Here is a 55,796-nt window from a genome sequence, read left to right as displayed (position 1 = left end):
GGGCGCATCACCCGTTCGCCGGGCGCGGTGAACAGCACGGCCTCGATCAGGTCGCGAACGTGACGTTCACGGCTGCTTTCGGCGGTGCGGCCGCGGTGGTCGAACTGGTAGGGAGAGGCCAGGCTCATGGGTCACCTCAGGTCGCGATGACGCGGGGTTGGGCGGCGACGGCCAGCAGCGGCGCGCCGTTGGGCGCGCACACGGCCGCACCCGACTGGATCGCCAGCGGCATGCCCATCGCCTTGACGCGCAGCGAGCCGACCACCCAGCTGCCGCTGACGCAGGGGCCGGGTGCGCTGGTGAAGGGGCAACCGGCCACGGCATAAGGCGGGCCGAGCGTGGCGACCGGCTGGCCGCTCAGCAGCACGCGCGCCACCGGCGCGGTCGGGGTGGCCTGGCCGCCATGGCCGCACAGCACGTTGGCACCGAGATGGAGGACGGGGCCGGGCATCAGGTCACCGTCAGCGCGCCGACGTTCACGTCGACCGGAGTACCGATGATGCTGATCGCCGGGCCGGTCATGCTGATCGCCGCGCCCTTGCCGTTGGTGATGATGATCCCGGTGTCGCTCACCGAGATCATGGCGCCGGTGGTGGTCTGGATCATGATGCCGCCGGCCGGGCCCGGGACGTCGCTGATGATGATTCCGTTCTTGAGCGTGGTCTGCAGGGTGATGCCCGGCACCGCCGGCGGGATCAGCCGCGACATCACCGGCACCTCGGCGCCGAGGCCCCAGTAGCTGCCGACCCAGATCGGCTTGCTCGGGTCGCCGCGCTCGAACTCCACCCACACGCCCGAGCCCATCAGCGGCAGCGCGAACAGGCCCATGTTCGGCCCGGCGCAGGGCACGCAGGGCATGGCCCAGGTCGAAGGCGCCAGGCTGCCGACATCGGGCACGATCACCTGGATGCGGCCGATCAGCAGCGGGTCGACGTTGTTGACGACGACGGCGCGGTACTTTCCGTAGAACTTCTGGGACGTGCCCGCTTGAGCATTCATGGCAGCACCACCGGTGTGTTGGAGACCAGGCCGTCGCGCGAGAGGTTGAAGCTCTGCTTGTATTGCCCGCGCTTGATGTCGTGGGTGACGCTGTTGACGTAGTAGAGGCCGTCGTAGCTGACCCCCGCGCCGCGCACGCCGACCATCATCCGGGCGCGCAGGACGTGGCCGTAGCGCATCACGTCGAGCGAACCGGAGCCGGTGATCGAATCCTGCGCGGCGAACATGATGCCGAGCGCCTTGTTGGCGGCATCGGAGGGGTTGAGGTGGGCGACGTCGCCCGGGAACTCCAGGCGCGACGGCACCGGGATGCGCAGGCCCATCGGCGGGCGCAACACGCTCAGGTTCGGGATCGGTACCGGAATCGGCGCGCGCCGCGACACCGGGTCCATCACGGTCATCACCACGACCTTCTTGGCCATGCCGTCGAGGCTGAAACTCAGCGATTCGACGTTGGTGTACGCGTCCATGTTGACGTTCAGCGCGGGCTGCGGCGCCGGGATGCGGATGTCGGGGCCGAAGTAGGCGATGTTCGCGCCCGGTGCCGGGCCGGGTTCGATATAGAAGACGTAGCCGCAGCCGGCGGCGAGTTCCTTCAGGTACTCGCGGTCGGTGCCGTGCTGGTGCGGAATCTCCTCCAGCGGGTTCGGAATGTCGGGGACCACGGGCGGGATGGCGATCGGCGCGATGCCCAGCGCGGCGTACTTGGCCAGGATCGCGTAGACGCGGGCGATGATCGGCATTGCAGGGAAGCGCATGAAGGGCATCTCGACCAGGTCCATGTACAGGCTCAGGTCTTCGCCGGTGATGGTCAGCGTGGACTTTCCCGGCTCGTTGCTCGGCGCGATTTCCTGTCGGGTCACCACGCCGTCGGCCAGCACGTGCGGCAGGCCGCGCACGGTGGCGACGATGATCACGCGGGTGAGGATCGGGTCGAAGTATCCGGCCGGCAGCAGCACGTTCTGGATCAGCGAGGTCTTGCCGACCTGGAAGCTCAGCTGGAAGCCGCCGCGGTCGCCGCCGCTGCTTACCTGCACGGCATCGAGCGCGTCCAGTACCGCGGCCGGTGCGGGCACCGGTACGCCGGGGCCGATCAGCAGGGTGAGGTGGACGCCGTCGAGCATCAGGGCTTCTCCCCGGCGCCGGCGGCATGGCTCTTTCCGCGGTTGGCGAACGTGTCGAGCGGACGGACGTTGAAGGTGCGGCCTGTCAGCGGTTTGGCGGGGGTGTACAGGCGGCCATCCGGTGTCAGCAGGCGGCTCGACGACAGGACGGTCACCGGGGTGCTTTCCTTGCCGGGCTTGCCTATGGATATTTCGACGATGCCACCGAACCTGTTCCCCGCGGCATCGATGCCGTAGGCGAAACTGCTGGTCCTGGTTCCTTCGGCAAGGCCGATCGGGCCCTTGTCGCGGAAGAAGACGCCTCCCCGCTCAGGAACCACGGACCAGTCGGTCGCGCTGAGTTTCTGGCGGATCGTGCGGGTATCGTCCGTGGAAGCGGCGTTTCCGCCCTCCGGGCCAGAACTTCCACTCCGGCCGGGCAGGCGGCTTATCGCCTGCTCCAGGTGGTCCAGAACCTGGTCGATGTTGCGCGTGCCGACTGGCCCCATCTGCTTGACGAGCAACGCCAGCTCTTCGGGGGTGAGGTCGAAGGGGACGATGTCGGCGAATCGTTCCAGGGCCTTCGGAGTCACCTTCAGCTTGTTGCCTGCTCCCCGGCCCATCTGCTTCAGCAGGTCTCCCGTGTTGACCGGCAGCATGCGGATGCGTGCTTCGAACTTCTCCTCGGCGCTGGGCGGTCGCCTTGCGACCTGCCCGTCGTCGAGAATCTGCGTGATGCGAAGGTCGGCGGGATTGACCCAGCGGGTGAGTTCGTAGTCGCCGCCGAGTTGCCTCAGGTTGTCTTTGATCTCCCGCCCTTTCGCGAGCAGGGTGGCTGCGGTGGGGTCGAGGGGGAAGACCATGGCGGCGTCCAGGTCGTCGACCACGGGCACGAGATGGTCATCGGCGGTCAGGCGCTTCTCGATGCCGATGTCGACCGAGTGCCTCAGCTTCCCGTTCCGGAACGTGATCGATGCGGGAGGCATCAGGATCGCGACACTGGGGTGCTCGCCATCCGGAACGGTCGTACTGGCGCTGCGCCGGCCATGCTGGTCGAAGCCCGACATGCCGCCCCAGGACACGCCCTGGATGCGCAGGCGACCCGGTCCGAGCCTGGCGATCGCGATCTTCCTGTGCGGTGTCGGGAGCTCCGCCAGCGGCAGCGGCTCCGCCGGCTCGATCCATCGTTCGTCGATTTCAGTGCTGCTGGCGTCGCCCGACAGATTCAACAATGTATTGATGCGGGATTCGCGCGCCTCCTTCTCCGTCGTGCCGAACTGCAGGCTGATGTCGTCGAAACGCTGGCTGGTTTCGCCCTCGTTGCCTCGGGACACATGCCAGTAGACCTTCACCAGGACCCCCAGTTCGGGATGGTCCTGCTGGCGTTGGGCCACGAACTCGAGCTTCTTCGCGAGCGCGGCGTCGAGCCGCTTTCCCTGCGTTCGCTCGCCCAGCTTGCCCATGATCCAGTCCTTGAGCTGCGCACCCACGACAACGCCACCTCCCAGCGCCTGGCCGCGCGCCGAAGGTCCACCCACCTGCATGGGCTTCATGTCCGGCATGCCCACGCGTGCGGTGGTCTTGGCCGTGCCCGATCCCGTGGATCCGGATCCCGCCGTGTTCCCCGGCGATGCGCTGGTCGTTGTGGTGGCGGAGGTCGTTGCCGCGGCGGGGCCGGACGCGCTGGTCGGGGCCTTGGGGGCCGGGGTAACAGCGGGCGCGCCCGAGGTCGCGTTGCCCGGCGCGGCGGGAGCCGTCGCCGTACTGCCCGTCGACGGCGGCGCCCCCGGTTTGGCCGCGGTTGCGCCGCCCTGGCCAGCGGTGGGCTCGTTCCGGCTCTGTATCACCGGCAGCTGCGGACCCTGCCTCGTGCCGTCGGGCCGGGTCACCGGTCCTGCTTTCGCGTGGACGTATTTTCCTTCTTCCTTCTTCAGGTCGGCGTTCGCGCTGGTCGCGTTCCCGACGAACTGGCCGGCGGGCAACATATGGCCCGACTCGTTCGTCCAGCGCTGCATCACGCCGTGTTTGTTGAACTGCGCGATGCCCGCCCAGACGACGCGCTGGCCGGCCGCGGCCTCCGTGTGGCCAAGGCGCCCGTCGCCGGACTTCACCGCCCAGATGGAGTTGCCGATGATGACGAAGTCGTAGCTGCCCCTTGCGGTGCGTGTCGCCGGGCTGCGGCCGGCAGCATATTCCACCCACTTGCCGCCGCTTAGGCTCAGCCGCACGCGGCGGAGACCGGCGCCGACGGAGGTGTCTCCCGGGATGTTCCCGAAAGTCGGCGGCTCCTCCGGCTGACGCAGCGGCTGGGCCATGCCACGAGCCGCACCTCGTACCGGGGGTGGCGTCCTGCCTGCGGCCACCGCTTCCGAAACTTCGGTGGCCTCCCGCTCCAGTGCCGGCACGGTGCTGGCAGGCCTGTCCGGATGTGATGCTGCGGAATCGGACTGCATCACGTGAACCAGCTCGTGTGCCAACAGCCCGCGTCCACGATGCGTGCCGGGGTCGAACCGGTCCGCGGCGAAAGCGACGTGGCGTCCAGTCGCCAGCGCCTGCGCGCCCGAATCTCGAGCCGCATCATCCGCATGCGTGTCGGTGTGGATACGGACATGCGAAAAATCGTGTCTGAACTTCTTTTCCAGGTCGGCACGCACCCTGGACTCCAGAGGCTTGCCGTTCTGTCCGAAACCGGTCGGGCTCGTGGCCTGCGCAGACGAGTCCGGTTGTCGCGGGCTGCGCGGGACCGAGAGTCCCGGCGCCTGTGCGGAAGCCGCCAGTTCCGCCATGGCGGAATCGCCAACGGGCGCGCAGGGGCGTTTCACGCTGACGACGCCATGTCGGTGTGGATTCCGATGCTCAGGCTGCGGCCTATCGCTTCGACCAGCGCATCCGGCCGCAGCGCGCCGTTGGCGTCACACAGCTTCCAGTACTGCTCCGGGTCGGAGAAGTAGCGTGACGCCAGCAGGTCGAGTCGGTCGCCTTCCACGACAGAATGCTGGCCAAGTTCGGCGAACTGGCCGGCCGCCGGCACGAATCGCCGTGCCAGGTAGGGATTGCCGCGACCGTCGGCTTGCCGGTGCATGAGGACCGGCGTCGCGTTGTATCGACTGTTGGCCGGGAAGGGGCGGGCGCCTGCGCTCGAGTTTCCCAAGAGCATCTCGAGCTGCCTGAGGGCTTCGTTCATGGGATGCCTCCGATGCCCAGGGCCGACAGGCCGCCACCCGGGGTTTTCGCGGCCAGCCTTTCGCGGCTCTGCAGGTATCCCAGGAACAGCGCACCGGCCTTGTGGGCCAAACCTACGTCGTTGATCGACAGAACCCGCATGCCGAGGCTCACCTTCGCGCGCAGGGGGTTGAGGTCCGGGTCGAAGGCTTCTTCGGTGATGCTGAAATCGGTAACACGAACCGCCAGCACGCGCTGCCTGCTCCAGACGAACAGGGCGAGGGGTGCTTCGGATGGCGCGATCTCGATCGTGCCGGCAAGCGACAGGAGCTCATTGAAGAGCAGGTCGGTGCTCGACGGGTTGACGAGCGATTCCAGAGCAGCCAGTTGCGGCTGTATTCCGAACTCGATCGTGGCGGCGTGCTGCTCCGGGAATTCCAGATGGTCCGCGGCATCTATCTCGGCATCGATCTTGATCGTCTCCACTGCCGGGCCGCGCAGGCGGAGCGCCTCGGAGCGTTCGCCATTTTCACCGAACCCCTGCACCTGCAGCGTCCGGCTGAGCGTGTCGGGGTTGTACTGCAGCGAGATGACCCGTCGGACGCTGCCGGATTTCGGATCCACCAGCACCAGGCCGCCGCGCACCAGCTTGGGAGAGTTCGGGAATGTCATCGGCTGTCCACCGGGCTAGAAACTCAAGGTCCTGAGCACGATCATTTCGGCCTCCATCTCGGCGGCCGTGATGATTTCCTGCTCGACGATCGCGGCTTCCTTCGACGCGATGCGGGTGCCGCCTCTGGCCACCGTTGTCCCGAGCCTGGCGACGGCGCTCTCTGCTTTCGCCAGGTTGGCCGCGATGCTCGCTGCCGACCCTGGGGGCGGCGGCCTGAAGCGCGCAATGGCGGTGGGTGCGACGAATGCGACGACCGCGAGGATGGCGGTGACGCCTATCGCCGTCTGCATCTTCACGGCAGCGCCCGGCAGGCTGGCCCTCCATGCCTGGTAGATCTTCTGGGCCTCGAAATAGGCAACCCGCGCCGCTATGAAGTTCTTCAGCGCCGCCTCGGGATTTCCGGCCTTGAGCTGGATGCGCGCGCCGGAAAGCTGGGAGTAGGCTTCATCCCATATCTGCGCCGGGGGTGGCTGGGTGCTGAAAAGGTCGTTGGTCCAGTATCCCCAGAAGCCGCTGTAGGACGGGTTGTTGATCAGGTTCCGATGCATCCGGTTCTCGCCTTCGGCGAGGTCAAGCTCGCGTTCGAGCTGGTCAACGAACTCCCGGACCTTCTTCAGCTTGGCCTTGTTCAGCGCAGCCTCTTCCGCGCGCTGCTTGGCGTCTTCGACATCCTTCTTTTCCTTCTCCTTCTTCTCTTCTTCCTTTTTCTTCTTCCGGTCCTTGTGGTCCTGGACCTCATAGATGATCAGGCCGGGCCGCTGGGTTCGGCCGTAGTCGGTGCCTTCGGTGCAGACCCGGCGGGTCGGCTCCAGCATCAGTACGTGGGGCGGATACCAGCCCGCGAGATCGATGTTCCACCCCGGTTCGCCGGCCTGCGACGTGAGTTCGTTGGCTTGTTTGTAGTAGCCAAGGATCTGCTGCGCGCCCTGTTCGGCATATTGGTTGGTCTTGATTTCGTAGAAGACACGCTCGCTGCAGTCCATGATGTCCGGAGCGAGCTGGCGGGACACGCCGGAGAACTTCTTCAGCAGCGAATTGCAGGAGCCCTTGTCGGGCGCTCCCTTGGGAAGTTCTATAGCGGTGGCGCCCGGCTTGCCTCCATATTCGAACTGCGATCCGGTCAGCACTGCGTTCTTGCCGTGCGAGTCGATGTAGGCGCGTTCGATCGCGTCGTTGGCGGGCGCATAGATTTCCTGGGGGGTAGCGTCTATGCGCTTCCATTCCGGATCGCCGAGGCACTTGGTCTTGTCGGCCGAGTGCCTGAAGATCATGCGGCCGGCGGTGGCGGCCCCGCTCGTCCCTGACTGCTGCAGCACATGGGTGAGTTCGTGCGCGAGCAATCGCTTGCCTTCCGGGCTGCCGGGGGCAAACTTTCCCCGGCCGAAGGCGATGCTGGCCCCCACGGTGTAGGCATCGGCGCCGAGCGCCGCCGCCGATTCGGCCGCGGCGTCGCCGGTGTGGACCCGGACCTGGGAGAAGCTGTGGCCAAAGCGGCGCTCCATGTCGTGGCGGACAGGGGCGTCCAGCGCCCGTCCGCCGCCGGCCAGCGCCCGATCCACCGAAGCGGCGTCGACCCCATGGGCGGGCGTCGGGGCCTGGCCTACCGCGCGCTGCACGCGCACCGGTGAAGGCCTCGCGAGCGCTTCGGCAGGCCCGCCCGCCATGACCTGCGCCGAAATCCGGTCTGCCTCCCGCTCGAAGGCGTCGCCCGGTGTGCTGACGGAGAGCTTGGCCTGCGCCTTCTTTTCCGCGCAGCGGCTGCAGGTCGAGCCCTTCCGTGACGGGGCGCCGCAGGCGCACCTTCGCTGCACCGTGGCTGCCCGGCTGCAGGGCTTCGGGACGGGGGAGAGCGCGGGGTTTGCGGTCTGCTTCATTTCAGGAGGGCCTGGCTGATCCGGGTCGCCATACGGAAGCCGAGCGGGGCGGATTCCTGCCCCGGCGCGCGGCCATCGGCCAGTTTTCCGGACACGGATGCGGTGTGGTTTCCGCGCTGCAGTGCCGACGCCAGCGACGGCGCGGAAAGTTCACGCTCGAGGGCCTTCCTGAAGTCGCACAGGACGGTTTCCGCCTGCGTGCGGCTCAGGCCCCGGAGGGTCAGTTCGTCGATGACCACATGGATTCGCGGCGGCAGGCTCATGTCCAGCCCCGGATCTCGGCGTCGGCCAGGGGGCGCTCGAGCTTCCCGCCTTCGCTTTGCGCGGCCCTGAGCAGATGGCTCATCCTGAGCGGTTCACCCAGCTCGGCGGCCAGGAAGGCAGCATTCAAGGCGATGTTCCGGATGTTTCCGCCCGGAAGGTTCAGCCTCGCGAGCTTGGCGTAGTCCAGTCCTTCGACGGGTGCCTGGCGGGGGAACGCCCGTCGCCAGATGGATTCGCGCAATGCGCTGTCGGGGAAAGGAAAATTGACGATGAAGCGCAGGCGTCGCTGGAACGCCCGATCAAGCGAGGCCTTCATGTTGCTGGTGAGGACGGCCAGGCCCCGGTAAGCCTCCATGCGCTGCAGCAGGTAGCTGACTTCGATGTTCGCGTATCGGTCGTGGCTGTCCTTGACCTCGCTGCGCTTCCCGAACAGTGCATCGGCCTCGTCGAACAGCAGGATGGCGCCGCTGTCTTCTGCCGCGTCGAACACGCGGCGGAGGTTCTTCTCTGTTTCGCCGATGTACTTGCTCACCACGGCCGACAGGTCGATGCGATAGAGATCCAGCTTGAGCTCGTTCGCGAGAACTTCGGCGGCGAGGGTCTTGCCGGTGCCGCTCTCGCCGCAGAAGAGCGCGCTGACGCCCAGTCCCCGTTGGCCCTGGCGGCCGAATCCCCATTGTTCGAATACCCGGGTCTTCTGGCGCAGGTGGGCCGCAATCTGTCGGAGGGTGTTTTGCTGTCCCGTGGGAAGGACCAGGTCCTCCCATGTGGCGGTCGGCTCGATGCGTTGCGCCAGGTCGTCCAGCTGCTCGTGGCCAAAGCGCCGGCAGGCTGCCCAGATCTCGCTGCCATCGGAGACGGCCTCAGCGTCATCCGTGTCCGTCGGAAGTGACGCCGCCACTCCGCCGATCCGCCGCGCGCTCATGCGGAACTGCCCCGAAAGCGCATCGAGGGTGCCGTTCAGATGGCTCGCGCCTGCACCAAGGGCTTGCTGCCACAGCCGCTTCTGTTCATTCGGCTCCGGCTTGTCCACTGTCCAGGCCCGGCTCGGACGCTGCAGCCCGGTGGTGTCGAAGCCGGAGGTGAACAGGGGCGCTCCGAGGTTCTCGCAGAATCGGCGCCGCGACGATGCCTGCACGTCGGCGGAGCCTTGCAGCAGGAACAGGGCCGGCAACAGGCGCGATTCGCGCTCGAGCAATGCCTGTAGCAGTTCGAGCTCGAGGGGCGCGGCCGGGAGGTCGTCGGCTCGTAGCGAGTACGCATGGCATCCCGTCCTGGATGCGACTGACGCGAATACATCCTCGCGCCCCTGCGGATCGTTCCCGTCCAGGTGGACCAGTTCTCCTGCGTAGCGGCCGTCCGAGAGACGGTTTGCGATGCTTTCGATCAACGCCTCATGGCTGGCCGGCACCAGGTTTGGTCGGGCGTGCTCGGTAAGCAGGGGGCGGAGCCTCGCATCCATTGCGTTGATGCCCGCGACGAAGTGCAGGATGCGTTCGTCCACGCGGATCGGGCAGTCGACCAGGCGCTGCCCGGGTTCCACCTCGATCAGTCGCCACCGTCGCAGCGGGCGCCATGGCGTAAGGGCGCTCCAGTGGGGGTCGGAGAGCAAGGCCAACCCGAGGCCGAAGGTGACATCGCCCTGGCCGGGGATCCGCCTGTTCGAAGCGCAGGCACCGGCCAGCTGCGCATCGAGCTCAACGCCACAGCACAGAAGCAGCAGCTCCCGCTCGAACGGCGTCAGGCCGAACAACTCCGCCAACAGGTCGAGTGCGCCGGGGGACGGCATTTTCGATTGGGCAGCTTCCAGCGCGGTGCCTAGCCGCTCGCCTTCCGGGCCTTCGGCGTCCGGAACGATCCTTCGCATCAGGCAGGCGATCTCGGCGGTCAGAAGTGCTTGGTTGGCGCTGGTCCAGTCGGTGGCGTGCGCAGTCGTCATGTTATGTCGATCCTGCGGTCGAGGAACTCTGGCGGCGTCTTCATGCGATCAACCAGGTGGCTGTCCACGCCGTCCACACGCAACCGGACGAGGTGGTTGCCGAGCGGGGCGTCGTCGATCTCGAAGGTGAGCGAGTCGGCGGGAGCTGTGCGGGGATTGGCGGCTATCTCGCGGCCGCCGAGCAGAAGCGACGCTTTCTGGTTGGGCAGCACGCGGGGCCGGCACCCCAGCGTGACAACGACCTTGTCGTTCACGTCACGGACCAGTGCCGCGAGCGGCACCGCCGCGCTGGTGAACTCGGGCGCGATGCGCAGCGACAACTGGCTGGACGTGCGGGGGGCGGATTCGGTCGGACGCACGACCTGCACGGCGGCCAGGTAGACGCCGGCGGGAAGCACGGTCGTCGATACCGGCAGGTCGAATCCGACTTCCCTCGCCGAGCTCACCGAGGCTGGCGAAATGGAGTGCTCCACGCCCAGGCGCGGCGAGGTCAGCAGCAGCGCGTGTCCGGTGCCCTCCAGTGAGTGCCCGCTGAGCACGATGGCGTCGCCGAGATGGGCGGCCAGTCTGGACTCGGGCAAGGTAATGGACTCCAGCGTCGGCGAGCTCGGCATCAGGTCCGTGCGCACCAGCACACCACCTTCGCGAAGGACCAGGGGATCGACCTGGGTCGGAACCGGCTTGCCGCGACTGAGTACCGGCAGCGGCGCGCGCGATGGCCGCTGGGCCTGGATGAGAACGACGGACACGTGGTACGCCGCGGTTGGCCGGTAGCGGGCCTGCAAGGAAGTCCAGATCTTCGACATCTCGTCGGTGTTCATCTGGACCGGCGAGATCTTCAACTGTTCAAGCTGCTCGGCGAGGTCCGACGCCCGCAGCGCCTCGTAGGCACTGGGCAACGAGGCTCCGTTGACCGGCGCGCCCGGCGGGCGCAGCGCCTTGCGGATCGCCTCACGGGAAGGAAGTGGGGTTTCATGCAGTAGCTGCATGGCGTAGCCGAGCAGGATCTCCGCCTGCAGATCCACCGTTCCGTACGCCGTCACCAGGTAGTGGAGGTCGAGGGCCAGCGGCGCATTGCTGACGCGCCGACCGTCCGGTCCCCTCGAAGGCAGGTCGAGGTTGCGAAGCGCGGGGTTGTGGGTGACCTGGTGCAGGAACAGATTGATCTGCGGCTTCGCGGCCGCGCCGTCCAGGGGGATGCTGTCGGGTGCCAATGCGGTGACGGCGACTCCCTGGCCGAGCGCGTCCGTCACCTCATGGTCGATGACGCCGCTGTCGAGGAGGTCGCGGAGTATGGCCGTCACGCCGGCGATGGCGAGCGCATTGCTCATGGTGGCGTCCTGCGCCGATGCCGCAGGTAGGTTTCAAGGGACAGCGGCTTGTGCCCGACAGGGGCGGGGCGACGCTCGGCAGCCGCAGGCGCGGCCGCCGTGAGCTCGATTCGGCCGATATGGATGTGGACTTCGGGCGCGGCGCCGGCATGGGGTTCCCTGCCGACGCCGCTGCTCCGGTGCGGTGCCTCGGTGTTCCGGGTGGGCGACGGCGAAAGTGGTCCCGGGTAAACGGGAGGTTTTTTGTTGCCGGGCCCAACCGGTGCACTCGTCGTGCCGACGACGGAGGGCCGGGACGCGGCGGGCGCCGCAACCATCACCCTGTCCTGCAGCGGTGGACGCGAAGGCCCGGACGCGTCGGCCATGGCCGACGGGCTCGCCGCCGTCATCCATGCCGACGTCGGCGGACCTCCGCCCCTCCCGGGTCTGGCCAGCGCCTGGTCGGGCATCGACACTTCGATGGAGGCATGGATTCTGGCGTCGGACAGATCGTCCTGCGCCCGCCGGCGCGTGGAGGGGCGGGAGGTTTCGGGCGGGCGGCCATCAAGGCCGGCCGATGGCTCGTCAAGTCGCGGACCGGTACCTGAGTGGCGCCCCTCCATTGCCCGCAGAAGTGGATCATCGGAGTCTGCGCCGTCGCGCAGCGTCCCTGTGAAGCGCGTCGCCGTCGCGGAGCGAAGATGCGTCACGGGCCTCAGCGCCTGTTCGGCCAGCTGGCGGAAGAAGCCGGCCATCAGTGCAAACGTTCCAGATAGGCCGCGCGTCGCGCCTCACTCATGGACAGGATCGTCCGTTCGCTCCAGCCATACGCCAGCGCGAGGCGATGCACGTCGTCGAGCAGGGCCATGGCACGGGCTTCGATTTCCTCCCAGAGGAAAGCGCCGGAGTCGAAGGCCAGCGTCCACTCGCCAGCGCAGGTTTCGCAGGCGAGGCCGAGCTGTAGTTGCCGCTCCGCCGCCAACGTTGCCAGGCCCCGGTCGATATCGTCGAAATCGGCGCCGCCGGCGTGTTCCGAGTCCACGGCGCAGCGATGGAATAGCTCGAGTTCCGCGCTTTCGACATCCTGCGACCGGGCGGCTTCGATCAGGTCGCGACAACGCGGAAGCCGGAACTGCCGCCCGCGGGCGTCGGTGTAAAGCGGCGCCGGCGGAAGCGGCGCATCGCCTTGCACATCGCGGGCGTCGAACTCGACCTCGATGGCCGAGCCGCAGTGCGGGCACCGTCCCTGGCCAGACACCCTCGGCCCGAAGATCCTCCGGCGAAGCCGCAGCAGGTGCCAGTCGCGTTCGCCGAGGTCCAGGTCGGCCAGGACGTTGCCGTCCTCATCAGGCAAGGCCCATGCGAGCAGCCGCAGCGCACGTGAGGGCGGGTCGCAATGACCGGCCTGCTCCCACATCTGGAGAAGGGTTGCCGCGGCAGACTTCGCCATGGTCAGACCGCCGGTTCGGTGAACCCGATCTCGGCCGGCTCGGCCACGTCGTAGTCGCGCTCCCAGCCCTCGTTCTCGAGCTTGATGGACTGGATGGCCACGGCGTTGGCGTTGGCGTCGAGGTCGGGCAGGGCCTGGAACTCCGAAACCCAGCAGCGGTAGACCTTGTACGCGATCGCCAGCTGGCCGGCCTCGTTGTACATCTCGATGATCAGGTCCTTGCGGAAATCCTTGAGCGAGGTTTCCTTGCCCAGGCCGGAGCCGAAGTTCCAGACCTTGTTGGCCCACTTCTCGAACTCGGTGTCGTGGGTGACGCCGCGTTCGAGGGTGATGGCCTCGTACTTGCTGCGGCCGGGCGACTTGCGCGACGTGGACGGGTCGCCGCCGTTGCGGTGCTCGACCACTTCGGTGCTGCGCTTGAGCGCGCCGACCTTGGAAACGCCGGCGACGTAGCGGCCGTCCCATTTCACCCGGAACTTGAAGTTCTTGTAGGGATCGAGCCGGCGGGCGTTGACGCTGAACTGTGCCATGGTGTCCTCCTGGATTCCGGGCTCAGACCTGCGCCTGGAGCGCGATCTGCTGGATCTTGATGACCACGAACTCGGCCGGCTTCAGCGGCGCGAAGCCGACCTCGACGTTGACGATGCCGTTGTCGATGTCGGTCTGGGTGGTGGTCTCGTGGCTGCACTTGACGAAGTAGGCCTCGCGCGGCGTCGCGCCCTGGAAGGCGCCGTCGATGAACAGCGAATGCATGAACGCCCCGACGTTGAGGCGGATCTGCGCCCACAGCGGCTCGTCGTTGGGCTCGAACACCACCCACTGGGTGCCGCGGAACAGGGTTTCCTCGATGAAGAGGGCGAGGCGCCGGATCGGGATGTACTTCCACTCGCTGGCCAGGCGGTCATCGCCGCGCAGGGTGCGCGCGCCCCAGACGATGTTGCCGGCGGCCGGGAAGTTGCGCAGGCAGTTCAGGCCGAGCGGATTGAGTTCGCCGTTCTCGCTGTCGGTCAGCGGCACCGACAGCCCGGACAGGCCGTTGAGCGCGGCCTCCAGGCCGGCCGGCGCCTTCCACACGCCGCGCGAGGCGTCGGTGCGCGCCATCACGCCGGCGACCGCGCCGCAGGGCGAGAAGGTGTCGATCAGGCCGTCGCGCAGCGGATTGGGCTGGCGCAGGCGCGGGAAGTACACCGCGGCGTTGCGGCTGCGGGTGTTGAAGGCGGTGATGCCGGCCTTGGCGGTGGCGACGTCGATCCAGGTGCTGGGCGGGTCGACGATGAGGAAGGCGCGGCGGTCCTCGCAGTACTTGGCGGCATCCGCGACCAGGGCCGGGTCCACGTCCTGGTCGGCGATGCCCGAAGCCGCCAAGTAGGGCGGGATGCACAGCAGGTTGAACAGGTCCACGCGTTCGAGCGCGTACAGGCCCTTTTTCGCCGCGGCCAGGCCGGGGCCGGTGAAGCTGTTGGCGACCAGGGGCAGGCCATCGCTCGCCGGTGTGCCGACGGCGTCATTGGCGGTATTGCCGACCCAGACGCTGGTTCCGGGCGCGGGCGCCGCATGCGCGGTAGGGGCGACCAGCGGTGTCGGTGCGCGGACCAGCCGGGACTGCGCTTCCAGCAGCCGGTCGATGCGGCGCGCGCTTTCGACCACGGTGACGTTCCGGAATTCCTCTTCCACGCCGGTGCGGGTGTCGCGCACGCGCAGGTTGAACAGGTCGGTCGTGGCGACGCCGAGCTGGGCGGCGGCTTCCGTGGCGATGCTGGCGGCGACGCTTTCGATGCGCGCGCGCAGCGAATTGCCCCAGGATCCCGGAGAGGCCGCGCGCAGCTGCAGCCCGTTGGCGTCTATCGCCGCCGTCGCCGGCGGTGCGCCCGGCGCGGTATTGGTGTTGTAGAGGCGCACGACGATGGCCTTGCCGCCGCCATTGTTGAAGAAGTCGCGGACCGCGAAACCGAGCCTCGACTCTTTCCACAGGCCGCCGAACACCCGCTCGAAGTCGGCGTAGCTGCCAAGCGTCTGTGGCTCGTCGACCGGTCCGTGCATCGCGCGGCCGACGAAGGCGGTCGTGGAGGTCGCCACCCCGGTGATGGCGCGCGCCGTGCTGGGGATTTCTTCGATGTAGACGCCCGGGTGTGCAAGGGTGGCAGGCATGCGTGAACTCCTTGGGACGGGGCACGTTCACGCGCGGTGGTTCCGTGCGTCGCGCCCGCGGTGGAAGACCTCGCGCCGCAGTGGGGCGGTGCATCTGCCCGGAAGGATCGGCGGGCGGACCACTGCGTGCGGCGAACGGAATGTCCGTGTGCGATTTCAGACGACGAGCTTTCTCGCACAGTCAGGCCACGCGCCGATGACCGGAACGTGTCGCGAAGGCGTAAGTGCCGCTTGCATTCGCGGCTGCGGCGCTGTCAGCGCGGCGTTGCGGCAGGGCGCTAAGCGTTACCGCACAAGATCGCGCCAGACTGGCTTTCCGGTAAGCCGCGCTGGCGCGACGGCCGGTTTGCCTCAGGCCGGCGTGGTGTCGGCCAGCGTCGCGAGCACCTGGGCGCCGTAGCGTTCGAGCTTGGCGCCGCCGACGCCGGTGACCGTGCCCAGTTCGGCCAGCGACCGCGGGCGACGCTCCGCGATCGCCCGCAGGGTGGCGTCGTGGAAGATCACGTAGGCGGGGACCGACTGTTCGCGCGCCAGCCGGGCGCGCAGCGCGCGCAAGGCATCGAAGGCCGGCTGGTCGGCCGCCGCGACGCTGGCGGGCGGACTGGCGCCGCGGCCGCTGCGCTCGCGTTCGCGCTTGCGCGGCGATTCCTCGCGCAGCGCCACGGCCTGTTCGCCCTTGAGCACCGGTCGGCTGGCGGCGGTGAGGCGTAGCGACCCGTGGCCTTCGATGTCCACTTCCAGCAGGCCCATCGCGACGAGCTGGCGGAACACGCCCTTCCACTGCCGGGCATCGAGCTCGGCGCCGATGCCATAGGTGCTCAGCTGCTGGTGGCCGAGCTGGGCGATGCGCTCGTTGTCCACGCCGCGCAGCACGTCCACCAGGTGGGTGACGCCGAAGCGCTGGCCGGTGCGATAGACGCAGGAAAGGGCCTTCTGCGCGGCCACGGTGGCGTCCCAGGTGCGCGGCGGCTCCAGGCAGTTGTCGCAGTTTCCGCAGGCGCGCGGATAGTCCTCGCCGAAGGCCGACAGCAGGGTCTGGCGACGGCAGCGGGTGGATTCGCAGTAGCCGAGCAGGGTGTCGAGCTTGCGCCGCTCGAGCCAGCGGCGTTCTTCACCTGCCTCGGAGTTCTCGATCATCTGGCGCAGGGTCACCACGTCGCCCAGTCCGTAACACAGCCAGGCCTCGGCCGGTTCGCCGTCGCGACCGGCGCGGCCGGTTTCCTGGTAATAGCCTTCGAGCGACTTGGGAAGGTCCATGTGTGCGACGAAGCGCACGTCCGGTTTGTCGATGCCCATGCCGAAGGCGATGGTGGCGCACATCACGACGCCGTCCTCGCGCAGGAAGCGGCGCTGGTTGCGCGCCCGTACCCCGGCGTCCAGGCCGGCGTGGTAGGGCAGGGCGGTGATGCCCTGCGCCGCCAGGAACTCCGCGGTCTCCTCGACCTTCCGGCGCGACAGGCAATAGACGATGCCGGCCTCGCCGCGCCGGTCGGCCAGGAAGTCCAGCAGCTGCCGCCGGGCGTTGTCCTTCTGCACGACCCGGTAGCGGATGTTGGGCCGGTCGAAGGAGGTGATGAACTGGCGCGCGTCCTGCAGGCCCAGGCGTTCGGCGATCTCGCGCCGGGTCGGCGGGTCGGCGGTGGCGGTGAGGGCGATGCGCGGCACGTCCGGCCAGCGTTCGTGCAGCAGGTTCAGTTCGCGGTATTCGGGCCGGAAGTCGTGGCCCCACTGCGAAACGCAGTGCGCCTCGTCGATCGCGAACAGGGCGATGCGGCTGCGTTCGAGCAGGCGCAGGAAGCGGTCGGTGAGCAGGCGCTCGGGCGCGACGTAGAGCAGGTCGAGGTCGCCGGAGAGCAGGCGGGCCTCAACGGCGGAAGCCGCGTCGCCGGAGAGCGAGGAGTTCAGGTACGCCGCGCGCACGCCCAGTTGTTCCAGGGCCTCGACCTGATCCTGCATCAGCGCGATCAGCGGCGAGATCACCAGGCCGGTGCCGTCGCGCAGCAGGGCCGGGACCTGGTAACACAGCGACTTGCCGGCGCCGGTGGGCATCAACACCAGGCAGTCGTGGCCGGCGACCAGGTGTTCGACCACCGCCTGCTGCTCGCCGCGGAAACCGGGAAAACCGAAGACGCGCTGCAGCAGTTCGTGGGCGGCGGAGGACATGCCGGCAGTTTACCGGGACCGGCGCGCCGGGGCTTGGGAAATCCGCCCGGCGTGGGCCGGGCGGATTCGCAGGATCAGGCCGCGGCGGTCACTGCAGCAGGGAACGCAGCATCCAGGCGTTCTTCTCGTGGATTTGCAGGCGCTGGATCAGCAGGTCCTCGGTCGGGTTGTCGTCCGCGTCGTCGGCGATCTCCCGCACCCGGCGCGCGGTGCGGCAGACCGCCTCGTTGCCGACCACCAGCTGGCGGACCATCTCGCGCCATTCCGGGGCGCCGGGGCCGTCTTCCTCCGGGATGCTCGAGAGCTTCACGAATTCGGCATAGGAGCCCGGCGCGTTGAAGCCCAGCGCGCGGATGCGCTCGGCGATCTCGTCCAGGGCGGTCCACTGCTCGGTGTACTGGGTCATGAACATCGCGTGCAGGCTGTTGAACATCGGCCCGGTGACGTTCCAGTGGAAGTTGTGGGTCTTGAGGTAGAGCGTGTAGCTGTCGGCCAGGAAATGCGACAGGCCCTCGGCGATCTTCCTGCGGTCCTTCTCGCCGATGCCGATGTCGATGCGGGCCGCGCCGGCGGGTTGGGCGGACGTCTTGTCCGAAGCCTTGTGCGAGGTCTTGTTCGAGCGCTTGTTCGAAGCCATGGGGGATGCCTCCAGTGTAGGACGCTCCCACTTTAAGCGATGCCGCCGCAGGCGCGAATCACCCTTTCGGGATTGTTACCATAGCGTTAGATGGACTCCCGCCCCGCGCCCCTCCCCACCTTCGATGACGAGGCCGTGCTCAGCCGCGACCGCGGCCGGCTGCTGCGCCTGCTCGCCGCGGCCCGCCAGGCCCCGTCCGACGGCGGCAAGCGCGCCGCCTACGAGTCCGCGCTGGCCGTTTCCCGCGCCGCCCGCGACCAGCGCGACGCCGCGGCCCCGGTGCCCACGTTCGACGACGGCCTGCCCGTGGCCCGCGAGGCCGACACGCTGATCGAGCTGATCCGCAGGCATCCGGTGGTCGTGGTGGCCGGCGAAACCGGTTCGGGCAAGACGACCCAGCTGCCCAAGCTCTGCCTGGCGGCCGGCCGCGGCCGGGCCGGCCTGATCGGATGCACCCAGCCGCGCCGCATCGCCGCGCGCGCGGTGGCCCGGCGCGTGGCCGAGGAACTGCAGGTGTCGATGGGCGGCGCGGTCGGCTACCAGGTGCGCTTCACCGACAACGTCGGCGACGGCACCTACATCAAGTTCATGACCGACGGCATCCTGCTGGCCGAGATCCAGTCCGACCGCTGGCTGTCGAAGTACGACACGATCATCGTCGACGAGGCGCACGAGCGCAGCCTCAACATCGACTTCCTGCTGGGTTACCTCAAGAACCTGGTGGCGAAGCGGCCGGACCTGAAGCTGGTCATCACCTCGGCCACCATCGACACCTCGCGTTTCGCGAAACACTTCGGCGACGCGCCCGTGGTCAGTGTCGAAGGGCGCAGCTTTCCCGTGGAGGTGCGTTATCGGCCCGGCGACGCCGAGTCCGACGAGGACGTGCCGGCGGGCAAGGGCAGGCGGCGCGACGAGGAACGGGGTCAGGTTCACTTTTCCGGAGGCGCATCCGGAATCGCCAGAACCCGACCCCGGAAAAGTGAACCTGACCCCGTTCCGCGCGACCGCCCGCTGGCCGAAGCCATCGTCGCCGCCGCCGACGAGATCACCCGCGAGGACCCGCAGGGCGACGTGCTGGTCTTCCTGCCCGGCGAGCGCGAGATCCGCGACGCCCACGCCGCGCTCAACCGCCGCAAGTACCGCAGCACCGAAGTCATCCCGCTGTACGCGCGGCTGTCGGTGCGCGACCAGGACAAGGTCTTCAACCCCGGCCCGGGTCGGCGCATCGTGCTGGCGACGAACGTGGCCGAAACCTCGCTGACGGTGCCGCGCATCCGCTACGTCATCGACCCGGGCCTGGCGCGCGTGAAGCGCTACAGCCCGCGCGGCAAGCTCGACCGCCTGCACATCGAGCCCATCAGCCAGGCCAGCGCCGACCAGCGCAAGGGCCGCTGCGGCCGCATCGCCGCCGGCATCTGTTACCGCCTCTACGCCGAGGACGATTTCAACACCCGGCCGCGCTACACCGATCCGGAAATCCTGCGTGCGTCGCTGGCCGGCGTGATCCTGCGCATGCTCACGCTCGGCCTGGGCCGAGTGGAGGATTTCCCCTTCATCGATCCGCCCGATCCGCGGGCCATCGCCGACGGCTGGCAGACGCTGGCCGAGCTCGGCGCGGTCGACGCCGAGCGCCACCTGACGCCGACCGGCCGCGAGATGTCGCGCCTGCCGGTGGACCCGAAGCTCGCGCGCATGCTGGTGGCCGCGCGCGTGCACGGCTGCCTGGCCGAGCTGGTCGTCATCTCGTCCTTCCTCGGCATCCAGGACCCGCGCGAACGCCCGGCCGACGCGCGCGAGAAGGCCGACAATGCGCACGCCCAGTTCGGCGATCCGGACTCCGAATTCGTCGGCATCCTGAAGCTGTGGGAGGCCTATCGCGCCGCCCACGAGGACCTGACCCAGTCGAAGCTGCGCGACTGGTGCGAGAAGCGTTTCCTCGGCTTCCTGCGCATGCGCGAATGGCGCGAGCTGCATCGGCAGCTGCTGCTGGCCTGCGAGGAGATGGGCTGGGATCCCGCGGCGCGCGCCGCACCGGAGCCCGGCAGCAAGGCGGCGGTCGCGTTCAACGCCAGCCTGCACAAGGCGCTGATCGCCGGCCTGCCCTCGCAGATCGGGCATCGCAGCGAGAAGGGCCTGTATGACGCGCCGCGGCAGCGCAAGTTCCAGCTGTTTCCGGGCTCGGCCCTGGCGAAACCGCCGGCGAAGGGGACCGCCGCCGGCGCCTCGCCGGCCTGGCTGCTGGTCGCGACCCTGCTCGACACGCAGAAGGTCTGGGGCCTGACGGCGGCGAAGATCGAACCCGACTGGGTGATCGCCGAACTGCCGCACCTGCTCGCGCGCAAGCACTTCGACCCGCACTGGTCGCGGGCGCAGGGCCGGGTGGTCGGCAGCGAGCAGATCAGCCTGTTCGGACTGGTGCTGGCGCCGAAGAAGCCGGTGCACTACGGCGGCCTGTATCCGGCCGAGGCGCGCGAGATCTTCGTGCGCCAGGGCCTGGTGCCCGGCGAGGCGGACACACGCGCACCCTTCCTCAAGCGCAACCTCGCCACGCTCGAAAAGGCGCGCGAGGAGGAAGCCAAGCTGCGCCGCGCCGGCCTGGTTGCCGACGAAGACTGGCAGGCGCGCTGGTACCTCGACCGCCTGCCGCCCGAGGTCAACAGCATCGCCGGCCTCGACAGCTGGGCCGGCAAGCTGACGCCCGAGCAGAAGAAGTCGCTGGAGTGGTCGCTGGCCGACCTGCTGCCGGGCGAGGGCAGCGAGGCCGAACGTTTCCCGAAATTTTTCCCGCTCGGCGATACCCGGCTGGCGCTGCATTACCGCTTCGAGCCGGGCCATTCCGAGGACGGCGTCACCCTGGATGTGCCGCTGCATCTGCTCAAGGCGCTCGACCCGATTCGCCTGGGCTGGCTGGTGCCGGGCCTGGTGGAAGAAAAGGCGACGGCCCTGATCCGCGGCCTGCCCAAGGCCCAGCGCCGCAACTATGTGCCGGCGCCGGATTTCGCCCGGGCCTTCGCCGAGGCCTTCCCGCGCCCCGAGGCCGATTCGCTGCCGGGTACGCTGGCGCGCTTCCTGGGCAAGGCGACCGGCGTGCCCCTGTCCGCGCTGGACTTCGACGAATCGGCGCTGGAGCCGCACCTGCGCATGAACCTGCGCCTCGCCGAACGCGAGGGCAGGGTGCTGGCGCAGTCGCGCGACCTGGACGCGCTGCGCGCCCGCTTCGGCGAGCAGGCCGAACGCGCCTTCGCCGATCGTGCCGGCGAGCGCCTGGCCCGCGCGGGCCTGCGCGAATTCCCCGACGAAGCCATCCCGGCGCAGGTCCCGGGCGGCGCCGGCGTGCCGGCCTATCCGGCCCTGGTCGACGGCGGCGAGTCGGTGTCGCTGAGCGTGTTCGCCGATCCGGTGGAAGCGGCGCGCGAACACGGGCGCGGCGTGCGCCGGCTGGCGGAGTTCGCCTTGGCCGACAAGTTGCGCCAGGCGCGCAAGCAGCTGCCCGTGTCGCCGAAGCTGGCGCTGCTGTATGCGGCGATCGAGGGCTTCGTGCAGGCCGGCGCCGGCGCGCCCGCGCACGAACACCTGCGCACCGACCTGGCGCAGGCGGCTCTGAACGCCGTGCTGGCCGACGACCTGGGCGGCGTGCGCGATGCCGCGGCCTTCCGCGCCGTGGTGGAGCGCGCCGGCCGCCAGCTGTTCGCCGAAGCGATGTCGCGGCTGCAGCTGGCCGAAGCCATCCTGGGCGCCGTCGCCGAGATCAAGCCGCGGCTGGAATCACCGCTGCTGGGCTGGGCCAAGGGCAATCTCGACGATCTGAAGGCGCAGCTGGCGGGGCTGGTGCCGCCGGGTTTCCTGCGCGTCACGCCGGCGGCGTCGCTGGCGGAATACCCGCGTTACCTCAAGGCGCTGTCGCTGCGCGCCGAACGCGCACTGCGCGACCCGGTGCGCGACCAGGGCCGCATGCTCGAGCTCAAGCCCTTCAGCGATGCACTCGACGTGGCTCGCCGCAGCGGCCGCTTCGCGCGGCCGGAGTGGCAGCAATTCCGCTGGGACCTGGAGGAGCTGCGCGTGTCGCTGTTCGCGCAGGAGCTGGGCACCCGCCGCCAGGTTTCGGCCAAGCGGCTGGCGCGACAGCTCGAAGCGCTTACTTGACGCGCTTGACCTTGACGCGGGAGTTGTAGCCCTCGACCGAGAGGAACCACGCGCCGAACGCGCCGGCCTCGATCTTCACCAGCGGGCTGTCGAGCTTGACGCCGCGCAGGCGCGAACCCGGATCCACCGACTGCCAGACCTGGCCGTTGGTCAGCACGAAGCGGCCGTCGCGGCCGTCCCAGCCGGTGAACTCGCCGGCGATGCGGGTTTCGATGTCGTCGTAGTTGTTGCCGCTGCCCTCGAAGCCACGACGGTCCACCGGCGCCGGCGGCGCTGCGCTGCGGGCCACTTCGCCGACCTCCTGGCTGAGCCAGGCGTTGAGCTGGGCCAATTCCTCGGGGGTGAGCTTGTCCAGGCCGGCCGCCTTGAACTCCTTGGCGGACATGCGCTCTTCCAGCGAGGAGAACTCCTGCGCAGAAGCGGAGCCGGCGGCGAGCGCGAGCAGGACGAGGGTGGTGGTGAGCATTCGACGCATGATGGATGATCCGGACTGGTTAAACTGGCCAGTATTCGCCGGAGAGTCTAACTCCCCGGGTCATGCAGGCGCCACTTGAACCAGCCCAGCCCGCCGCCGCCGAGATCCTCCCCCTGGCTGGACAGCCCGGGCCCCGCCACGCCCCTGGCCGCCACCTTGCGCGAGGCCGCGGCGACCCTGCCGGCGTCGGCGGAGAAGGCGCAGGCCGAGCGCGTGCTCGCGACCCTGCAGCCGCTGCGCGCCGACCCCGAGGTGATGGCCGCGGCCGCGCTGCACCTGTGGCCGGCCCTGCGCGCGGCCGTGCCCGCCGCGGCGCTGGCGGCATCGCCGCGGCTGCCGCCGCTGCTGGAGGGACTGGCTGCGGCCGATCAGGTGCGGGCCCTGCACCACCAGCGCCAGGGCAAGGGCAGTGCCGAAGGCCTGCGCCGCCTGCTGCTGGCCCTGGTGCGCGACCTGCGCGCGGTGCTGGTGCTGCTGGCGATCCAGCTGGTGCGCCTGCGCGATGCCGCAAGCTTGCCGGCGGATGAACGGCTGGCCCTGGCCGAGCTCACCGCCGACATCTACGCGCCACTGGCCAACCGTCTGGGCATCTGGCAGCTCAAGTGGGAGCTCGAGGACCTGGCCTTCCGCTGGACCCAGCCCGAGACCTACCAGCGCATCGCCCGCCTGCTGGACGAAAAGCGCGGCGACCGCGAGCGCTTCATCGAAGACGCCAAGCGGCGCATGCGCGAGGCGCTGGCCGACGCCGGCATCGCCGCCGACGTCGCCGGCCGGCCCAAGCACATCTACAGCATCTGGAAGAAGATGCAGCGCAAGGGCGTGCCCTTCAGCGAGCTCTACGACATCCGTGCCGTGCGCGTGCTGGTGGACGACATTCCCGCCTGTTATGCCGCGCTGGGCCTGGTCCACCAGCTCTGGCCCTCGATACCGGGCGAGTTCGACGACTACATCGCCCACCCCAAGGGCAACGACTACCGCTCGCTGCACACCGCGGTGATCGGCCCGGGCGAGCGCACGCTGGAAGTGCAGATCCGCACCCACCAGATGCACGAACACGCCGAGCTCGGCGTCGCCGCGCACTGGCGCTACAAGGAGGGCGGCGGCGCCGACGCCAGCTTCGAGCGCAAGGTCGCCTGGATGCGGCAGCTGCTCGAGGCCCGCGACGAGGGCGAAGAGGCCCTGCTGGCAGGGTTCTCCACCGAACTGGTGGAAGACCGCGTGTATGCCCTGACGCCGCGCGGCGAGGTGATCGACCTGCCGCGTGGCGCCACCGTGCTCGACTTCGCCTACGCCGTGCACACCGAAGTCGGCCACCGCTGCCGCGGCGCCAAGGTCAACGGCCGCATCGTGCCGCTGGACCACGCGCCGGCCACCGGCGACCGCGTCGAGATCCTCACCGCCAAGGCCTCCGAGCCCCGCCGCGACTGGCTGCTGGCCAGCAACGGCTTCCTGGCCACCGGCCGCGCCCGCGACAAGGTGCGGGCCTGGTTCCACCGCATCGACCGCACCCGCAACCTGCAGGCCGGCCGCGAGCTGCTGGAGAAGGAGCTGCGCAAGGTCGCGATGATGCAGGCCGACCTCGCGCCGGTGCTGGCCAAGTTCAAGTTCGAGTCGCTCGACGACCTGCACCTGGCGCTGGCCCTGGGCGACCTCGGCCCCAGCCAGGTCAGCCGCACCCTGCACGACCACGCCCAGGCCCTGAAGGCGCCGGCCGGTCCGTCGCCGTTGCTTTCGCGCAAGCCGCAGGCCGCGCCGTCGAAGGCGCCGTTCACCGTCGAGGGCGTCGGCAACCTGCTCAGCCAGATCGCCCGCTGCTGCCAGCCGGTGCCGGGCGATCCGATCGTCGGTTACCTCACCCGCGGCCGCGGCGTCAGCATCCACCGCAGCGGCTGCGCCAGCGTGCAGCGCCTGCTGGCGCGCCAGCCCGACCGCCTGCTGCCGGTGGAATGGGGCCGGGCCAGCGCATCGAGCTACGAGGTCGACATCACCCTGCGCGCCTTCGACCGCAAGTGGCTGCTCAAGGACCTGACCAATGTGATCGCGCAGATGAGCGTGAACATCCTGGGCGTGCAGTCGCGGGTGGACGAGGCGGCCGGCATGGCCGAGCTGCGCATCGCCGTGCGCGTCGCCGACTTCGGCCAGCTCAGCGACCTGCTGGGCCGGCTCAATGCCGTACCGGGCGTGCAGGAAGCCCGCCGCATCGGCTGAACCGCGGCGGGGGCCCGGTTCAGGAGCCGCTGCTATCCTCGCGGCCATGAAGGACCGCCTGCCATGACCGACCGCCGCCCCGGCCCCGATACGACGCCGTCCCTGGGTGCCCTGGACCAGCTCGACCTGGTCCGGCCGCGTCGGGCCGCGCCGGAACCGCCGCGCCGGCGCGGCGGGCTCGTCTGGGGCCTGGTTCTGTTGGTGCTGGCGGTGATCGCGGCCGTCTGGATGCTTGGCCACTGGCGCGAGACGCTGGGCGAGCGGCTGATGCCGGCGTCGGACATCAACCGCCAGGTCGAAGCGGCGCAGCAGGCGCTGGCGCGCGGCGAGCTCACCGCACCCGACGGCAGCGGCGCGCGCGAACGGTTCCAGGCGGTGCTGGCCCTCGACCCCGACCATCCGGCCGCCCGCGCCGGACTGTCCGCGGTGCGCGATGCCGCCCTGGCCCAGGCCCGCGCGGCGCTGGATGCCGGCGACTTCGCCACGGCGCGCACCCGCCTGGACATGGCGCGTGCGATGGCGGCCCCCGCGGCCGACCTGTCCCTGCTCGAACTGGACCTGCAGCGGCTGGAAAGCACCGGTGCCGACGTCGCCGACAAGCTCGAGCGCGCCCGCGCCGCGCACGCCGCCGGGCAGCTCGAGCAGGTGCCCGACGGGGCGCTCGCGCTGTATTCGGACGTGCTGCGCCTGCAGCCCGACAACGCCCTCGCGCTCGACGGCCGCCGCGACATCCTGTCCGGCCTGCTGCGCGACGCCGATGCCGCGCTGGCCCGCGGCGATGTCGCCGCTGCCCAGGCGCTGGTCGCACGAGTGATCGAAACCGATCCCAGCCATCTGGAGCTGCCGGCGCGGCAGGCGCGGCTCGGCGAGCTGCTGTCGCAGCGCCAGCGCGCGACCGAGCAGGTGCTCGGCCGCGCGGCGCAGGCGCAGCGCGCGGGACGCCTGGAAGACGCCGCGGCCGACTACCTGTCGCTGCTGGCCGACGACCCGGCGGCCGTCGAAGCCCGCCAGGGCCTGGACGACACCGCGGCGGCCATGGCCGCGCGTGCGGGCCGCGAGGCCGCCGATTTCGATTTTGATGCTGCGGAGGCCTCGTTGCGCCTGGCCCGGCAGTGGGCGCCGCAGTCGCCGGCGATCGCTGCGGCCGAAACGCGGTTGGCGCAGTCGCGTGCGGCGCGTGAACAGGTGCCGGCCCGCGGCCAGGATCCCGCGCGCCTGCGCCGGCTGATCGAAGGCGCGCAGGCGGCGATGCGCCGCGGCGACCTGATCGATCCGCCGGGCGATTCGGCCTGGGACCAGCTGCGCGCCGCCGCGGCGATCGCGCCCGACGATGCGCAGGTGCGCGCCGCCATGGGCGAATACGACCGCCGCGCCCGCGCCTGCTTCGAGGACGAATTGGCGGGCAACCGCCTGGCCCGGGCCCAGGCCTGCCTGGACGCGCGCGCGGTCCGCGAGCGTGGCGGCGACGGCCTGTCCGGCGACCGCCGGCGCCTGGCCGACCGCTGGCTGGCGTTCGCGGAAGAGCGGCTGGGTGCCAACGAGCTCGCGCTGGCCCGCCGCGCGCTCGATTCGGCGCAGGCGCTGGACCCGACCCACCCGGGCCTGGCCGTGATCGCCGAGCGGCTGCGTCGCGCCGGCGGTTAAGCCGCCGGCGGAGTGCCGAACAGCTCGCGCAGCGTCGCGCGCACCGGTTCGGCGGAAAAGTAGCGGCGCGTATTCTCCAGGCCGCCCTGCGCCAGCCGCTGCCACAGCACCGCGTCCGAATGCAGGCGCACGACATGCTCGGCGAAGGCCTCGGCGTCGTCCGCCACCAGCACGTCCTCGCCATCGACCAGGTGCATGCCTTCGACGGCGCAGCGGGTCGCGACCACCGGCAGCCCGTGCGCCAGGCTCTGGTTGACCTTGCCTTTCACGCCGGCGCCGTAGCGAAGCGGCGCCAGGCCGACGCGGCTGGCGCCCAGCAGCGGCTCCAGGTCCGGCACGTAACCGTGGAAGGTGACGCCGGGCAGGGCGCCGAGGGCGGCCACCGATTCCGGCGCGTCGCCACCCACCAGGTGCAGCTCCACGTCGGGCAGCCGCTCGCGGATCCGCGGCAGGATGTCGTTGGCCAGCCAGAGCGCCGCGTCGACGTTGGGCGTATGGCGGTAGCCGCCGACGAACAGAAGCCCGGCCCGCTGTTCGAAGGATGGCCCCGCGCCGCGCACGTCGTGGATGTTGGACACCACGTCCACCCTGGCCTCCGGCAGCTCCTTGGCCAGCAGCGTTTTCTCCGCCTCGCTCACCACCCAGGTGCGGTCGCTCTGCGCGATCAGCCCCAGTTCGACCTTGCGCGTGCGCGCCGCGACCCTCTGCTGCGCCGGGTCGCCGCTGAGTTCGGCCTCGCGCTGTTCGCGCAGATGGTGCAGGTCGACGGTGTCGAACACGATGGTCGCCTGCGGCGCATGCAGGCGCAGCAGCGGAAGCAGCGGCGACAGCACGTAGTGCCGGCTGACGATCACCGTGTCGAAACGCCGGCCGTGCCGCGCCAGCCAGCGCGGCACGTCGCCCAGGTGCGGGTGCCACCAGGCCTCGATTCCCAGCTGCTGCAGCGCCTCGGTGTAGGCGCCGTCGTGGGCGCGGTTTTCGGGGAAGAAGGCGACGGCGCAGCCGCATTCGCGCAGCAGCCTGAGCAGGGCCAGCATGCGCACCGAGCCGGAGTCGCGGTCCGGCGTCGGCGTGCAGGCGTCAAGCAGCAGCACCTGGTGGATCCGGCCGCGCTCGCTGGCGAGTCCGGCGTCCTGGCCGGCCGGTGCGTGCGACCTGGCGAGCACCTCGCCCCAGCGCGCCAGGAACTTCTTCTGGTTCACCACCTGGTAGGCCTTGACGCCGCTGTTGAGGTCGGTGCCCGAGCTGATGCCCTCGTGGTGCACGACCACGGAGGCCGGCTGGTAGCGCACCTTGAGGCCCTTTTCGCGCACCCGCATCGCCAGGTCGGTGTCTTCGTAATAGGCCGGCGCGTAATGGCTGTCGAAGCCGCCCAGGTTCAGGAACAGGTCGCGCCGCAGCGCGATCGAGGCGCCCGAGCAGTAGTCCACTTCGCGCACGAAGTTGAAGCGGGGATGCGCGGGGTCCTCGAACCGGCCGTAGTTCCAGCCCGAACCGTCGGCGAACACAATGCCGCCGGCTTCCTGCAGCCGGCCGTCGGGATACACCAGCTTGCTGCCGGCCAGGCCGGTGTCGGGATGGGTGTCGAAGGTCGCGAGCAGGGCGTCGAGCCAGCCCGGCTGCACCGTGGTGTCGTTGTTGAGGAAGACCAGGAACTCGCCGCGCGCCATTTCGGCGCCGGCGTTGCAGGCGCCGATGAAGCCCAGGTTGTGCGGATTGCGGTGGTAGCGCAGCCCCGGAATGCCGGGCAGGACCTGCGGCGTGCTGTCGCTGGAGGCGTCGTCGACCAGGATCACCTCGAAGCTGGTCTGGTCACCGGAATCGGCCAGCGCCCGCAGGCAGGCCAGGCTGACCGGCAGGTGGTTGTAGGCCGGAACGACGATGCTGGCGCGGGGACGCGACGGCCTGGGCAGACGCAGCGGGCGTTCGCCGGAGGCCCTGGTGTTCGGCGCGGCGTCTATCGACCCCGGTACGCGGCGGCGTTCGCGCAGGCGCTGCAGGGTATGGCGCAGGCCGCGGCTGCGCAGGCTGGCGAGGCCGCGCGAAGCCAGGGAGCGCAGGTGCCGCGCGTGGTAGACCATGGCGCCGGTGTAGCCGCGCAGGCCGCCCAGCAGCCAGCGGGGCAGGGCGGTGAGGCGCCAGAAGTGGCTCTCCTCGATCCGGGCCAGCCGGGTGACGGCGTCGTCGCGCTGGCGGATCGCCACGTCGCGCTGCCGCGCCAGGTCGGTGCTGTCGCGCTGGTAATAGCCATGCGCCTCGGCCAGCTGATGGTCGAGCTGCAGGATGTACTCGCCGAGGCGGGCGATCTCCTGATCGTGCTGGTCGCGGCTGTGCGCGAGCTGCTGTTCCAGCCGGGCGTTGCGTTCGCCGAGCTTCGCAACCTCGCGATCCAGGGCGAAGGCCCAGTCCGCCCGTCGCTGCAGTTCGGCGTCGGCCTGCGCGAGTGCCGAGTCGCCCTCGACCAGGCGCCGGTGCTGCGCCGCGGCCTCCGATTCCAGCGCCAGCCGCGCCAACACCTGCGGATCGGCCGCCGGCAGGCGCAGCGGTGTCGGTTTGATGTCCAGCGCGCGGCGCCAGGACGCGGCCATGGCGGCAAGATCGGCCGGCGGCGGTGCCGGCGGGACCTGCAGCAGGTCCCGGTCGGCGGCCAGCCGCGACAGCATCGCATTGACCGCAGCTGCGTCCGGCGCGACGCCCCAGCCGCCGCCTGCCCGCAGGCGTTCGGCCGGCGCGCCGGGCGAGGCGCCGAGCACCGGCAGGCCGAGCGCCAGCATTTCCGACAGCGTGTAGCTGAAGGTTTCCGGCACCGTCGAGGGCAACAGCGCGAGGTCGGGCGCCAGGCGTTCGATCCAGGACGGCAGCTCGTCGCGGCGGTAGTCGCGCTGCACCTGCAGGCCGGGGCGGCCAGCGAAACGGTCGGCGGCGTGGCCGCAGCCGAGCAGGATCAGTTCGATGCCGGGCGGCAGCGAGTCCAGCATGGCGGCGATGAGGTGTTCGCCCTTACCGCCGTCCAGGCGCCCGGGCACCAGCACCCGCAGCGGCGCATCGGCCGGGCGGGGCGGACGGGCCGGCGCCGGTGCGGCGAACGGCGCCAGCCCGTGCGGGATGACCTGCCAGGCGCGCGCCGACAGCGCGGGCGCGATCGCGCACAGGCGGCGGCGCGCGAACTCACTCGGTGCCACGAAGGTGATGCCGCCGTCGGCCACCGCGGCCACGAAGGCCTCACGGAGCTCCCACCACTGCCCCGCGTCCCGCCGCGAGAACACGAAGCTGTGGCCTTGCGGGATGCGCTCCAGTTCCGCCGCCAGCGTCGTGACGTCGAAGGCGTGCTCCCCGGGATCGCGGGCGTCGTGCAGCAGCGGCCACAGGGGGTAGGCGTCGTGCGTGCAGATCGCGGTCGGCAGGCCCGTGCGCAGCACGTCCAGGCTGTGGCCGATCAGCGAGGACACCAACACCGCGCCGATGCGCCACTGCGGCAACACCTCGGCCAGCACCGCCTGCACTTCGGCGGAATGGATCGCAGTGTCGGCGATCGGCTCGGACAGCGGCCACTGCCGCAGCGGCGGTGCGTCGATGTCGAGGTGCAGCGCCAGCCGCTTGCCGAACGGCGGCCGGTCGTCGCCGCTGTGCGCGACCAGCACGAGGTGGTTGCGTTCGCGGTCGCCGGCCGCGAGGTCGCGCACGAAGCGCGCGGCGCCGCCGCCCCAGCCGTGCAGGACGTGCAGCACCGTCGGCTTTTCCGCCGAGACGGCGGGCCGGTGCTCGGCTTGGCCGATGCGTTCGGCCAGGCGGACCAGGGGCAGCGGCATCGGTGCCGCGGCCCCGCCGGGATCGGCCGGGCCGACCCACAGGCAGGGCAGCAGGGCCGAGCGGCCGGCGCCCGGCGAAGTCGATGCGCCCAGCGCGGCGCCGCGCCACAGCGAACACACCGGCGACCAGTCCGCCCATGCGAAGGCGGCATGTTCGCCATGGACCCAGGCAAGCGCGTCGCGCGCGGCGTCGTCCAGCGGTTCCGCGACCAGCGTCCAGCGGCCATCGAGCGGAGACAGCACGTCCCAGGCCGGATCAGCCCAGGCGGCGAGCAGCCGATCGACCGCATCCGGGGGCAGGACCGCATCACCGCGCAGCAGCAACACGTCACGTCCGGGGAACTGCTGGCGCGCCCGCGCCAGCGCGTCCTGCGCCGTGGCGGCGTTTCCCGGCACGCGCTCCAGCGCGGTGGGCACGGGCGACGGGGACCGGCCGTCGACGGTCCAGACGCTCAGGACCGGGAGAAGGGGGGCATCCATGCGGGGCATTCAGTCTCGGGTTGGGGCGCGGGAGCGGTGGCCTGCTAGACTCGCCGCACCTCCGGATTATCCATGTCCGTGCCTCGTAGCGCTTCCCCCCCAAATTCCGGTTCATCTCCCGTCCGGCCCCGCTGGAGGAAGTGGCTTGTCCGTGGCGCCCTGCTTGCCCTGGGCCTGGCTGTGGGCATCGGTGTTCCTGTTTTCTGGGTGCTCGACAAGCAGGTGCGCGCCGAGTTCGAGCAGCTTGCCTGGCAGGTGCCGACCCGCGTTTACGCCCGGCCGCTGCGGCTGGAGCCGGGCCTGCGCCTCGATCCGGCCACCCTGGAGCTCGAGCTCGCCGCCGCGGCGTACCGCAAGGACGGCAGCGGCGACCTTCCCGGCACCTGGTCGCGCGACGGCGGCCGTTTCCACATCGCCACCCGCGCCTTCACCGACCTCGACGGTCCGGTGCCGGGGCAGCGGCTGGAAGTGCAGCTCGCCGGCGGCCGCGTGGCCGCCGTGCGCGACCGCCGTGCCGACCGCAAGCTCGACCTCGCCCGTGTCGATCCCGCCCGCATCGCCACGCTCTACGGCAACGTCCAGGAGGAGCGGCGTCTGGTGCAGCTCAAGGAAGTGCCCTCGCTGCTGGTGATGGGCCTGCAGGCGGTCGAGGACCGCGACTTCAAGCACCACCACGGCATCGACCCCTGGGGAATGATGCGCGCCATGTGGGTGAACGTGCGCGAAGGCGAGCTCGAGCAGGGCGCCAGCACGCTGACCCAGCAGCTGGTGCGCAGCCTGTTCCTGACGCGCGAGAAGCGCCTGAGCCGCAAGCTCAAGGAAATCGCCTACTCGCTGATCATCGAGTTCCGCTACGACAAGCAGCGCATCCTCGAGGCCTATCTCAACCAGGTCTACATGGGCCAGCAGGGCAACCAGTCCATCCACGGCGTCGCCGCGGCTTCGGAGTTCTGGTTCGGGCGCGAGCTGGGCAGCCTGCGCACCGAAGACATGGCGCTCCTGGTGGGCATGATCCAGGGCCCGTCGCTGTTCGACCCGCGGCGCAAGCCCGAGGCGGCCAAGGGCCGCCGCGACCTGGTACTGCAGGTCTGGAACCAGCTCGAGCTGATCGACGACGCCGAATTCAAGCGTGCGCGCGCGGCGCCGCTGGCGGTCAGCGCGCGCCCGGGCGTCACCCGCAACCGCAATCCCGCCTTCATGGACCTGGTGCGCCGCCAGCTCGCGCGCGACTACCCGGCCGACGCGCTGCGCGGCGCCGGCCTGAGCGTGATGACCACGCTCTCGCCCTCGGCCCAGCTGCTGTCCGAACAGGCCGTCAGCGGCACCCTGGACCGGGTCCAGCGCAAGGACGGCCCGCCGCTGCAGGCCGGCATGGTGGTCACCGACACCCGCAGCGGCGAAGTGCTGGCCATGGTCGGCAACCGCAACACCGACACGCCGGGCTTCAACCGCGCGCTCGAGGCGCAGCGGCCGGTAGGTTCCCTGCTCAAGCCGATGGTCTACCTGCTGGCGCTGGCGCAGCCGGGCAACTGGTCGCTGGCGACGCCGGTGGACGACGCGCCGGTGAACCTGACCCTGCCCAACGGCCGGACCTGGAACCCGGAGAATTCCGACGGCCGCAGCCACGGTCGTGTCAGCCTGGTGGATGCGCTGGCGCATTCCTACAACCAGGCGACGGTGCGCGTGGGCATGGACGTCGGCCCCGAGCGGCTGGCCGAACTGTTGAAGGTCCTGGCTGGACTGCGCGCGCCCGCCAACCCCTCGCTCATCCTGGGCTCGGTCGACCTCAGTCCGTTCGCGATGGCGCAGGTCTACCAGTTCCTCGCCTCGGGCGGGCAGATCCAGCCGTTGCGCGCGGTGCGCGGCGTGGTCGACACCAAGGGCAAGGCGATCAACCGCTACGACTTCAGAGCCGAACCAGCGAAGGAAGGCGATGCGGTCGCCGCCCGCCTGGTCACCCTGGCGCTGCAGGACGCGGTGACCCGCGGCACCGGCCGACCGCTGCTGGCCGATGGCCTCGGCCGGTTGAATGCCGCCGGCAAGACCGGCACCAGCAACGACAGCCGCGACAGCTGGTTCGCGGGTTACACCGGCGACCACCTCGCGGTGGTCTGGGTCGGCAACGACAAGAACGAGCCCACCGGCCTGTACGGCGCCACGGGCGCAATGCGGGTGTGGTCGGCGCTGTTCCAGAAGCTGCCGAGTGCGCCGCTGGACGTCGGCGGCGCCGGCATCGAATGGGGCTGGGTGGACGCGCAGCAGTTCGCGACCACCGAGGAGAATTGCGAAGGCGCGCGCCGCTATGCCTTCGTGGCCGGCTATCTGCCGCCCGAGCACGTGAGCTGCGTCGAACGCAGCTGGCTGGACTGGTTCCGTTTTGGTGGTGACGACGATGAAGAAGACGACCGACGCGACCGCGACCGCGATCGCCGCCGCGACGATGAATAGGGCGCCGATCGCCCTGGTGGTGCTGCTGCTGGCCGCCTGCGGCAGCAGCGCGCCGCCGCCGGCGCGCGGCACGCCGGCCCCCAAGGCCGATCCGGTGGCGATGGTGGCGGCGATCCGCGCGGCCAGCGTCGGCGACGACGACCTGTTCGTGCAGCCGGTGCGCGATCCCCGCGTGGACGAGCTGCGCGCCCGGGCCGAGGCGCTGGAAGCGCACGGCGACTACAAGGGCGCCGGTGCCGCGATCGCCGAGGCGCTGGCGATCACGCCGACCGACAACGAACTGCTGCAGTGGCGCGCCGAGCTGAGCCTGCTGCGCCGCAAGTGGGTCGAGGCCGAGCGCCAGGCCAACCTCGCCTACGAACAGGGCACCAAGCTCGGCGGCCTGTGCCGGCGCAGCTGGAGCACCATCGCCCACGCCCGCCAGGCGCGCGGCGACAGCGCCGGCGCCGAGGTCGCGCGCCGTCAGGCCGAAGCCTGCGCGGTGCCGCTGCCGGTCCGCATGTAGGTGGACGACCTGGCCGAACGCACCCGCGCGGCGCTTGCCGCCGGCGGGCCGCTGGCCGAAGGGCTGGAAGGGTACCGGCCGCGCGAAGCGCAGCGGCAGCTGGCCGAGGCCGTCGCTTCGGCCATGGACCAGCATGCGACCCTGATCGCCGAAGCCGGCACCGGCACCGGCAAGACCTATGCCTACCTCGTGCCGGCCCTGCTGTCGGGCCAGCGCACGATCATCTCCACCGGCACCCGCGCACTGCAGGACCAGCTCTACCACCGCGACCTGCCGCGCGTTCGCGCCGCGCTGGGCGCGGGGGTGAAGACGGCGCTGCTCAAGGGCCGCGCGAACTATCTCTGCCAGTACCGCCTGGAGCAGGCCAAGGGTGAAAAATTCCAGTCGCGCGAAGTGGCGGCGCAGTTCCAGCGCGTGGTCGCCTGGGCCGGGCGCACGATGCGCGGCGACCTCTCGGAGCTGGCCGACATCGCCGAGGACTCGCCGCTTTGGCCGCAGGTCACCTCCACCGCCGACAACTGCCTCGGCGGAGAGTGCCCGTTCTGGAGCGAGTGTTTCGTCGCCAAGGCGCGGCAGCAGGCGCAGGCCGCCGACGTGGTGGTGGTCAACCATCATTTGCTGCTGGCCGACCTGGCGATCAAGCAGGAAGGCTTTGGCGAGATCCTGCCGGGGGCGGCGGCCTTCGTGCTGGACGAGGCGCATCAACTGCCGGAGCTCGCGGCGCAGTTTTTTGGTGAGGGGCTGGGAGCGCGGCAGCTGCTGGACCTGTCACGCGACTCTTTGGCCGAATGCAAGAACGTCACCGCCTCCCTGGCCACCGTGCTGGGCCCTGCGCGCGGGCTCGAACAGGCGATGCGCGACCTGCGCCTGGCGATGGACAAGCTGCCGCAGCGCGGGCCGATGGCGCGTCTGATGGCGCATGCGCCGGTGCCGCCGGCGCTCGACGCGCTCGAGCACGCCCTGTCGGAACTGCAGCGCGTGCTGGGACCGCTGTCGGACGCTTCGCCGGGTTTCGCGGGCTGTTGCGACCGTGCGGTCGAGCTGCTTCGGCGCCTGCGGGGCTGGCGCGGGGATGGCGACGGTGGGGAAGGAGGCGGCGAAAGTGCGGGGCCGGAGGGAGCGTCGGCTTTCGATGTCGAGTCAGCCGGCCCGGAGCCGTCCTGCTCCGTGCGTTGGTACGAGCTGACCCAGCGCGGCTTCACCCTGCAGCGCACGCCGCTCGACGTCTCCGGCCCGCTGCGCAAGTACCGCGAGCAGAGCCGCGCGGCCTGGATCTTCACCTCGGCGACGCTGGCCGTCGCCGGCGACTTCGAGCACATCGGCAAGCGCCTGGGCCTGGACGATCCGCGCGAACTGCTGCAGCCCAGCCCCTTCGACTGGCCCGAGCAGGCCCTGTGCTACCTGCCGCGCAACCTGCCCGAGCCCAACAGCCGCGACTACGTCGGCGCCATGCTCGACGTCGTCTGGCCGGTGCTGGAGGCGTCGCAAGGCCGCGCCTTCCTGCTCTTCACCTCGCACCGCGCCCTGCGCGAGGCCGCCGAGATGATGCGCGACGCGCCCTGGCCGCTGTTCGTGCAGGGCACCGCGCCGCGCAATACCCTGCTCGAACAGTTCCGCGCGTCGGGCAACGGCGTGCTGCTGGGCGCCGCCAGCTTCTGGGAAGGCGTGGACGTCGCCGGCGAGGCGCTGAGCGTCGTGGTGATCGACCGCCTGCCGTTCGCGGCGCCGGACGATCCGGTGCTCGAGGCGCGGCTGGAGGCGGTGCGCCGCAACGGCGGCAATCCCTTCCGCGACGAACAGCTGCCGCAGGCGGTGATCGCACTCAAGCAGGGCGTCGGCCGCCTGATCCGCAGCCATTCCGACCGCGGCGTGCTGGTGCTGTGCGACCCGCGCCTGGTCGGCAAGGCCTACGGCCGCCTGTTCCTCGACAGCCTGCCGCCGATGCCGCGCACCCGCGTGCTGGCCGACGTGCAGGCGTTTTTTGCGCCAGAATCCACCGCGACGCCGCCGCAGGCGGTCGAAGAGGATTGGACATGAGCGCTCCCGCCAAGCCCCGCGTGCACGGCATCGGCGGCATCTTCTTCAAGGCCCGCGATCCCGGCGCGCTCGGCGCCTGGTACACGCGGCACCTGGGCATGGACATGGAAGCCTGGGGCGGCACGCTCTTCCACTGGAAACGCGCCGACACCGGCGGCGACGCCTGCACGGTGTTCTCGGCGTTCAAGGAAAGCACTGAATACTTCCTGCCCAGCGACAAGCCCTACATGATCAACCTGCGCGTGGACGACCTCGACGCCGTGCTGGCCGCGCTGCGCGAGGAAGGCTGCCGCGTGCTCGACCGGCGCGAGGACAGCGAGCAGGGTAAGTTCGGTTACGTGCTCGACCCCGAGGGCGGCCTGATCGAACTTTGGCAGCCCAACCCCGACGATCCCTCGCAGCAGGCGGGTGCATGAAGCTGCTGGCGATCGAGACCAGCACCGAGGTCTGCTCGGTCGCGCTGCACGTGGACGGCGAGGTCCGCGAGCGGCACGAGCTCGCGCCGCGCCGCCATACCCAGCTGGTGCTGCCCTGGGCCGAAGAGCTGCTGGCCGAAGCGGGCCTGCGCAAGTCGCAGCTCGATGCCATCGCCGTCGGCCGAGGGCCCGGCGCCTTCACCGGTGTGCGCCTGGCGATCGCCGTCGTGCAGGGCCTGGCGCTGGCGCTGGACCGGCCGGTGCTGCCGGTTTCGACCCTGGCGACGCTGGCCATGCAGGGGCAGGGCGGAAATCGCCTGGCCGCGATCGATGCGCGCATGGGCGAGGTCTACCTGGGCGAGTTCGTGCGCGATGCCGATGGCCTGGTGTCGGCCGCGGCGGACGAGCTGATCGTGTCGCCGGCCGTGGCGCCGCTGCCTTCCGGACCCCGACACGGCGTGGGCACCGGTTTCGGCGCGGAAAACGGCGCGCTGGTGCAGCGCCTCGGCGGCCTGCTGACCGGCTTCGACGTCGAGGCCCTGCCGCACGCCGCCGACCTGGCGCGCCTGGCGGTGCGCGACTTCAGGCTCGGCCGCGCCATCGCCGCCGACCGGCTCGAACCGGCCTACCTGCGCGACAAGGTCGCGCTGACCCTGGCCGAGCAGGGAAAACCGACGCCACGCTAGATCGCGTCGTCGATCCGGTCGCCGCGCGTGGTCGGCATCGAGACGACGAGGAAGTGCACGTCCTCGTCGTACGGATTCATGAATCGGTGCGGCAGCCCCGGCGGCACTTCCAGCCCCTGGCCGGCGGCGATCGCGACTTCGCGCCCCGCCATCTCGATCAGCGCACGGCCCGACAACAGGTAAAAGAACTGCCGCGATTGCGCGTGGCGATGCCGCCGCTCCGCACCGCCCGGCGGCACGCGTTCGGCGATCACCGACAGGTCCTGGCGTTGCAGCAGGTGCCAGCCTTCGCTGTTGCCGCCCCAGAGGTAATGCCGGTCGGCATCGCGCTGCACCGGCGACCAGAGTCGCGCGACCACCGGCAACAGCTGATGGCGCGACAGGGGCGCGATCGCGCGCGGGCCGGGATCGGCCGGATCCACCCAGGCCAGCTCCTCGATCTCGGCGCCCGCGGCCGGCTGGCCTTCCACCTCGACCAGGAAGGCCTGCGCGCGCACCCGCCGCCCGGTTTCGTTGACCGCCACGTCCTCGAACTCGCCCAGCGGCAGCGCCGAGCCCGCGCGCAGGGACACGCCGAGTTCCTCGTCCAGCTCGCGCGCCAGCGTCGCCAGCGCGTCCTCGTCCGCTTCGGTCTTGCCGCCCGGCTGGATGAAGGTCGCCGTGCCGCGCTTGCGCACCAGCAGCACGCGGCCCTGCGGGTCGCGGATCACCGCGGCGACCGTGCGGATCAGGTCGTGCGTGCCGCCGGTCATTGGCCGGGCGTGCCGTTGCGGCGCCGCGCCTGCATCGCCACCAACCGCGAGATCACCAGGGCCAGGTACAGCACGCCCATCATCTGCTCGATCATCACCAGCGAGCGCGCGTGGTTGCTGACCGGCGTGATGTCGCCGAAGCCGACGCTGGTCAGGCAGGTGAAGCTGAAGTACAGCAGCTCCCACCAGCCGGTGAGGCCGTCGGGATTGTTCGCCACGTTGATGTAGAACGAGCCCGGCGCGAAGCGCTCGACCAGCGCGTACAGGTAGGCGAACACGAAGGCCATCAGCACGTAGAGGCCGGCGGCCGCGAACAGTTCGTCCAGGGTCATCACCTCGTCGCGCAGCATGTAGCGAAGCAGGCAGACCACCACGAAGGCATGGAACAGCGCCTGCGTGGCCAGGTTGGCCAACAGCAGGCCGTGCGTGGGCGCGAACGCCGCGACGATGTGCAGCACCATCGCCGGCCACACCAGCACGTAGCCGATGCGCGCTTCGGGGCCGCTTGCCCGGGCGGCGCGCAGGGCCAGCACCAGGATCACCAGGTCGAACACCGCGATCGCCGCGTGCCCGCCCGGGAAGGGTTCCAGGAAGGGATAGACCACCACCAGCGCGATCAGCGACAGCAGCAGCCAGGCGTTGGGAAGTTTCGACACCCGCTGCAGGAATACCGAGCGCATGTCAGCGCAGCAGCACGAGGGTGGCCAGGCCGAGGAAAGAGAAGAAGCCCATCACGTCCGTCACCGTGGTCAGGATCACGCCGCCGGCCAGCGCCGGATCCAGGCGCATGCGCTTGAGCGTCAGCGGCACCAGCACGCCGGCGGATGCCGCCGACATCAGATTGATGATCATCGCCGCGAAGATCACCAGCGCCAGCTCGCCGTCGCGGAACCAGGCCCAGGTGGCGATGGCGACGATGCCGCCGATCAGCAGGCCGTTGAGCATGGACACACGCAGCTCCTTCCACAGCAGCGCGTTGGCGTTCGCGGCGCCGACCTGGCCCAGTGCCAGGCCGCGCACCATCAGCGCCAGCACCTGGGTGCCGGCATTGCCGCCCATGCCCGCCACGATCGGCATCAGCACGGCCAGCGCGACCAGCCGGTCGATGGTGCCCTGGAACTGGCCGACCACGCTCGAGGCCAGGAAGGCCGTGGCCAGGTTGATCGCCAGCCACACCACGCGGCGCCGGAACGCGCGCGGCACCGGGCTGAACAGGTCCTCGTCCTCGTCCACGCCGGCGGCGCTCAGCGCCTGGTGTTCGGCCTGGGCGCGGATGATGTCGACCACGTCGTCGATGGTGATGCGGCCGAGCAGGATGTTGTTCTCGTCCACCACCGGCGCCGAGATCCAGTCGTGGTCGGAGAACTGGGTCGCGACCTCGGTGTCGGGCGTATCCACCGCGATCGCCGGCTGTTCGTCGTCGATCAGTTCGTTGATCGGCGTGGACGCGTCGTGGGTCAGCAGCGATGCGATCGCGACGCGGCCCAGGTACTGGTGCCGGCGGCTGACCACGAACAGGTGGTCGGTGTGTTCGGGGATCTCGCCGCGCAGGCGCAGGTAGCGCAGCACGACGTCGACGGTGACGTCGGTGCGCACCGTGATCACGTCCGGATTCATCAGGCGGCCGGCGGTGTCCTCGCCGTAGCTGAGCACCTGCTCCAGGCGTTCGCGGTTCTCGCGGTCCATCGACTTCAGGACTTCCTCGATCACCGTGTCGGGAAGGTCCTCGGCCAGTTCGGCCAGGTCGTCGATGTCCAGGTCCTCGACCGCGGCGACGATTTCGTCGGGATCCATGTCGGCCAGCAGGCTCTCGCGCACGTCGTCGCCGACGTGCACCAGCACCTCGCCGTCGTCCTCGGGATCCACCAGGCCCCAGACGATCTCGCGCTTGCCGGCCGGCAGGGACTCGAGCAGGTTGCCGATCTCGGCCGGCGACAGGCTGTTCACCAGGCGCCGCACCGGGCCGAGGCGGCCGGTGTCGAGCGCGTCCGACAGCAGCCGGAGCTGCCGTGCGGTCTTGTCGTGGCGGACGGCTTCGGCCATCAGGTCGCTCCCGGGAAGGCCGGCACATTATGCGGGGGCTTGTGTGTCCGCGCCTACCTCGGTCCTCGCTGGGATCGTTCTCGGCGATTGTCCGCCGTACGTGAGGGTCTTGGTGCCGGGATCGATCCTGGCGATAGTCCGCCGTACGTGAGGTCTCTTCCCGGGGACGCCGTGAATCCATCCCTGGAGGCTCTTCGAAAACGTCCCTGTTTTCGAAGCCCCGGGAAGAGACCTCACGCACGACGGCCTGCGGACCAGCCGGGCCGGGTTATCGAATCCGTGAAGCTCGCTTGTGCAAAGCGTTCGGCGTCTCTGCCTTCGAGCTGCGGCTCGTCCGGGTCTGCTCCGAAGCCATTTCCATCCAAGCAGCGAGCTTTCGTGCCTTCTGGGGGCACGCGCTTTTCCCAACGGCTCGCGACACCGTTTCGTGGCGACGCCGTAGACCGGAGGGGGTGCCTGAAGTGGAGGGCAGGATGCCCGCAACGGCCGCGAATCGGTGGGCAGGACGCCGCGCCGACTGAGCGGGCAGGGACCCCCTCTTGTCTGCGGCGGCGCACGCCAGATCAACCGACCACGAGCAAGGGACCTGCTTGGCCCCAAAAAGGGCCAAGACGGAAATCCAGGCCGTCTGGTAAGGTTTGGGCATGTCCGTTGGCATCCTGATCCTGAGCCACCAAGGCGTGGGTACCCCGCTGCTTGCCGCGGCGCGGCGCCTGCTGGGACCGCTGCCCCTGAGCACCGAAGCCTACGAGGCCGACTGGGACGCCGACGCCGATGCCCAGCTGCCGGCCGCCAGCGCCGCCCTGCGCAAGGTTGACGGCGGCGACGGCGTCCTGATGCTGGTGGACCTGTACGGCGCCACCCCGGCGCGCATCGCCGAGAAGCTTTCCCGGCTCGGCACCCCGGCCCACCGGATCAGCGGCCTGTCCCTGCCGATGCTGCTGCGCGTGCAGAATTACCCCGAACAACCCCTGGACGAACTCGCGCGCACGGCCGCCGCCGGCGCGCGCAATGGCGTGGTGATCGACGATGCTTGAACACGAACTGCAGGTGAACAACCGCCTGGGCCTGCACGCGCGGGCCGCGGCAAAACTCGTGCAGCTGCTGTCTGGCTTCAAGGCCCAGGCGACCCTGACCGGCCGCGGTCGCGAAGTGAATGCCAAGTCGATCATGGGCGTACTGCTGCTGGCCGCCGCACCCGGCGCCACCCTGCTGCTGCGCGTGGACGGCGAGGACGAGGCCGCCGCGGCCGCCGCGGTCGCCGCCCTGTTCGAACGCCGCTTCGACGAGGACGACTGATGCGGCGCGCCCTGCGCGGCCAAGGGGCGGCGCGCGGGATCGCGCTGGGCCGCGTGCGCGTGCGGCTGCCGCAGGCGCTGGCGGTGGAAGAGCGGCGCATCGAGGCCGAGGCCGTGCCCGACGAGATCCTGCGCCTGCACCGGGCGCTGGATGCCGCGCGGCGCGAACTGCACGGCCTGCGCGAACGCCTGCACGGCGCCCTGGCCCAGGAAGTGGGCGAGTTCCTCGACCTGCACGTGATGATCCTGGACGACCCCGAGCTGCTGCACGGCCTGGACGACCTGATCACCACCGGCCGCTACAGCGCCGACTACGCCCTGAAGCTGCAGCGCGACCGCCTGGCCTCGGTGTTCGAGGGCATGCACGACGACTACTTCCGCAGCCGCCGCGAAGACCTCGACCACGTCATCGGCCGCGTGCACGCCGCCCTGCACCGGCGCGGCGACGACGGCGCGCGCGGACTGTCCGGCGAGATCCTGGTCTGCGATGCCATCGCGCCCTCCGAGCTGGCCGAACTGCAGTCGCAGGGCGTGGTGGCGGTGGTGGCGGCCACCGGCAGCCCGCTGTCGCACAGCGCCATCCTGGCGCGCAGCCTGCACCTGCCGCTGCTGGTCGGTGCCGCCGAAGCACTGGTGCACGCCAACGACGGCGACGCGATGATGGTCGACGCCGCTGCCGGCGAGATCGTGCTCGAACCCGACGCCGACGACCTGCAGCGCTACCACCGTCGCCAGGCCCAGCTCGGGCGCGAACAGGCCCAGCTCTCGCGCCTGCGGCGGCAGCCGACCCGCACCACCGACGGCGTCGACATCCGCCTCTACGCCAACGCCGAATCGCGCGAGGACGTGGCCGAGGCGCACGCGCTGGGCGCCGACGGCATCGGCCTGTACCGCACCGAGTTCCTGTTCCTGCAGCGGCGCGAACTGCCGACCGAGGACGAACAGTTCCTGGCCTACCGCGACCTGGTGCTGGGCATGGCCGGGCGCGTGGTCACCATCCGCACGCTCGACCTGGGCGCCGACAAGGCCGACCACACCGGCCTGGCCCTGCGCAGCGAATCCAATCCGGCCCTGGGCCTGCGCGGCGTGCGGTTGTCGCTGGCGCACGAGGGCCTGTTCCTGACCCAGCTGCGGGCGATCCTGCGCGCCGCCGCGTACGGGCCGGTGCGCGCGCTGGTGCCGATGATTTGCTGCCGCGAGGAGATGGTGGCGGTCTGCGCCCTGCTCGAGGCCGCGCGCGCCTCGCTGGTGGCCGACGGCCTGCAGGCCGGCGACCGGGTCGAGCTGGGCGCGATGATCGAAGTGCCGGCCGCCGCGCTGGCGCTGCCGGACTTCGTCGACCTGGTGGACTTCGTCTCGGTCGGCACCAATGACCTGGTGCAGTACCTGCTGGCGGTGGACCGCAACCACGAGTCCCTGGCCTCGCTGTATACGCCGCGGCATCCGTCGGTGCTGCGCCTGCTGAGTGAACTGTTCGCGTACGGCCGCCGCAACGGCATTCCGGTGGCGGTCTGCGGCGAAATGGCCGGCGAGGCGGAGAACGTGCCGCTGCTGCTGGCCCTGGGCCTGCGCGACTTCAGCCTGCATCCGGCGACGCTGCTGGAGGTGCGGCGCGCCGTGCGCGAATGCGACCTTGCCAGCCTGCGCCGGCGCGTGCGCAGCCTGCTGCGCGCGCACGACCGCGCCGGCATCGAGGCCTGGCTGGCGCGTTGAGCCCGCGGGCGGGGCTTATTCGAGTTCGCGGTGGAAGCTGAGCACGCCGTTGCGCCCCAGGTCGCGGTAATGGGCGGCCAGGCGTTCGGCAAGGTAGACGGAGCGGTGGCGGCCGCCGGTGCAGCCGAAGGCGACGGTGAGGTAGCTGCGGGTCTCGGCTTCGAAGCGCGGGATCCAGGCGTCGAGGAAGGCAGTGACCTGCTCGGCGTAGGCGCGCACCAGCGGATCCTGTTCCAGATGCTCGCGCACCGCGGCGTCGCGGCCCGACAGCGGCCGCAGGCGGGCGTCCCAGTGCGGGTTGGGCAGGACGCGGGCGTCGAAGATGAAGTCGGCGTCGGCGGGCAGCCCGCGCTTGTAGGCGAAGGACTCGAACAGCAGCGACAGGCCCTGGTGTACGCCGATGCCCAGCTCGGTGATCACCTGCCGGCGCATCTGGTGCACGTTCATTTCCGAGGTGTCCATCACCAGGTCGGCGATGGCCTGCAGCGGCCGCATGCGCTCGCGCTCGAGCCGGATCGCGTCGGCCAGGGCGAGCCCGCCGTGGCTGAGCGGATGCTTGCGGCGCGTATCGGAGTAGCGCTTGAGCAGCACTTCGTCGCGGGTGTCGAAATAAACCAGCTTGTGGTCGAAGCCGAGCGCACCGACCTCCGACAGCCACTGCGGGATGCGCGCCAGGTCCGGGGTGCGGTTGCGCACGTCGATGCCCACCGCCAGCCGCGTGCGGCCGGATTCCTCGCTGGCGACGCTGCGCACGAAACGCGGCAGCAGTTCGGCCGGCAGGTTGTCGGTGCAGAAGAAGTCCAGGTCCTCGAGCGTGTTCAGCGCCACGGACTTGCCCGAGCCGGACATGCCGCTGACGACGATCAGCAGGGGGCGGGAGGTTTCGCTCACGAGGGCTCGCCCTGCTGGAGGAATTCGCTGTGCCGGGCCAGGAAGGCGGCGGCCGGGTCCATGCCCTTGCTGCGCAGCAGGTGCAGGCGTACCGCCGCTTCGGCCAGCACCGCGAGGTTGCGGCCAGCGGCCACGGGCAGTTCGACCACCGGCACTTCGAGGTCGAGCACCTTGCGGCTGCCGGACTCGCCGGTGATGCGCGCCATCGCCTCCAGCGACGGCTCCTGCGCCCGCACCAGGTGCACCACCAGGCGCAGGTACTTGTTCTTCTTCACCGCGGTGTCGCCGAACATCTGGCGGATGTTCATCACGCCCAGGCCGCGCACTTCCAGCAGGTCCTGCAGCAGGTCGGGGCAGGTGCCGTCGAGCACGTCGGGGGCGATCTGGGTGAACTCGGGCGCGTCGTCGGCGACCAGGCGGTGGCCGCGGCTGATCAGCTCCAGCGCCAGTTCGCTCTTGCCCAGGCCGGAGTCGCCGGTGATCAGCACGCCGATCGAGTAGATCTCCATGAACACGCCGTGCAGCGTCACCCGCGGCGCCAGCGAGCGCGCCAGGTGGTACTGCAGCAGGTTCAGCAGTTCGTAGCCGCGGCGCGGCGACACCCACAGCGGCGTGTCGGATTCTTCGACCGCGTCGCGCAGGTCGGCCGGGCAGCCCTGGTTCTGGGTGATGACCATGGCCAGCGGCCGCGACTCCATCACCTTCTGCAGCACTTCCCAGCGCGTGCGGGCGTCGAGCCCGTCCAGCCACGACAGCTCGGCCGAGCCGATGATCTGCACCTTGTTCGGGTGGATGACGTTGAGGTAGCCGGCCAGCGACGGCCGGCGCGACAGGTGTTCGCCGCGTTCGAGCACGCGTTCGCCGCCACGTTGCCCGGCCAGCCAGCGAAGCTCGAGCCGCTCGCCCAGCTCCTCGAACAGCTCGCGGGCGCGCAGGCGGTCGGCCATCTCAGGCGGCCGCCGGGTGCGCGGCCTGCCAGTCCGCCAGCAGCGCGTACAGCGCGGCCGAATCGGGCGCCTGGCGCAGGCGCTGGCGGAAATCCGCGTCGCCGAACATCTCGGCCAGGTTCGCCAGCAGCAGCAGGTGCTGCTGCGCATAGTGTTCGGGCACCACGAGCGCGAACACCAGGTCCACCGGCTGGCCGTCGGGCGCGCCGAAGTCCACCGGTTCGCTAAGGCGCAGGAAGGCGCCGGTGGCGGCGGCCGCGCGGGCGCTGCGGCCATGCGGAATGGCGACGCCGTGGCCCAGGCCGGTGCTGCCCAGGCGTTCGCGGCTGCACAGGCTGTCGTAGACGCTGCGGTCGCCCTCGCCGCCGCCTTCGGCAAGCAGCTGCGCCAGCTGCTCGAGCAGGCGCTTCTTGCCGGTGACGGCGGCATTGGCCCGCACGCGGGCCGGGCTGAGCAGGTCGAGCAGGTGCATGGTCAGCCGAAACTGTCCGAACGGGCGGCGGATTGGCCGCGGTGGTGGTCGGTCATCTTTTCCTTCTGCTTCACCAGCAGGCGGTCGAGCTTGTCCGAAAGCAGGTCGATGGCGGCGTACATGTCCGGCGCGATGGCGTCGGCGAACAGGGTCTTGCCCGGTGTGGACAGCGTGGCTTCGGCCTTCTGCTCGAGCTTGTCGACGGACAGGATGACGCGGGCGTCGAGGTGATGGTCGTAGTGGCGGGACACACGCGCGAACTTGTCCTGCACGTAGTCGCGCAGGGCCGGGGTGACGTCGATCTGATGGCCGCTGATGTCGATCCGCATGATCACGATCCTCCTGTTTGGGTCACGCACAGCTAAACACGGGCCACGGCAACAGCGCGTGACCCGCGTCAAAAAGGGGTGGGAACTTTCCGCCCGGAACCGGGATGGGGCTGGCGTTCGCCATGCATGCGGGCCTCAACCCAGCCGCTGCCGCTCGTTGGAGGCGGAGATATTCATCGCTTCGCGGTATTTTGCCACGGTTCGCCGGGCGACGGGGATGCCCTCGGCCTTGAGGATTTCGGCCAGGCGCTGGTCGGACAGCGGCGACCGGGGGTTTTCGGCATCGATCAGCTTGCGCAGCATCGCCTGGATGGCCGTGGCCGAGGCCGTGCCGCCGAACTCGGTGGCGATGCCGGAGCTGAAGAAGTGCTTGAATTCGAAGGTGCCGCGCGGGGTGCGCAGGTATTTCCGGGTCGTGGCCCGTGAAATCGTCGATTCGTGAAGGCCCAGCTCCTCGGCTACCTCGCGCAGGGTCAGCGGCCGCATGGCCTCGTGGCCGTGGTCCAGGAACCCGCTCTGCTGGCGCACGATGGCCCGGGCGACCCGGACCAGGGTGTCGGCCCGGGTCTCGAGGCTCTTGATCAGCCAGCGGGCCTCCTGCAGCTGTCCCTTCAGGTAGCTGTCGTCCTCCCGGCTGGCCTTGCCGATCAGGCGTTCATAGTGCCGGTTGATGGCCAGGCGCGGCTGGCTGCCGGAGGCCAGGCTGACCTTCCAGATGCCGCCCTGGCGGTAGGCGATGGCGTCGGGGCTGATGTATTCGGCCTCGCCGCTGCTGACCTGGGCGCCGGGCTTGGGATCGAGCGAGCGCAGCAGGCTGACCGCAACGTCCATGTCGGCCGGCGATTCCCCCAGCTGCGCGGCCAACCGGGCAGCGCCCAGCCGGGCCAGGGCATCGAGGTGCTTGCGGCTCAGTTCGCGGGCCAGGGCCAGGCCCGGGGTGTCGGGGCTGAGCAGGCTCAGCTGCACGCACAGGCATTCGGACAGGCTGCGGGCGCCGGCGCCGACCGGGTCAAAGTGCTGGATGATGTGGAGAACGGTTTCTATCTCGGCCGCATCGGCCGTTATCTGTGGCGAAAGCGCCGCCTGGATGTCCTCCAGCGGGCCCTCCAGATAGCCATCGTCGTTGATCGCCTCGATCAGGGCGTAGCCGATGGCCAGGTCGCGCGGGCCCAGGTGGCTGAGCTCCAGCTGCCAGGCCAGGTGGGCGTGCAGGTCCACGGGCGCGGCGGCGGTCAGTTCATCCGGTTCGTCCTCTCCCTGGCCGCGGCGCTCGTAGGCGCCGACCGTTTCCTGCCATTCCGGGCTTTCGCCGGGGCCGAAGTCGTCGCTGTCGGGGCTGTCGGCGCTGGATTCACCGCTTTCCGGCTCGGCGGGCTTGTCGCCGGCGACGGTTTCGGGACTGTAGTCGTGCTCGGGCTCGTCTTCCCGTTCGAGCAGCGGGTTGGATTCGACCGCGATCGTGAGTTCGGCCTCCAGCTCGATGGCCGACAGCTGCAGCAGCCGGATCGCCTGGCGCAGCTGGGGCGTCAGGGAAAGCTGCTGGCCGAGCCGGGTCTGGAGGGTGGGCTTCATGGCGCTCCGCGGGGGCGGTGGCGCCGGGCTACTACAGGCGGAAGGACTCGCCCAGGTAGACACGACGCACGTCGGGGTTGGCCAGCACCGCGTCGGGCGAACCCTGAGCAAGTACCGTGCCAGCGTTGAGGATATACGCCCGGTCGCAGATTCCCAAGGTCTCGCGCACGTTGTGGTCTGTAATCAATACACCGATGCCGCGCTGCTTGAGGTGGCGCACGATCTTCTGGATCTCGCCGACCGAGATCGGGTCGACGCCGGCGAAGGGTTCGTCCAGCAGCATGAAGCGCGGGCTGGCCGCCAGCGCGCGGGCGATCTCGACCCGGCGCCGTTCGCCGCCCGAGAGGCTGGCGCCGGACTGGCCGGCGACGTGGCCGATCTGCAGTTCCTCGAGCAGGGCCGACAGTTCGTCGGCGCGGCCGCGCTCGTCCAGGTCGGTGCGCAGCTCGAGCACCGCGCTGACGTTCTCCGACACGCTCAGCTTGCGGAACACCGAGGCTTCCTGCGGCAGGTAACCCAGGCCGCGGCGCGCGCGTTCGTGCATCGGCAGGGCGGTGATGTCCTTGCCGTCGAGCAGGATCTGGCCGCGATCGGCGGCGACCAGGCCGACGATCATGTAGAAGCAGGTGGTCTTGCCGGCGCCGTTGGGGCCGAGCAGTCCGACCACTTCGCCGGGACGCAGCGCCAGCCCGAAATCGCGCACGACCTGGCGCGACTTGTAGCTCTTGGCCAGACCCGCGGCGGTCAGCATCAGTCGGCCGCGGCCGTCTTGGGCAGGATCCGCATCGAAACGCGCTGGCCGTCGCCACCGCCGTTGAGTCGGCCGGTGTTGATGTCGTACTTCACCGTCTCGCCGCGCAGGGTGCCGCGCGGCTGGCGGATCTCGACGGCGCCGGTGAGCACCATGTTTTCGTCCGACAGCGTGTAGACGACCTGGCGGGCCCGGGCGTCCATCGCTTCGCCCGAGTCCGACACCTGGCGCAGGCGCGCCGGCGCGCCGATCAGCACGATGCGTTCGATCTCGCCATTGCGGCGATGGACCTCGGCGCGGTCGGCGTCCACCTTCAGCGTGCCCTGGCGGATCGTGACGTTGCCTTCGAGCACCGACATGCCGTTGTCCTGCAGCAGCGAGTCGGAGCTGTCGGCGTTGATGTCCATCGGCTGGTCGCGGTCGGTGGACTTTGCCAGGGCCGGCGCGGCGGCGAGCAGGGACAGCAGGAGGAGAAGATCACGGGCGGCGGGGCGCATATCGTCCTTTGACGTCGTTCTGCAGCTGGAAGCGCTTGGCCTTCATGTCAGCGCGCAAGCCGGTGCCGGCGAGTATAGAGTCGCCTTGGGTGACGGTCACCCGGTCGTCGGTGCGGGCCTGGTCGACGTCGGGCAGCACCACCAGCTTTTCGGTCTCGAAGCGGGTGCTCAGGCCGGTTTCGCCAGGCGGCCCGACCATGCGGACCCGGTCCAGCAGGTGCACTTCATCGGCGCCGGGGCTGACCCAGGCCGTGTCGGAGCGGGCCTGCCAGCGGCCGGCATCGCGGTCCGGGAAAGAAAACCGCGGCTGCACCAGGCTCAGGCTGCGGCCGCCGACATCGCGCTGCAGGTAGGGTCCGACGACGGTGAAGGACTCCTTGCCGTCCTTGTCCAGGGTGGTCAGCTCGAAATCGCGCAGGATGTAGTCCGAACGCTGCGGCGGCTCGACCGGCGGAACCTGGCGCAGGCGCCACTGCCAGACGGCGAGGCTGCCCAGGACCACCGCCAGCAGGGCCAGCGCGACGTTGAGGCCGCGGCGGGTCATGCCGCGCCGAAGCGGCCCAGAACGGCGGCGCGCAGGCCGCGCGCCTCCAGGATCAGGTCGCAGAGTTCGCGCACGGCGCCTTCGCCGCCGCGGGCGCGGGTCTGCCAGTGCACGCGTTCCGCCACCCAGGCGTGGGCATTGGCGGGGGCGACGGCAAGTCCGGCCAGGGCCAGCGCCGGCAGGTCGGGCAGGTCGTCGCCCATGTGTGCGGTTTCGCCGGCGCCGACGCCGAGCTGGGCGCAGAGCATGCGCAGGCAGGCGGCCTTGTCCTTGACGCCGGTGTGCACGTGGTTGAGGCGAAGGTCGCGGGCACGGGCGAGCACGGCCGCGCTCTCGCGGGCGGTGATCAGGGCCACGGCGATGCCGTTGTCCTCGAGCAGGCGCAGGCCCTGGCCGTCGAGCACGTGGAAAGCCTTGGATTCGGCGCCGCTGGCGTCGTAGTGCAGGCGGCCGTCGGTCAGCGTGCCGTCGACGTCGAAGCAGGCCAGGCGCACGCGCGCGGCGCGGGCGATGAGATCGTCGGGGGCGATGGACATGGCCGGATCAGACCACGCGCGCGCGCAACAGGTCATGAATGTTCAGCGCGCCGACCACGCGGCGGCCGGCGTCCACGACCACCAGCGAGCTGATCTTGTGTTCTTCCATCAGGTGGGCCGCCTCCACCGCCAGCGCATCGGCGCCCAGGGTCTTGGGCGAGCGGCCCATCAGGCGCGACACCGGCGTGTTGTGCAGGTCGGTTTGCTCGTCGTCGAGCGCGCGGCGCAGGTCGCCGTCGGTGAACACGCCCTGCAGCACGCCATCGGCATCCACCACGGCGGTCATGCCCAGGCGCTTGCGGGTCATCTCCAGCAGGGCGGCGGTGGCGCTGGCGTCGGCGCGCACGCTCGGGATGTCGTCGCCGGTGTGCATGACGTCGCGGATGTGCAGCAGCAGCCGGCGACCCAGGCTGCCGGCCGGGTGCGAGCGGGCGAAGTCCTCCGCCGTGAAGCCCCGGGCATCCATCAGGGCGACCGCCAGCGCGTCGCCCATCACCAGGGCGGCGGTGGTGCTGGAGGTCGGCGCCAGGCTCAGCGGGCAGGCTTCGGCCGGCACGCTGACGTCCAGGTGCAGGTCGGCCAGGCGGGCCAGGCTGGACTGCGGGCGGCCGGTCATCGCCACCATGACGTTGCCCTGGCGCTTGAGCGCCGGGACGATGGCCAGGATCTCGTCGGTTTCGCCGGAGTTGGACAGGGCCAGCACCACATCGGCGTCGGTCACCATGCCCAGGTCGCCATGGCTGGCCTCGCCCGGGTGCATGAAGAAGGCCGGGGTGCCGGTCGAGGCCAGGGTCGCGGCGATCTTGGTGGCGATATGCCCGGACTTGCCCATGCCGGTGCAGACCACCCGGCCGCGGCAGGCCAGCAGGGCGCGGCAGGCGGCGGCGAACTCCGGCCCCATGCGGGCCTGCATGGCCTGCAGGGCCTGGGTCTCGATCGCCACCACGGTCTGGCCACTGGCGATCAGGGCGGCGTCTTGTACCGGCTGGGCAGGGGCTGGGGCAGTCATCCGGGACCGTAGGGAGTATGATGCGGGGCCGTATTGTAAGGCCTGCGCGGCATCCCGCGCCCGGTCCCCATGACTCCCGAATTCATCCAGGAACTGATCGAAACCGGCCTGCCCGGCGCCCAAGCCCGGGTCCAGGGCGACGACGGCGTGCATTTCGAGGCCACCGTGGTGTGCGAGGCTTTCCGCGGCAAGCTGCCGCTGGCCCGGCACCGCCTGGTCTACGCCACCCTGGGCGCGCGCATGGGCGGCGAGATCCACGCCCTGGCCCTGCGTACCCTGACCCCCGAAGAAGCCGAACGCCCCGCGTAAGGCCCGAGAACAAAAACACCATGGCCAAGATTGTCATCACCGGCGGCGAACCGCTGAACGGCGAAGTGCAGATTTCCGGCGCCAAGAACGCCGTGCTTCCGATCCTGGCGGCGACCCTGCTGGCCGACGGCCCGATTTCGATCGGCAACGTCCCGCACCTGCACGACGTCACCACCACGATGGAGCTGCTGGGCGCGATGGGCGTGCAGCTGATGGTGGACGAGAAGCTCACCATCACCGCCGACCCGCGTTTCATCACCAGCACCGTGGCGCCCTACGAGCTGGTGAAGACCATGCGCGCCTCGATCCTGGTGCTGGGCCCGCTGCTGGCGCGCTTCGGCCACGCCGAAGTGTCGCTGCCCGGCGGCTGCGCGATCGGCTCGCGCCCGGTCGAGCAGCACATCCGCGGCCTGCAGGCGCTGGGCGCCGAGGTCACGGTCGAAAATGGCTTCATCAAGGCGCGCGCCGAACGCCTGAAGGGCGGCCGCTACGTGTTCGACATGATCACCGTCACCGGCACCGAGAACGTGCTGATGGCCGCCGCGCTCGCCAAGGGCACCACGGTGCTGGAGAACTGCGCGCAGGAGCCCGAAGTCGTCGACCTGGCCAACTGCCTGATCGCCATGGGCGCGCAGATCGAGGGCGCCGGCAGCAACCGCATCGTCGTGCACGGCGTCGATTCGCTGCGCGGCATCCACTACGACGTGCTGCCCGACCGCATCGAGGCCGGCACCTTCCTGGTCGCCGGCGCGATGACCGGCGGCAAGGTGACGGTGAAGAAGTCGCGCGCCGACACCATGGACGCGATCCTGGTGAAGCTCGAGGAAGCCGGTGCGGAAGTCAGCACCGGCGCCGACTGGATCGAGGTCAACATGCGCGGCCGCCGGCCGAAGGCGATCAACCTCACCACCGCGCCGTACCCGGCCTTCCCGACCGACATGCAGGCGCAGTTCGCGGCGCTGAACACGGTGGCCGAAGGCGTGGGCGTGATCACCGAGACCATCTTCGAAAACCGCTTCATGCACCTCAACGAGCTGCAGCGGCTGGGCGCCGACATCCGGGTCGAGGGCAACACCGCCATCATCCGCGGCGTCAGCAAGATGACTGGCGCGCCGATCATGGCCACCGACCTGCGCGCCTCGGCTTCGCTGGTGCTGGCGGGACTGGTGGCGCAGGGCGAGACCGTGGTTGACCGCATCTACCACATCGACCGCGGCTACGAGAACATCGAAGAGAAGCTCGGCACCCTCGGTGCCAAGATCCGCCGTCTGCCGGGCTGAGCAGGCTCCCGGGCTGGCGGCGCGTACCGCGCGCCGGACCCGTCCCGATACCGTCGCCGGTGTCAGCGGATGGCGGTGATGCGCATCTCCAGCGATTCGCCGTCGGCCTCGTACTGGGTAATGCGCAGCGGCAGCCAGCCGCGTTCGCGCGCGAACCAGATCTTGGTCACGCGGCCGTCGCCGCTTTCGCGCACGCGCTCGACCCGGATCGCCCGCAGCGTGCCGATCGCGGTGCGCAGGCGCACATTGGCGGCGGTGCGGAAGCGCTGCGGTTCGACCACGCGGCGTTCGGCCACGGTGTAGTTGAATTCGCCGCGTTTGCCCGCGGCCAGGTCGGACATGATCGCGGCGGTGACGCCGTGTTTGTCGAGCAGGCCGGCACTGTAGGGCAGGTCGGTGGTCTGGCCCTTGTAGGTGCTGCGGGCGCGGCGCGTTCCGGCGTCCACGACCAGGTGCTGTTCGCGGCTGCTCCAGGCGGCCTTCTGCTGCATGCGGTATTCGACCGTTTCCGGCACGTCGCCGGCCCAGCGCAGCTGGCTGCGCTCCTCGCGGCGCACGCCGGCGGCGGCGAACAGGCCTTCGGTCGCCTCGCTGAGCGTCATCAGCTCCCAGCGGCCGTTGCCCAGCGCGCGCAGCTGGATGCGGCCGGTGCCGAGCTTCTTGTCGTTCTGGAACACCTCGTACTCGGCCGTGAACGCCTTCGGCGGCGGCGCGGCGCGGCTGGCCGCGGGAAGAGCGATGGCGAGCAGCAGGGTCGTGACGAACAGGATCGGCGAGCGCATGTCAGGCCTCCTCGAGGCGGTTGTCGTCGCGCAGCTGCAGCGGGGCGGCCAAGCGACGGCCGTCCAGCTCCACGTGATCGGAACGCAGGCGCACACGGCCGCGGGCCAGCAGGTCCACCGACGCCACCAGCAGCGCATGCTCGCGCGGCAGCAGGCGGCGGGACAGCGACTGGGCGTCGTCGCCTGCGGCAACCGACAGGCGCGTTTGGGCCAGGAGCGGGCCGGCGTCGAGCGCCGGGATCACCGCGTGCACGCTGGCGCCGTGTTCGGGGTCGCCGGCGGCCAGGACGCGCGCATGGGTGTCCAGGCCCGGGTATTTCGGCAGCAGGGACGGGTGGATGTTGATCATGCGCTCCTCGAATCGCCGCAGCGCGGCCTCGCCGATGATGCGCATGTATCCCGCACAGACGATGAGGTCGGGCTGAACACCCTCGATTTCGCTGAACAGCGCTTCATCGTGCGCAGCCCGCGAGGCGTGGTCGCGCGGCGACCGCGCCACCGCCGGCAGGCCGTGCTGCCGCGCCAGCGCGATGGCGCCGCTGTCGGGCTTGTCGGAGAACACGCCGGCGATGCGCGCATCCAGGCGCCCGGCGCCGATGGCGTCGATCAGGGCCTGCAGGTTGCTGCCGCGGCCCGAGGCCAGCACGGCGATGCGAAAACCGGACATCGTGCCTCCCGGGGAAGCGCTTGGCCTCAGCCGATGCGCACGCGCTCGCCGTCGCCGGCCTGGACCACCTGGCCGATCGGGCGATGCGCCAGGCCCATGCCCTGCAGCGCATCCGACACCGCGGCGACGTCGCCCGGCGCCAGCACCAGCACGAAGCCGACGCCGCAGTTGAAGGTGCGCCACATTTCCTCGCGCGGCACCGCGCCTTCGCGCTGCAGCCAGTCGAACACCGGCGGCAGCACGATCGCGGAGGCCTCGATGTCCAGGCCCAGGCCGTCGGGGATGACGCGGATGATGTTCTCGGTCAGGCCGCCGCCGGTGATGTGCGCCATTGCGTGCACCTCGTGTTTGCCCAGCAGCTCGAGGATCGGCTTGACGTACAGCGTGGTCGGCGCCATCAGCGCGTCCACCAGTTTCACGCCGCCGACCTCGAGTTCGGCCGGGCGGCCGGCGCGGTCGTAGATGCGGCGAACCAGCGAATAACCGTTCGAATGCGGACCGCTGGAGGCGATGCCGAGCAGCACGTCGCCGGCGCGCACCTTGCCGCCGTCGAGCAGTTTGGACTTTTCGACCGCGGCGACGCAGAAGCCGGCGAGGTCGTATTCGCCCGGCGGGTACATGTCGGGCATCTCGGCGGTTTCGCCGCCGATCAGCGCGCAGCCGGACAGCTCGCAGCCCTTGGCGATGCCGGACACCACGGCCACCGTGGTGTCGACGTGCAGCTTGCCGGTGGCGAAATAGTCGAGGAAGAACAGCGGTTCGGCGCCCTGCACCAGCACGTCGTTCACGCACATCGCCACCAGGTCGATGCCGATGGTGTCGTGGCGGTTGAGCTGCTGGGCGAGCTTGAGCTTGGTGCCCACGCCGTCGGTGCCGGACACCAGCACCGGCTCCCTGTACTTGTTCGACAGGTCGAACAGGGCGCCGAAGCCGCCCAGGCCGCCCATCACCTCGGGCCGGAAGGTGCGCTTGACCAGGGGCTTGATGCGCTCGACGACTTCGTTGCCGGCGTCGATGTCGACGCCCGCATCGCGGTAAGTGAGGGGAGTGGGCGTGGTCACGGCGGGTCCGGCGACGGGAAAGGCGCGCATTCTACCAGCCGGCCGCCGGCCCGGGCCGACGGGTTGGACGGGCCCCGACCGCTTGCGGCACCATGGCGGCTGCGTTCCCGCCCCCGCGAGCCCTGCGCCCGATGCCCCGCTTCCGCTCCGTTTTCATGCCGCTGGTCCTGGCCCTTGCCCTGTCGCCACTCGCCCACGCCCAGGACTTGGCGCCGGCCGAGGCGGAGGCCGAGGCGGCCGCCCCGTCCGAACCCTTCGACGCCGCCGAGGCGCCACGCGACCTGACGCTCTACCAGGCCGAAGTCGAGCTGATCTCGCAGGGCGCCAGCGAACGCCGTGCCGCCGCCGCCCGCGCGCTGTCCCAGGTCCTGGTCAAGCTGACCGGCGATCCCCTGGCCGCCGGCAATCCGGTGGTCCGTCGCGCGCTCGCCAGCGCCGAAACCTTCGTCTCCGACAGCCGCGCCAGCGAGACCTCCTCCGACCAGGAAGGCAATACCGCCGTCGGCGGCGTGCCCGTCTACAAGACCACGATGAACTTCGCCTTCGATCCGGGCAGCGTCGATGCGCTGGTCGCCGGCGCCGGCCTGCGCGTCTGGGGCAGCCCGCGGCCGCGGCCGATCCTGTGGTTGGCCATCGACGACGGCCGCGGCGCGCGCCTGGTCAACAGCCAGCAGCTCAACGTCGTCAAGCCGCTGGCCCAGCGCGGCCTGCAGCGCGGCCTGCGTTTCGGCATGCCGGCCGGCAGTGCGGTCGAACAGGCGGCCGCACAGACGGTCTGGGCCCAGAATCCGGAACCGATGCGGGCGCTGACCGCCCGCTACGGCGTCGACGTCCAGCTCCTGGGCCGCGTCTACCGCGCCGGCGGCGGCTGGACCGCCGACTGGGTGCTCAGCCGCGGCGACCAGGAGCTTTCGCGCTGGTCCTTCAGCGACCCGAGCCCGCAGCGCGCGATCGCCTCGGGCGCCGACGGCGCCGCCGACGCCATCGCCCGGCGCGACGCCGTGCTGATCGACGCCGGCGAACCCGGCCAGCTGCTGGTCGAACTGGTCGGCCTGCGCGACGGCAGCGACTACGCCCGCGCCGTGGGTTATCTGCAGACGCTGGCGGTGGTGCGCGCGCTGCACATCGTCGAGGCTTCGCCCGAGCGCGTGCAGCTGCGGCTCGACCTGGCGGTCGGCCCGGAGGGCTTTGCCCGCTTCGTGGCCTCGGGCGACACCCTGCAGGCCGACCCGCTGGCCCCCGAGGACGCGCCGCGCTACCAGCTCAAGCCATGAACCTGCGCCAGCTGCCCAATGCCATCACCGGGCTGCGCCTGGCGATGGCGCCGGTGCTGCCCTGGCTGCTCGTGGCCGGCCACTACCGCGCGGCGCTCGCTGTCGCCCTGGCCGCGGGCCTCAGCGACGCGCTCGACGGCATGCTCGCCAAACGCTTCGGCTGGCAGAGCCGGCTGGGCAGCCTGCTCGACCCGATCGCCGACAAGCTGATGCTGGGCCTGGCCATGCTCGGTCTGGCCTGGGTGTCCATGCTGCCGGCCTGGCTGGTCGGCCTGGTGCTGGCGCGCGACCTGGTCATCGTTGCCGGTGCCGCCGCCTGGTGGCGCCTGGCGGGGCCGTTCGACGGCCGGCCCAGCCTGCTGAGCAAGCTCACCACCGCGCTGCAGGTCGGCCTGGTCCTGCTTTGCCTGGCCGAACTCTCGGGCCTGTCGCTGCCGATCCAGGCGCGCATCCAGATGGTCGTCGCCGTCGGCCTGCTGACCTTCGCCAGTGGCCT

The 55,796-nt window shown here is 70.4% G+C and carries 50 protein-coding genes and 1 pseudogene (2 of these 51 only partly in view); 15 read left to right on the top strand and 36 right to left on the bottom strand.

All coding sequences use genetic code 11. The features are described 5' to 3' along the window. From E1B00_RS06710 to E1B00_RS06630, 17 genes are all read right to left on the bottom strand, one after another. On the bottom strand, window positions 1-128 hold the start of the coding sequence (locus E1B00_RS06710) for a GPW/gp25 family protein (RefSeq protein ID WP_139446883.1). Its footprint begins 235 nt before the window's first position; the window shows 128 of its 363 coding nt (coding positions 1-128); the start codon lies at window positions 126-128; its stop codon lies beyond the left edge, outside the window. A gap of 8 nt (window positions 129-136) precedes the next feature. After that, complete coding sequence (locus E1B00_RS06705) at window positions 137-451, bottom strand: PAAR domain-containing protein (RefSeq protein WP_139446881.1); 315 nt, start codon at window positions 449-451, stop codon at window positions 137-139. Then, complete coding sequence (locus tag E1B00_RS06700; RefSeq protein ID WP_139446879.1) at window positions 451-999, bottom strand: phage baseplate assembly protein V; 549 nt, start codon at window positions 997-999, stop codon at window positions 451-453. Before E1B00_RS06700 ends, E1B00_RS06705 begins: the two co-directional genes overlap by 1 nt. Continuing rightward, window positions 996-2,123, bottom strand: coding sequence for a hypothetical protein (locus E1B00_RS06695; RefSeq protein WP_139446878.1), 1,128 nt, complete (start codon window positions 2,121-2,123; stop codon window positions 996-998). The genes E1B00_RS06700 and E1B00_RS06695 overlap by 4 nt, the downstream gene beginning before the upstream one ends. Beyond that, window positions 2,123-4,888, bottom strand: a complete 2,766-nt coding sequence (locus tag E1B00_RS06690; protein ID WP_139446876.1) for an eCIS core domain-containing protein — start codon at window positions 4,886-4,888, stop codon at window positions 2,123-2,125. Before E1B00_RS06690 ends, E1B00_RS06695 begins: the two co-directional genes overlap by 1 nt. A 32-nt stretch (window positions 4,889-4,920) precedes the next feature. Continuing rightward, on the bottom strand, window positions 4,921-5,286 hold the full coding sequence (locus E1B00_RS06685; RefSeq protein ID WP_246048500.1) for a LysM domain-containing protein: 366 nt from the start codon (window positions 5,284-5,286) through the stop codon (window positions 4,921-4,923). Then, a complete protein-coding gene (locus tag E1B00_RS06680) occupies window positions 5,283-5,936 on the bottom strand; it encodes a hypothetical protein (protein ID WP_139446874.1) in 654 nt (217 codons plus the stop codon). The genes E1B00_RS06685 and E1B00_RS06680 overlap by 4 nt, the downstream gene beginning before the upstream one ends. 15 nt (window positions 5,937-5,951) lie before the next feature. Further along, window positions 5,952-7,811, bottom strand: coding sequence for an eCIS core domain-containing protein (locus E1B00_RS06675; protein ID WP_139446872.1), 1,860 nt, complete (start codon window positions 7,809-7,811; stop codon window positions 5,952-5,954). Further along, the gene (locus tag E1B00_RS06670) at window positions 7,808-8,074 is read right to left on the bottom strand and encodes a hypothetical protein (RefSeq protein ID WP_139446870.1); all 267 of its coding nucleotides are present in this window, start codon (window positions 8,072-8,074) and stop codon (window positions 7,808-7,810) included. The genes E1B00_RS06675 and E1B00_RS06670 overlap by 4 nt, the downstream gene beginning before the upstream one ends. Beyond that, a complete protein-coding gene (locus E1B00_RS06665) occupies window positions 8,071-10,014 on the bottom strand; it encodes an ATP-binding protein (RefSeq protein ID WP_139446868.1) in 1,944 nt (647 codons plus the stop codon). The genes E1B00_RS06670 and E1B00_RS06665 overlap by 4 nt, the downstream gene beginning before the upstream one ends. Beyond that, window positions 10,011-11,345, bottom strand: coding sequence for a Pvc16 family protein (locus E1B00_RS06660; RefSeq protein WP_139446866.1), 1,335 nt, complete (start codon window positions 11,343-11,345; stop codon window positions 10,011-10,013). Before E1B00_RS06660 ends, E1B00_RS06665 begins: the two co-directional genes overlap by 4 nt. After that, a complete protein-coding gene (locus E1B00_RS06655; protein WP_139446864.1) occupies window positions 11,342-12,079 on the bottom strand; it encodes a hypothetical protein in 738 nt (245 codons plus the stop codon). The genes E1B00_RS06660 and E1B00_RS06655 overlap by 4 nt, the downstream gene beginning before the upstream one ends. After that, window positions 12,079-12,774 carry a hypothetical protein gene (locus E1B00_RS06650; protein WP_139446862.1) on the bottom strand — a complete coding sequence of 232 codons (696 nt, stop codon included), beginning with the start codon at window positions 12,772-12,774 and terminating at the stop codon, window positions 12,079-12,081. The genes E1B00_RS06655 and E1B00_RS06650 overlap by 1 nt, the downstream gene beginning before the upstream one ends. 2 nt (window positions 12,775-12,776) lie before the next feature. Next, a complete protein-coding gene (locus tag E1B00_RS06645) occupies window positions 12,777-13,304 on the bottom strand; it encodes a phage tail protein (RefSeq protein WP_139446860.1) in 528 nt (175 codons plus the stop codon). Between the two features lie 22 nt (window positions 13,305-13,326). Further along, a complete protein-coding gene (locus tag E1B00_RS06640) occupies window positions 13,327-14,922 on the bottom strand; it encodes a phage tail sheath family protein (protein ID WP_139446858.1) in 1,596 nt (531 codons plus the stop codon). Window positions 14,923-15,273: 351 nt separating this feature from the next. Further along, on the bottom strand, window positions 15,274-17,085 hold the full coding sequence (gene recQ, locus E1B00_RS06635) for a DNA helicase RecQ (RefSeq protein ID WP_139446857.1): 1,812 nt from the start codon (window positions 17,083-17,085) through the stop codon (window positions 15,274-15,276). A gap of 88 nt (window positions 17,086-17,173) precedes the next feature. Next, window positions 17,174-17,722, bottom strand: a complete 549-nt coding sequence (locus tag E1B00_RS06630; protein WP_139446855.1) for a Dps family protein — start codon at window positions 17,720-17,722, stop codon at window positions 17,174-17,176. A 90-nt stretch (window positions 17,723-17,812) separates the two neighbouring features. Here E1B00_RS06630 and hrpA point away from each other — a divergent pair, with 90 nt between their 5' ends. Beyond that, the gene (gene hrpA / locus E1B00_RS06625) at window positions 17,813-21,865 is read left to right on the top strand and encodes an ATP-dependent RNA helicase HrpA (protein WP_139446853.1); all 4,053 of its coding nucleotides are present in this window, start codon (window positions 17,813-17,815) and stop codon (window positions 21,863-21,865) included. On the opposite strand, the gene E1B00_RS06620 is transcribed toward hrpA, so the two are convergent. After that, on the bottom strand, window positions 21,858-22,340 hold the full coding sequence (locus tag E1B00_RS06620) for a hypothetical protein (protein ID WP_139446851.1): 483 nt from the start codon (window positions 22,338-22,340) through the stop codon (window positions 21,858-21,860). The two genes, hrpA and E1B00_RS06620, sit on opposite strands and share 8 nt — an antisense overlap. A 75-nt stretch (window positions 22,341-22,415) precedes the next feature. On the opposite strand from E1B00_RS06620, the gene E1B00_RS06615 reads away from it, so the two are divergent. Both E1B00_RS06615 and E1B00_RS06610 read left to right on the top strand, forming a co-directional pair. Next, complete coding sequence (locus tag E1B00_RS06615) at window positions 22,416-24,548, top strand: bifunctional (p)ppGpp synthetase/guanosine-3',5'-bis(diphosphate) 3'-pyrophosphohydrolase (protein WP_139446849.1); 2,133 nt, start codon at window positions 22,416-22,418, stop codon at window positions 24,546-24,548. Window positions 24,549-24,611: 63 nt separating this feature from the next. Next, window positions 24,612-26,192, top strand: a complete 1,581-nt coding sequence (locus E1B00_RS06610) for a hypothetical protein (RefSeq protein WP_139446847.1) — start codon at window positions 24,612-24,614, stop codon at window positions 26,190-26,192. Here the strand turns inward: E1B00_RS06610 and E1B00_RS15780 are convergent. Continuing rightward, window positions 26,189-28,273 (bottom strand): glycosyltransferase, encoded by a 2,085-nt coding sequence (locus E1B00_RS15780; RefSeq protein ID WP_246048585.1) that lies wholly within the window; start codon window positions 28,271-28,273, stop codon window positions 26,189-26,191. The two genes, E1B00_RS06610 and E1B00_RS15780, sit on opposite strands and share 4 nt — an antisense overlap. Before the next feature lie 2,280 nt (window positions 28,274-30,553). Between E1B00_RS15780 and mrcB the strand changes: the two genes are divergently transcribed. Genes mrcB through tsaB form a run of 5 tightly spaced genes read left to right on the top strand, consistent with a single transcriptional unit; the run spans window position 30,554 to window position 36,573 of the window. After that, window positions 30,554-32,929, top strand: coding sequence for a penicillin-binding protein 1B (gene mrcB, locus E1B00_RS06600; protein WP_139446843.1), 2,376 nt, complete (start codon window positions 30,554-30,556; stop codon window positions 32,927-32,929). Beyond that, window positions 32,874-33,434, top strand: coding sequence for a hypothetical protein (locus E1B00_RS06595; RefSeq protein WP_139446841.1), 561 nt, complete (start codon window positions 32,874-32,876; stop codon window positions 33,432-33,434). Before mrcB ends, E1B00_RS06595 begins: the two co-directional genes overlap by 56 nt. Next, complete coding sequence (gene yoaA, locus E1B00_RS06590) at window positions 33,435-35,471, top strand: DNA repair helicase YoaA (protein WP_139446839.1); 2,037 nt, start codon at window positions 33,435-33,437, stop codon at window positions 35,469-35,471. It abuts the gene before it with no gap. Then, window positions 35,468-35,887: a VOC family protein gene (locus E1B00_RS06585; protein ID WP_139446837.1), complete on the top strand. Its 420-nt coding sequence runs from the start codon at window positions 35,468-35,470 to the stop codon at window positions 35,885-35,887. Before yoaA ends, E1B00_RS06585 begins: the two co-directional genes overlap by 4 nt. Then, a complete protein-coding gene (gene tsaB, locus E1B00_RS06580; protein WP_139446835.1) occupies window positions 35,884-36,573 on the top strand; it encodes a tRNA (adenosine(37)-N6)-threonylcarbamoyltransferase complex dimerization subunit type 1 TsaB in 690 nt (229 codons plus the stop codon). Before E1B00_RS06585 ends, tsaB begins: the two co-directional genes overlap by 4 nt. Here the strand turns inward: tsaB and E1B00_RS06575 are convergent. The 4 genes and pseudogenes from E1B00_RS06575 to mgtE all read right to left on the bottom strand — a co-directional run bounded on the left by E1B00_RS06575 (window position 36,570) and on the right by mgtE (window position 39,368). Continuing rightward, on the bottom strand, window positions 36,570-36,812 hold the full coding sequence (locus tag E1B00_RS06575) for a cupin domain-containing protein (RefSeq protein WP_342774273.1): 243 nt from the start codon (window positions 36,810-36,812) through the stop codon (window positions 36,570-36,572). The genes tsaB and E1B00_RS06575 overlap by 4 nt on opposite strands. A 111-nt stretch (window positions 36,813-36,923) precedes the next feature. After that, window positions 36,924-37,325: pseudogene (locus E1B00_RS06570) on the bottom strand (NUDIX hydrolase); the annotation flags it as partial. After that, entirely contained in the window at window positions 37,322-38,005 is a 684-nt protein-coding gene (locus E1B00_RS06565) for a potassium channel family protein (protein WP_139446833.1), read from the bottom strand. The pseudogene E1B00_RS06570 and the gene E1B00_RS06565, both read right to left, overlap by 4 nt. 1 nt (window position 38,006) lies before the next feature. Further along, window positions 38,007-39,368, bottom strand: a complete 1,362-nt coding sequence (gene mgtE, locus E1B00_RS06560; protein ID WP_139446831.1) for a magnesium transporter — start codon at window positions 39,366-39,368, stop codon at window positions 38,007-38,009. A 644-nt stretch (window positions 39,369-40,012) separates the two neighbouring features. On the opposite strand from mgtE, the gene E1B00_RS06555 reads away from it, so the two are divergent. The 3 genes from E1B00_RS06555 to ptsP are packed head-to-tail and all read left to right on the top strand — an operon-like array spanning window position 40,013 to window position 42,379. Further along, a complete protein-coding gene (locus tag E1B00_RS06555) occupies window positions 40,013-40,405 on the top strand; it encodes a PTS sugar transporter subunit IIA (protein ID WP_139446829.1) in 393 nt (130 codons plus the stop codon). Then, on the top strand, window positions 40,398-40,667 hold the full coding sequence (locus tag E1B00_RS06550) for an HPr family phosphocarrier protein (RefSeq protein ID WP_139446827.1): 270 nt from the start codon (window positions 40,398-40,400) through the stop codon (window positions 40,665-40,667). Before E1B00_RS06555 ends, E1B00_RS06550 begins: the two co-directional genes overlap by 8 nt. Next, on the top strand, window positions 40,667-42,379 hold the full coding sequence (gene ptsP, locus E1B00_RS06545) for a phosphoenolpyruvate--protein phosphotransferase (RefSeq protein ID WP_139446825.1): 1,713 nt from the start codon (window positions 40,667-40,669) through the stop codon (window positions 42,377-42,379). Before E1B00_RS06550 ends, ptsP begins: the two co-directional genes overlap by 1 nt. 15 nt (window positions 42,380-42,394) lie before the next feature. Here the strand turns inward: ptsP and rapZ are convergent, their stop codons facing one another. The 10 genes from rapZ to E1B00_RS06495 all read right to left on the bottom strand — a co-directional run bounded on the left by rapZ (window position 42,395) and on the right by E1B00_RS06495 (window position 49,927). Then, the gene (rapZ, locus tag E1B00_RS06540) at window positions 42,395-43,270 is read right to left on the bottom strand and encodes an RNase adapter RapZ (RefSeq protein WP_139446823.1); all 876 of its coding nucleotides are present in this window, start codon (window positions 43,268-43,270) and stop codon (window positions 42,395-42,397) included. Then, a complete protein-coding gene (gene hprK, locus E1B00_RS06535) occupies window positions 43,267-44,217 on the bottom strand; it encodes an HPr(Ser) kinase/phosphatase (RefSeq protein WP_139446821.1) in 951 nt (316 codons plus the stop codon). Before hprK ends, rapZ begins: the two co-directional genes overlap by 4 nt. Window position 44,218: 1 nt before the next feature. Beyond that, entirely contained in the window at window positions 44,219-44,689 is a 471-nt protein-coding gene (locus tag E1B00_RS06530) for a PTS sugar transporter subunit IIA (protein WP_139446819.1), read from the bottom strand. Window positions 44,690-44,691: 2 nt separating this feature from the next. After that, complete coding sequence (gene hpf / locus E1B00_RS06525; RefSeq protein ID WP_139446817.1) at window positions 44,692-45,018, bottom strand: ribosome hibernation-promoting factor, HPF/YfiA family; 327 nt, start codon at window positions 45,016-45,018, stop codon at window positions 44,692-44,694. A 135-nt stretch (window positions 45,019-45,153) separates the two neighbouring features. Continuing rightward, complete coding sequence (locus E1B00_RS06520; RefSeq protein ID WP_139446816.1) at window positions 45,154-46,590, bottom strand: RNA polymerase factor sigma-54; 1,437 nt, start codon at window positions 46,588-46,590, stop codon at window positions 45,154-45,156. A gap of 31 nt (window positions 46,591-46,621) precedes the next feature. Further along, on the bottom strand, window positions 46,622-47,341 hold the full coding sequence (lptB, locus tag E1B00_RS06515) for an LPS export ABC transporter ATP-binding protein (protein WP_139446813.1): 720 nt from the start codon (window positions 47,339-47,341) through the stop codon (window positions 46,622-46,624). Further along, on the bottom strand, window positions 47,341-47,838 hold the full coding sequence (gene lptA, locus E1B00_RS06510) for a lipopolysaccharide transport periplasmic protein LptA (protein ID WP_139446811.1): 498 nt from the start codon (window positions 47,836-47,838) through the stop codon (window positions 47,341-47,343). Before lptA ends, lptB begins: the two co-directional genes overlap by 1 nt. Beyond that, window positions 47,819-48,382, bottom strand: a complete 564-nt coding sequence (gene lptC, locus E1B00_RS06505; protein WP_139446809.1) for an LPS export ABC transporter periplasmic protein LptC — start codon at window positions 48,380-48,382, stop codon at window positions 47,819-47,821. Before lptC ends, lptA begins: the two co-directional genes overlap by 20 nt. Further along, window positions 48,379-48,918 carry a KdsC family phosphatase gene (locus tag E1B00_RS06500; protein WP_139446807.1) on the bottom strand — a complete coding sequence of 180 codons (540 nt, stop codon included), beginning with the start codon at window positions 48,916-48,918 and terminating at the stop codon, window positions 48,379-48,381. The genes lptC and E1B00_RS06500 overlap by 4 nt, the downstream gene beginning before the upstream one ends. Window positions 48,919-48,925: 7 nt before the next feature. Next, entirely contained in the window at window positions 48,926-49,927 is a 1,002-nt protein-coding gene (locus E1B00_RS06495) for a KpsF/GutQ family sugar-phosphate isomerase (protein ID WP_139446805.1), read from the bottom strand. Window positions 49,928-49,996: 69 nt separating this feature from the next. On the opposite strand from E1B00_RS06495, the gene E1B00_RS06490 reads away from it, so the two are divergent. Both E1B00_RS06490 and murA read left to right on the top strand, forming a co-directional pair. Beyond that, on the top strand, window positions 49,997-50,236 hold the full coding sequence (locus E1B00_RS06490; RefSeq protein ID WP_139446803.1) for a BolA family protein: 240 nt from the start codon (window positions 49,997-49,999) through the stop codon (window positions 50,234-50,236). A gap of 20 nt (window positions 50,237-50,256) precedes the next feature. After that, a complete protein-coding gene (murA, locus tag E1B00_RS06485) occupies window positions 50,257-51,516 on the top strand; it encodes a UDP-N-acetylglucosamine 1-carboxyvinyltransferase (protein WP_139446801.1) in 1,260 nt (419 codons plus the stop codon). A gap of 62 nt (window positions 51,517-51,578) precedes the next feature. Here murA and E1B00_RS06480 read toward each other — a convergent pair whose 3' ends face one another. From E1B00_RS06480 to purM, 3 genes are read right to left on the bottom strand one after another with little or no spacing between them, the layout of a single operon-like run. Continuing rightward, on the bottom strand, window positions 51,579-52,298 hold the full coding sequence (locus E1B00_RS06480) for a DUF3108 domain-containing protein (protein WP_176693136.1): 720 nt from the start codon (window positions 52,296-52,298) through the stop codon (window positions 51,579-51,581). 1 nt (window position 52,299) lies between these two features. Further along, window positions 52,300-52,965, bottom strand: a complete 666-nt coding sequence (gene purN, locus E1B00_RS06475; RefSeq protein ID WP_139446797.1) for a phosphoribosylglycinamide formyltransferase — start codon at window positions 52,963-52,965, stop codon at window positions 52,300-52,302. Window positions 52,966-52,991: 26 nt separating this feature from the next. After that, window positions 52,992-54,026: a phosphoribosylformylglycinamidine cyclo-ligase gene (purM, locus tag E1B00_RS06470; protein ID WP_246048498.1), complete on the bottom strand. Its 1,035-nt coding sequence runs from the start codon at window positions 54,024-54,026 to the stop codon at window positions 52,992-52,994. A gap of 155 nt (window positions 54,027-54,181) precedes the next feature. Between purM and E1B00_RS06465 the strand changes: the two genes are divergently transcribed. Both E1B00_RS06465 and E1B00_RS06460 read left to right on the top strand, forming a co-directional pair. Beyond that, complete coding sequence (locus tag E1B00_RS06465) at window positions 54,182-55,300, top strand: DUF2066 domain-containing protein (RefSeq protein WP_176693135.1); 1,119 nt, start codon at window positions 54,182-54,184, stop codon at window positions 55,298-55,300. Next, window positions 55,297-55,796, top strand: partial view of a CDP-alcohol phosphatidyltransferase family protein gene (locus E1B00_RS06460; protein ID WP_139446791.1) — the 5' portion only. 61 nt of this gene lie beyond the right edge of the window; 500 of the gene's 561 nt are visible here — the first part of the coding sequence; its start codon is at window positions 55,297-55,299; the stop codon falls past the right edge of the window. The genes E1B00_RS06465 and E1B00_RS06460 overlap by 4 nt, the downstream gene beginning before the upstream one ends.

The organism is Arenimonas terrae, from assembly GCF_006265115.1.
GTDB lineage: Bacteria > Pseudomonadota > Gammaproteobacteria > Xanthomonadales > Xanthomonadaceae > Arenimonas > Arenimonas terrae.
Note: the sequence above shows the minus strand (reverse complement) of the source record. Positions and strands in the feature narration are given on the sequence as shown.

Excerpts from the sequence above, each read along its gene's own strand:
- E1B00_RS06700 (WP_139446879.1), bottom strand. The coding sequence starts at position 999 with ATGAATGCTCAAGCGGGCACGTCCCAGAAGTTCTACGGAAAGTACCGC.
- E1B00_RS06520 (WP_139446816.1), bottom strand. The coding sequence starts at position 46,590 with ATGAAGCCCACCCTCCAGACCCGGCTCGGCCAGCAGCTTTCCCTGACG.
- E1B00_RS06620 (WP_139446851.1), bottom strand. The coding sequence starts at position 22,340 with ATGCGTCGAATGCTCACCACCACCCTCGTCCTGCTCGCGCTCGCCGCC.
- E1B00_RS06645 (WP_139446860.1), bottom strand. The coding sequence starts at position 13,304 with ATGGCACAGTTCAGCGTCAACGCCCGCCGGCTCGATCCCTACAAGAAC.
- murA (WP_139446801.1), top strand. The coding sequence starts at position 50,257 with ATGGCCAAGATTGTCATCACCGGCGGCGAACCGCTGAACGGCGAAGTG.
- E1B00_RS06480 (WP_176693136.1), bottom strand. The coding sequence starts at position 52,298 with ATGCGCTCGCCGATCCTGTTCGTCACGACCCTGCTGCTCGCCATCGCT.
- ptsP (WP_139446825.1), top strand. The coding sequence starts at position 40,667 with ATGCGGCGCGCCCTGCGCGGCCAAGGGGCGGCGCGCGGGATCGCGCTG.
- E1B00_RS06490 (WP_139446803.1), top strand. The coding sequence starts at position 49,997 with ATGACTCCCGAATTCATCCAGGAACTGATCGAAACCGGCCTGCCCGGC.
- E1B00_RS06675 (WP_139446872.1), bottom strand. The coding sequence starts at position 7,811 with ATGAAGCAGACCGCAAACCCCGCGCTCTCCCCCGTCCCGAAGCCCTGC.
- E1B00_RS06665 (WP_139446868.1), bottom strand. The coding sequence starts at position 10,014 with ATGACGACTGCGCACGCCACCGACTGGACCAGCGCCAACCAAGCACTT.
- E1B00_RS06495 (WP_139446805.1), bottom strand. The coding sequence starts at position 49,927 with ATGACTGCCCCAGCCCCTGCCCAGCCGGTACAAGACGCCGCCCTGATC.
- E1B00_RS06655 (WP_139446864.1), bottom strand. The coding sequence starts at position 12,079 with ATGGCCGGCTTCTTCCGCCAGCTGGCCGAACAGGCGCTGAGGCCCGTG.
- E1B00_RS06650 (WP_139446862.1), bottom strand. The coding sequence starts at position 12,774 with ATGGCGAAGTCTGCCGCGGCAACCCTTCTCCAGATGTGGGAGCAGGCC.
- E1B00_RS06550 (WP_139446827.1), top strand. The coding sequence starts at position 40,398 with ATGCTTGAACACGAACTGCAGGTGAACAACCGCCTGGGCCTGCACGCG.
- E1B00_RS06695 (WP_139446878.1), bottom strand. The coding sequence starts at position 2,123 with ATGCTCGACGGCGTCCACCTCACCCTGCTGATCGGCCCCGGCGTACCG.
- E1B00_RS06705 (WP_139446881.1), bottom strand. The coding sequence starts at position 451 with ATGCCCGGCCCCGTCCTCCATCTCGGTGCCAACGTGCTGTGCGGCCAT.
- hpf (WP_139446817.1), bottom strand. The coding sequence starts at position 45,018 with ATGCGGATCGACATCAGCGGCCATCAGATCGACGTCACCCCGGCCCTG.
- lptA (WP_139446811.1), bottom strand. The coding sequence starts at position 47,838 with ATGCGCCCCGCCGCCCGTGATCTTCTCCTCCTGCTGTCCCTGCTCGCC.
- E1B00_RS06585 (WP_139446837.1), top strand. The coding sequence starts at position 35,468 with ATGAGCGCTCCCGCCAAGCCCCGCGTGCACGGCATCGGCGGCATCTTC.
- hprK (WP_139446821.1), bottom strand. The coding sequence starts at position 44,217 with ATGGCCGACCGCCTGCGCGCCCGCGAGCTGTTCGAGGAGCTGGGCGAG.
- tsaB (WP_139446835.1), top strand. The coding sequence starts at position 35,884 with ATGAAGCTGCTGGCGATCGAGACCAGCACCGAGGTCTGCTCGGTCGCG.
- recQ (WP_139446857.1), bottom strand. The coding sequence starts at position 17,085 with ATGTCCTCCGCCGCCCACGAACTGCTGCAGCGCGTCTTCGGTTTTCCC.
- E1B00_RS06555 (WP_139446829.1), top strand. The coding sequence starts at position 40,013 with ATGTCCGTTGGCATCCTGATCCTGAGCCACCAAGGCGTGGGTACCCCG.
- E1B00_RS06630 (WP_139446855.1), bottom strand. The coding sequence starts at position 17,722 with ATGGCTTCGAACAAGCGCTCGAACAAGACCTCGCACAAGGCTTCGGAC.
- lptC (WP_139446809.1), bottom strand. The coding sequence starts at position 48,382 with ATGACCCGCCGCGGCCTCAACGTCGCGCTGGCCCTGCTGGCGGTGGTC.
- lptB (WP_139446813.1), bottom strand. The coding sequence starts at position 47,341 with ATGCTGACCGCCGCGGGTCTGGCCAAGAGCTACAAGTCGCGCCAGGTC.
- E1B00_RS06690 (WP_139446876.1), bottom strand. The coding sequence starts at position 4,888 with ATGGCGGAACTGGCGGCTTCCGCACAGGCGCCGGGACTCTCGGTCCCG.
- E1B00_RS06565 (WP_139446833.1), bottom strand. The coding sequence starts at position 38,005 with ATGCGCTCGGTATTCCTGCAGCGGGTGTCGAAACTTCCCAACGCCTGG.
- E1B00_RS06670 (WP_139446870.1), bottom strand. The coding sequence starts at position 8,074 with ATGAGCCTGCCGCCGCGAATCCATGTGGTCATCGACGAACTGACCCTC.
- E1B00_RS06660 (WP_139446866.1), bottom strand. The coding sequence starts at position 11,345 with ATGAGCAATGCGCTCGCCATCGCCGGCGTGACGGCCATACTCCGCGAC.
- hrpA (WP_139446853.1), top strand. The coding sequence starts at position 17,813 with ATGGACTCCCGCCCCGCGCCCCTCCCCACCTTCGATGACGAGGCCGTG.
- E1B00_RS06465 (WP_176693135.1), top strand. The coding sequence starts at position 54,182 with ATGCCGCTGGTCCTGGCCCTTGCCCTGTCGCCACTCGCCCACGCCCAG.
- E1B00_RS15780 (WP_246048585.1), bottom strand. The coding sequence starts at position 28,273 with ATGGTCTACCACGCGCGGCACCTGCGCTCCCTGGCTTCGCGCGGCCTC.
- E1B00_RS06640 (WP_139446858.1), bottom strand. The coding sequence starts at position 14,922 with ATGCCTGCCACCCTTGCACACCCGGGCGTCTACATCGAAGAAATCCCC.
- E1B00_RS06680 (WP_139446874.1), bottom strand. The coding sequence starts at position 5,936 with ATGACATTCCCGAACTCTCCCAAGCTGGTGCGCGGCGGCCTGGTGCTG.
- E1B00_RS06500 (WP_139446807.1), bottom strand. The coding sequence starts at position 48,918 with ATGTCCATCGCCCCCGACGATCTCATCGCCCGCGCCGCGCGCGTGCGC.
- E1B00_RS06595 (WP_139446841.1), top strand. The coding sequence starts at position 32,874 with ATGAAGAAGACGACCGACGCGACCGCGACCGCGATCGCCGCCGCGACG.
- mrcB (WP_139446843.1), top strand. The coding sequence starts at position 30,554 with ATGTCCGTGCCTCGTAGCGCTTCCCCCCCAAATTCCGGTTCATCTCCC.
- E1B00_RS06610 (WP_139446847.1), top strand. The coding sequence starts at position 24,612 with ATGACCGACCGCCGCCCCGGCCCCGATACGACGCCGTCCCTGGGTGCC.
- E1B00_RS06685 (WP_246048500.1), bottom strand. The coding sequence starts at position 5,286 with ATGAACGAAGCCCTCAGGCAGCTCGAGATGCTCTTGGGAAACTCGAGC.
- E1B00_RS06530 (WP_139446819.1), bottom strand. The coding sequence starts at position 44,689 with ATGCACCTGCTCGACCTGCTCAGCCCGGCCCGCGTGCGGGCCAATGCC.
- mgtE (WP_139446831.1), bottom strand. The coding sequence starts at position 39,368 with ATGGCCGAAGCCGTCCGCCACGACAAGACCGCACGGCAGCTCCGGCTG.
- purN (WP_139446797.1), bottom strand. The coding sequence starts at position 52,965 with ATGTCCGGTTTTCGCATCGCCGTGCTGGCCTCGGGCCGCGGCAGCAAC.